The sequence below is a fragment of the Mycobacterium sp. ITM-2016-00316 genome (assembly GCF_002968335.2).
Lineage (GTDB): Bacteria > Actinomycetota > Actinomycetes > Mycobacteriales > Mycobacteriaceae > Mycobacterium.
This window is the reverse complement of sequence record NZ_CP134398.1, coordinates 1-57671: the sequence shown is the minus strand read 5'-3', so window position 1 is coordinate 57671 and position 57671 is coordinate 1. Positions and strand designations below refer to the sequence as shown.

The 57671-nt window shown below is 67.6% G+C and carries 51 protein-coding genes and 3 tRNA genes (1 of these 54 running past the window's edge); 23 read left to right on the top strand and 31 right to left on the bottom strand.

The features are described 5' to 3' along the window. The 5 genes in view from eccCa to C6A86_RS00250 are tightly spaced (at most 8 nt apart) and all read right to left on the bottom strand, a layout consistent with a single transcriptional unit that may run on beyond the window. Positions 1-1790, bottom strand: the 5' portion of a protein-coding gene (gene eccCa, locus C6A86_RS00270) for a type VII secretion protein EccCa (protein WP_105364695.1). The gene continues 448 nt to the left of window position 1, outside the view; 1790 of the gene's 2238 nt are visible here — the first part of the coding sequence; its start codon is at positions 1788-1790; its stop codon lies off the left edge, out of view. Continuing rightward, positions 1787-3337 (bottom strand): type VII secretion protein EccB, encoded by a 1551-nt coding sequence (gene eccB, locus C6A86_RS00265; protein ID WP_105364696.1) that lies wholly within the window; start codon positions 3335-3337, stop codon positions 1787-1789. Before eccB ends, eccCa begins: the two co-directional genes overlap by 4 nt. 2 nt (positions 3338-3339) lie before the next feature. Continuing rightward, positions 3340-5061 (bottom strand): type VII secretion AAA-ATPase EccA, encoded by a 1722-nt coding sequence (eccA, locus tag C6A86_RS00260; protein WP_105364697.1) that lies wholly within the window; start codon positions 5059-5061, stop codon positions 3340-3342. Next, positions 5054-5497: a secretion protein EspD gene (locus tag C6A86_RS00255; RefSeq protein ID WP_105364698.1), complete on the bottom strand. Its 444-nt coding sequence runs from the start codon at positions 5495-5497 to the stop codon at positions 5054-5056. Before C6A86_RS00255 ends, eccA begins: the two co-directional genes overlap by 8 nt. A gap of 8 nt (positions 5498-5505) precedes the next feature. Next, positions 5506-6363, bottom strand: coding sequence for an ESX secretion-associated protein EspG (locus tag C6A86_RS00250; protein WP_105364699.1), 858 nt, complete (start codon positions 6361-6363; stop codon positions 5506-5508). 423 nt (positions 6364-6786) lie between these two features. Here C6A86_RS00250 and C6A86_RS00245 point away from each other — a divergent pair, with 423 nt between their 5' ends. Next, positions 6787-8097: a MinD/ParA family protein gene (locus C6A86_RS00245; protein WP_105364700.1), complete on the top strand. Its 1311-nt coding sequence runs from the start codon at positions 6787-6789 to the stop codon at positions 8095-8097. A 7-nt stretch (positions 8098-8104) separates the two neighbouring features. Here the strand turns inward: C6A86_RS00245 and C6A86_RS00240 are convergent, their stop codons facing one another. Further along, complete coding sequence (locus tag C6A86_RS00240) at positions 8105-8803, bottom strand: transcriptional regulator (protein WP_105364722.1); 699 nt, start codon at positions 8801-8803, stop codon at positions 8105-8107. A gap of 345 nt (positions 8804-9148) precedes the next feature. On the opposite strand from C6A86_RS00240, the gene C6A86_RS00235 reads away from it, so the two are divergent. Further along, on the top strand, positions 9149-9439 hold the full coding sequence (locus C6A86_RS00235; RefSeq protein WP_199196303.1) for a WhiB family transcriptional regulator: 291 nt from the start codon (positions 9149-9151) through the stop codon (positions 9437-9439). Positions 9440-9508: 69 nt separating this feature from the next. On the opposite strand, the gene C6A86_RS00230 is transcribed toward C6A86_RS00235, so the two are convergent. Continuing rightward, on the bottom strand, positions 9509-9976 hold the full coding sequence (locus C6A86_RS00230) for a hypothetical protein (protein ID WP_142407031.1): 468 nt from the start codon (positions 9974-9976) through the stop codon (positions 9509-9511). A gap of 253 nt (positions 9977-10229) precedes the next feature. On the opposite strand from C6A86_RS00230, the gene C6A86_RS00225 reads away from it, so the two are divergent. From C6A86_RS00225 to C6A86_RS00215, 3 genes are read left to right on the top strand one after another with little or no spacing between them, the layout of a single operon-like run. Further along, on the top strand, positions 10230-11186 hold the full coding sequence (locus C6A86_RS00225; protein ID WP_105364702.1) for a pirin family protein: 957 nt from the start codon (positions 10230-10232) through the stop codon (positions 11184-11186). Further along, a complete protein-coding gene (locus tag C6A86_RS00220; protein WP_105364703.1) occupies positions 11176-11469 on the top strand; it encodes a GNAT family N-acetyltransferase in 294 nt (97 codons plus the stop codon). Before C6A86_RS00225 ends, C6A86_RS00220 begins: the two co-directional genes overlap by 11 nt. Continuing rightward, positions 11466-12260 (top strand): thioesterase family protein, encoded by a 795-nt coding sequence (locus C6A86_RS00215; RefSeq protein ID WP_105364704.1) that lies wholly within the window; start codon positions 11466-11468, stop codon positions 12258-12260. The genes C6A86_RS00220 and C6A86_RS00215 overlap by 4 nt, the downstream gene beginning before the upstream one ends. On the opposite strand, the gene C6A86_RS00210 is transcribed toward C6A86_RS00215, so the two are convergent. From C6A86_RS00210 to C6A86_RS00200, 3 genes are all read right to left on the bottom strand, one after another. Next, positions 12254-12757 carry a pyridoxamine 5'-phosphate oxidase family protein gene (locus tag C6A86_RS00210; protein WP_105364705.1) on the bottom strand — a complete coding sequence of 168 codons (504 nt, stop codon included), beginning with the start codon at positions 12755-12757 and terminating at the stop codon, positions 12254-12256. The two genes, C6A86_RS00215 and C6A86_RS00210, sit on opposite strands and share 7 nt — an antisense overlap. An 83-nt stretch (positions 12758-12840) precedes the next feature. Continuing rightward, positions 12841-13509 (bottom strand): enoyl-CoA hydratase-related protein, encoded by a 669-nt coding sequence (locus C6A86_RS00205; RefSeq protein ID WP_105364706.1) that lies wholly within the window; start codon positions 13507-13509, stop codon positions 12841-12843. Further along, entirely contained in the window at positions 13506-14114 is a 609-nt protein-coding gene (locus C6A86_RS00200) for a TetR/AcrR family transcriptional regulator (protein WP_105364707.1), read from the bottom strand. The genes C6A86_RS00205 and C6A86_RS00200 overlap by 4 nt, the downstream gene beginning before the upstream one ends. Before the next feature lie 78 nt (positions 14115-14192). On the opposite strand from C6A86_RS00200, the gene C6A86_RS00195 reads away from it, so the two are divergent. Continuing rightward, a complete protein-coding gene (locus C6A86_RS00195; RefSeq protein WP_105364708.1) occupies positions 14193-15134 on the top strand; it encodes a DUF808 domain-containing protein in 942 nt (313 codons plus the stop codon). A gap of 50 nt (positions 15135-15184) precedes the next feature. Here C6A86_RS00195 and katG read toward each other — a convergent pair whose 3' ends face one another. After that, a complete protein-coding gene (katG, locus tag C6A86_RS00190) occupies positions 15185-17371 on the bottom strand; it encodes a catalase/peroxidase HPI (protein ID WP_105364709.1) in 2187 nt (728 codons plus the stop codon). 34 nt (positions 17372-17405) lie between these two features. Then, on the bottom strand, positions 17406-17816 hold the full coding sequence (locus C6A86_RS00185) for a Fur family transcriptional regulator (protein WP_396835426.1): 411 nt from the start codon (positions 17814-17816) through the stop codon (positions 17406-17408). Between the two features lie 183 nt (positions 17817-17999). On the opposite strand from C6A86_RS00185, the gene C6A86_RS00180 reads away from it, so the two are divergent. Then, on the top strand, positions 18000-19148 hold the full coding sequence (locus tag C6A86_RS00180) for a S9 family peptidase (RefSeq protein ID WP_105364724.1): 1149 nt from the start codon (positions 18000-18002) through the stop codon (positions 19146-19148). On the opposite strand, the gene C6A86_RS00175 is transcribed toward C6A86_RS00180, so the two are convergent. Beyond that, on the bottom strand, positions 19145-19819 hold the full coding sequence (locus C6A86_RS00175; protein ID WP_105364711.1) for an SIMPL domain-containing protein: 675 nt from the start codon (positions 19817-19819) through the stop codon (positions 19145-19147). The genes C6A86_RS00180 and C6A86_RS00175 overlap by 4 nt on opposite strands. Before the next feature lie 72 nt (positions 19820-19891). Then, on the bottom strand, positions 19892-22318 hold the full coding sequence (locus C6A86_RS00170; RefSeq protein ID WP_142407032.1) for an Ig-like domain-containing protein: 2427 nt from the start codon (positions 22316-22318) through the stop codon (positions 19892-19894). A gap of 405 nt (positions 22319-22723) precedes the next feature. Between C6A86_RS00170 and C6A86_RS00165 the strand changes: the two genes are divergently transcribed. Both C6A86_RS00165 and C6A86_RS00160 read left to right on the top strand, forming a co-directional pair. After that, positions 22724-23692, top strand: coding sequence for a diguanylate cyclase (locus C6A86_RS00165; RefSeq protein WP_233213117.1), 969 nt, complete (start codon positions 22724-22726; stop codon positions 23690-23692). Next, positions 23689-24345 carry a GNAT family N-acetyltransferase gene (locus tag C6A86_RS00160; RefSeq protein ID WP_105364714.1) on the top strand — a complete coding sequence of 219 codons (657 nt, stop codon included), beginning with the start codon at positions 23689-23691 and terminating at the stop codon, positions 24343-24345. Before C6A86_RS00165 ends, C6A86_RS00160 begins: the two co-directional genes overlap by 4 nt. Before the next feature lie 7 nt (positions 24346-24352). Here the strand turns inward: C6A86_RS00160 and C6A86_RS00155 are convergent, their stop codons facing one another. Next, a complete protein-coding gene (locus C6A86_RS00155) occupies positions 24353-25189 on the bottom strand; it encodes a PE-PPE domain-containing protein (RefSeq protein WP_105364715.1) in 837 nt (278 codons plus the stop codon). Between the two features lie 322 nt (positions 25190-25511). Between C6A86_RS00155 and C6A86_RS00150 the strand changes: the two genes are divergently transcribed. After that, positions 25512-27185, top strand: a complete 1674-nt coding sequence (locus C6A86_RS00150; RefSeq protein ID WP_105364716.1) for an alpha/beta hydrolase — start codon at positions 25512-25514, stop codon at positions 27183-27185. A 140-nt stretch (positions 27186-27325) separates the two neighbouring features. Continuing rightward, positions 27326-27814: a hypothetical protein gene (locus C6A86_RS00145; protein WP_233213118.1), complete on the top strand. Its 489-nt coding sequence runs from the start codon at positions 27326-27328 to the stop codon at positions 27812-27814. Positions 27815-27889: 75 nt separating this feature from the next. Here the strand turns inward: C6A86_RS00145 and C6A86_RS00140 are convergent, their stop codons facing one another. Next, on the bottom strand, positions 27890-28705 hold the full coding sequence (locus C6A86_RS00140) for an alpha/beta fold hydrolase (RefSeq protein WP_233213119.1): 816 nt from the start codon (positions 28703-28705) through the stop codon (positions 27890-27892). Positions 28706-28709: 4 nt separating this feature from the next. Beyond that, complete coding sequence (locus C6A86_RS00135) at positions 28710-29228, bottom strand: phenolic acid decarboxylase (protein WP_304466024.1); 519 nt, start codon at positions 29226-29228, stop codon at positions 28710-28712. Positions 29229-29275: 47 nt separating this feature from the next. On the opposite strand from C6A86_RS00135, the gene C6A86_RS00130 reads away from it, so the two are divergent. Next, on the top strand, positions 29276-29755 hold the full coding sequence (locus C6A86_RS00130; RefSeq protein WP_199196304.1) for a MarR family winged helix-turn-helix transcriptional regulator: 480 nt from the start codon (positions 29276-29278) through the stop codon (positions 29753-29755). 179 nt (positions 29756-29934) lie between these two features. Here C6A86_RS00130 and C6A86_RS00125 read toward each other — a convergent pair. Next, positions 29935-30017 (bottom strand) — tRNA-Leu (locus C6A86_RS00125). Between the two features lie 215 nt (positions 30018-30232). Between C6A86_RS00125 and C6A86_RS00120 the strand changes: the two genes are divergently transcribed. From C6A86_RS00120 to pknB, 7 genes are all read left to right on the top strand, one after another. Continuing rightward, complete coding sequence (locus C6A86_RS00120; RefSeq protein ID WP_105364720.1) at positions 30233-31636, top strand: FhaA domain-containing protein; 1404 nt, start codon at positions 30233-30235, stop codon at positions 31634-31636. A gap of 82 nt (positions 31637-31718) precedes the next feature. Next, a complete protein-coding gene (locus C6A86_RS00115; protein ID WP_067990749.1) occupies positions 31719-32186 on the top strand; it encodes an FHA domain-containing protein in 468 nt (155 codons plus the stop codon). Further along, a complete protein-coding gene (locus C6A86_RS00110; RefSeq protein WP_311100980.1) occupies positions 32183-33718 on the top strand; it encodes a protein phosphatase 2C domain-containing protein in 1536 nt (511 codons plus the stop codon). The genes C6A86_RS00115 and C6A86_RS00110 overlap by 4 nt, the downstream gene beginning before the upstream one ends. Further along, positions 33715-35136, top strand: coding sequence for an FtsW/RodA/SpoVE family cell cycle protein (locus C6A86_RS00105; protein ID WP_105361420.1), 1422 nt, complete (start codon positions 33715-33717; stop codon positions 35134-35136). The genes C6A86_RS00110 and C6A86_RS00105 overlap by 4 nt, the downstream gene beginning before the upstream one ends. After that, positions 35133-36608 (top strand): D,D-transpeptidase PbpA, encoded by a 1476-nt coding sequence (pbpA, locus tag C6A86_RS00100; protein WP_168142507.1) that lies wholly within the window; start codon positions 35133-35135, stop codon positions 36606-36608. The genes C6A86_RS00105 and pbpA overlap by 4 nt, the downstream gene beginning before the upstream one ends. After that, positions 36605-37798, top strand: a complete 1194-nt coding sequence (locus C6A86_RS00095) for a protein kinase domain-containing protein (RefSeq protein WP_105362610.1) — start codon at positions 36605-36607, stop codon at positions 37796-37798. Before pbpA ends, C6A86_RS00095 begins: the two co-directional genes overlap by 4 nt. After that, positions 37795-39666: a Stk1 family PASTA domain-containing Ser/Thr kinase gene (gene pknB, locus C6A86_RS00090; protein ID WP_105362611.1), complete on the top strand. Its 1872-nt coding sequence runs from the start codon at positions 37795-37797 to the stop codon at positions 39664-39666. The genes C6A86_RS00095 and pknB overlap by 4 nt, the downstream gene beginning before the upstream one ends. An 81-nt stretch (positions 39667-39747) precedes the next feature. On the opposite strand, the gene C6A86_RS00085 is transcribed toward pknB, so the two are convergent. Beyond that, positions 39748-40407 carry an aminodeoxychorismate/anthranilate synthase component II gene (locus tag C6A86_RS00085; protein WP_105362612.1) on the bottom strand — a complete coding sequence of 220 codons (660 nt, stop codon included), beginning with the start codon at positions 40405-40407 and terminating at the stop codon, positions 39748-39750. A gap of 26 nt (positions 40408-40433) precedes the next feature. Next, positions 40434-41228, bottom strand: coding sequence for a DUF881 domain-containing protein (locus C6A86_RS00080; protein WP_105362619.1), 795 nt, complete (start codon positions 41226-41228; stop codon positions 40434-40436). A 42-nt stretch (positions 41229-41270) separates the two neighbouring features. Here C6A86_RS00080 and crgA point away from each other — a divergent pair, with 42 nt between their 5' ends. Next, positions 41271-41552, top strand: coding sequence for a cell division protein CrgA (crgA, locus tag C6A86_RS00075; RefSeq protein ID WP_105362613.1), 282 nt, complete (start codon positions 41271-41273; stop codon positions 41550-41552). Positions 41553-41707: 155 nt separating this feature from the next. Further along, positions 41708-42121 (top strand): PH domain-containing protein, encoded by a 414-nt coding sequence (locus C6A86_RS00070; protein WP_105362620.1) that lies wholly within the window; start codon positions 41708-41710, stop codon positions 42119-42121. 100 nt (positions 42122-42221) lie between these two features. On the opposite strand, the gene C6A86_RS00065 is transcribed toward C6A86_RS00070, so the two are convergent. Then, the gene (locus C6A86_RS00065; RefSeq protein ID WP_199196130.1) at positions 42222-42758 is read right to left on the bottom strand and encodes a peptidylprolyl isomerase; all 537 of its coding nucleotides are present in this window, start codon (positions 42756-42758) and stop codon (positions 42222-42224) included. Positions 42759-42814: 56 nt separating this feature from the next. On the opposite strand from C6A86_RS00065, the gene cwsA reads away from it, so the two are divergent. Together cwsA and C6A86_RS00055 are read left to right on the top strand one after the other, a co-directional pair. Then, entirely contained in the window at positions 42815-43240 is a 426-nt protein-coding gene (gene cwsA / locus C6A86_RS00060; protein ID WP_105362615.1) for a cell wall synthesis protein CwsA, read from the top strand. A 75-nt stretch (positions 43241-43315) separates the two neighbouring features. Further along, complete coding sequence (locus tag C6A86_RS00055; RefSeq protein WP_105362616.1) at positions 43316-45643, top strand: arylsulfatase; 2328 nt, start codon at positions 43316-43318, stop codon at positions 45641-45643. Between the two features lie 21 nt (positions 45644-45664). On the opposite strand, the gene C6A86_RS00050 is transcribed toward C6A86_RS00055, so the two are convergent. The 10 genes from C6A86_RS00050 to dnaA form a co-directional block, all read right to left on the bottom strand. Continuing rightward, positions 45665-45737: transfer RNA gene (locus tag C6A86_RS00050), tRNA-Ala, on the bottom strand. 129 nt (positions 45738-45866) lie between these two features. Beyond that, positions 45867-45940, bottom strand: a tRNA-Ile gene (locus C6A86_RS00045). A 66-nt stretch (positions 45941-46006) separates the two neighbouring features. Continuing rightward, the gene (locus C6A86_RS00040) at positions 46007-46921 is read right to left on the bottom strand and encodes a DUF3566 domain-containing protein (protein WP_105362617.1); all 915 of its coding nucleotides are present in this window, start codon (positions 46919-46921) and stop codon (positions 46007-46009) included. 48 nt (positions 46922-46969) lie between these two features. Next, positions 46970-49525 (bottom strand): DNA gyrase subunit A, encoded by a 2556-nt coding sequence (gene gyrA, locus C6A86_RS00035; protein ID WP_311100977.1) that lies wholly within the window; start codon positions 49523-49525, stop codon positions 46970-46972. 56 nt (positions 49526-49581) lie between these two features. Further along, on the bottom strand, positions 49582-51609 hold the full coding sequence (gyrB, locus tag C6A86_RS00030; RefSeq protein WP_311100976.1) for a DNA topoisomerase (ATP-hydrolyzing) subunit B: 2028 nt from the start codon (positions 51607-51609) through the stop codon (positions 49582-49584). A gap of 208 nt (positions 51610-51817) precedes the next feature. Then, positions 51818-52318: a DUF721 family protein gene (locus C6A86_RS00025; protein WP_396835423.1), complete on the bottom strand. Its 501-nt coding sequence runs from the start codon at positions 52316-52318 to the stop codon at positions 51818-51820. A gap of 53 nt (positions 52319-52371) precedes the next feature. Beyond that, the gene (recF, locus tag C6A86_RS00020; RefSeq protein ID WP_105363365.1) at positions 52372-53532 is read right to left on the bottom strand and encodes a DNA replication/repair protein RecF; all 1161 of its coding nucleotides are present in this window, start codon (positions 53530-53532) and stop codon (positions 52372-52374) included. 2 nt (positions 53533-53534) lie between these two features. Continuing rightward, the gene (gene gnd / locus C6A86_RS00015) at positions 53535-54428 is read right to left on the bottom strand and encodes a phosphogluconate dehydrogenase (NAD(+)-dependent, decarboxylating) (protein WP_105363366.1); all 894 of its coding nucleotides are present in this window, start codon (positions 54426-54428) and stop codon (positions 53535-53537) included. Positions 54429-54459: 31 nt separating this feature from the next. Beyond that, positions 54460-55659, bottom strand: coding sequence for a DNA polymerase III subunit beta (dnaN, locus tag C6A86_RS00010; protein ID WP_105363367.1), 1200 nt, complete (start codon positions 55657-55659; stop codon positions 54460-54462). 515 nt (positions 55660-56174) lie between these two features. Beyond that, positions 56175-57671: a chromosomal replication initiator protein DnaA gene (gene dnaA, locus C6A86_RS00005; RefSeq protein WP_105363368.1), complete on the bottom strand. Its 1497-nt coding sequence runs from the start codon at positions 57669-57671 to the stop codon at positions 56175-56177.

Sequence of the window (57671 nt, the reverse complement as noted above, 5' to 3'; positions counted from 1 at the left end):
ACCACGACGAACAGGGTGGGCAGTGGCGCCAGATCTGCTCCACGTTCCCGGTGTTTCTCGTATTCGGCCACACCGGACAGTGCACCGGCCGCCCCGACCTGGATACCGGCCTGACGCAGGATGGATTGCCGCCGGTCGAGTTCACCGGAGAGCACCTCGCCCATGCGGCTGACCAACTCGGCTTCCTCTTCCATGTTGGTCACCACCGCCGCGGTGTGGGGCAACTTCTCCATGCCGAGAAATGTCGAACCGCCCTTGAAGTCGGTGAGCAGGAGGTTCACCTGATCGGGATGGTGGGTTGCGGCGAGTGAAAGAATCAGCGTGCGAAGGAATTCCGACTTACCGGAGCCCGTCGTGCCGATCAGCATGCCGTGTGGTCCGGCACCGAACTCGGCGCCTTCCTTGATGTCGAGATGCATGATGTCGCCGGTCTTGAGTTCGTGACCGAACGGGATCTTCAACCGGTCGCGGTCGGTGTCGGTGAACATCCGCCACCGCGACGGCGTCACCTCCTCGACCGTCTGCGCACCGACCAGCTGATGCCATTCGGTGGCGACCTTCTTCTGCACCCGGGTGCTCTTGTCGATGATCGTCCCGGTGATCGACCACCCGGCCAGCTTGCGGGCCACCCGCCCGGCCTGCGCCGGCGTCATGCGGTCGGCCGCATTGACCACCAGCCGGAACGTCTGGTTCGGCAGCCGGTCGTCGGCGCTGCCGTCGGCGTCCAGCCGGATCCGATAGGCCGACCCGCGATGGTTGCCGAGGGTGATGACGGTGACGCCGGCCCGGCCGTCCACCGGAAATCCCGCCTTGCCGCCCGTCAGATCGACCACGACGACGTAGGGCCCGCTGGGAGCGGCATCGGCGGTGTGCGGCCCGCGCGCGGTCAGATCGGACAGACCGTCCGGGCGGGTGAAGACCAGCCGGGTCGGCCCGGCCGCGTCGGTGTCGGTCTGATGCTGAACGTGCGGAAGCCATTTCAGCCAGGTCCAGTCCGGATCCTCCGGGTTGTCGGTGAGCACCCGGATCTGCACCAGGTCCGGCGGATGGAAGACCGCCAGGTGGCAGATCATCGCGGTCAGCAGTCCCGCCGCGCGCTCGCCGTCGCCACCGATCGCGATGGTGGGGAAGGTCCTCAGCTGCACCAGCTTCGGGCAGTCGTGGATCAGTCCGTGGGTGCGCAGGAACTTGATCAGCCACATGTGACTCACCGGCTCCAGGTGGGGCTGCGGTGCTCCCGACGGCCCGGACAGCTCACCACCCACCGCGGGCTTGAGCAACCGGTCCACCGCGGGCTCGGCGCCGACACCGATCCGGGCGGCGGCGTAGAAGTCGGCGTTGGCCTGCCGCGACCACTGCCGGTTGGTCCCGATGATCGACAACAGGTCTTCGGGATGTGGCGCGTGGTAGTTGAAGAACGTCACCTGTGCGGCCGCCGAGGTGGTCACCCGGGCACGCAGGCCGGCCAGATAGCGCAGGTATTCCTTACGGTCGGCGTTGATCTCGGGCACCCGCTTGCCGCCCGGACCGCCACCGGCCATGAAGCCGACGGTCGCCATGATCATCATCAGCGGCATCATCAGCATGTAGGGCGACAGCTGCCGGATCCCGGTGAAGATCATGATGCCGATCATCCCGAGCATCCCGCCGCCCATCACCCAGGGCAACGCCTTCTGGATGCCCGAGGGCGGGATGTCGATTCCGAGGTCATCCGGTGGAGTGATGTTGATTTCGCCCGGCGTGAGCCGTGGCCCCCGCTTGATGATCGGGGTGAATTTCTTCGTCGTCATCCACCGGCTCCTTCGGGCGGCATCGGGGAACCCGGTGCCGGGGCGGGCAGCCCGCCGACCGGGGCGCCCGGCGCGGCGGGTGCCTGCGCGACTGGCGGAGCCGCCTGGTTGTTGCTGAGTCCATCGACCTTGCGCGGGTTCGGATCCGGGGGGAGCGTGTCGTGTTCGAGCAGGGCGGACTGTTTGGTCAGCACCGGGCCATCGATCAGCAGGCTGACCACCTGCCAGGGCGCGGTCTGCGGTCCGCTCAGGCCCAGGGCGCCCGCGGTGTCCTCGTTCGGCAGCCCGTACCGCACGCCCTGCGGGTCGATGTAGTAGAGGCTTTCTCCGTACCGGGGATCCGGTGACTGCAACCGGATGAACTGCCCCCCTTCGATGAACACCGTTGCGTTACCGGCGATCTGCTCGATACCGCTGTCGAGTCGCGACGCCGGGACGGGCAGGTGCCTGCCGCTGATCACGGTCTGGCGCGGCGCCTGGTCGCCGGGCTCGCGCTGCCAGCTCCAGCACAGCGTCGGAGCGTCGTGGCGCAGTCTGATATCCATCGGCTCGTCGGGCAGCGGCGAGACGAAGACCTGCTCGGGAATCGCCGCGACATCACTGGCCTCCACCGATGGGGAGGTGATGAGGCCGAATGAATTGGTGGCCCGCAACGCGGCGGCCGTGGTGCCGTTGACCTTTGCCACCCCGTCGGGTAGCACCACATAGCGTTGTTCGGTGTTGTCGGTGATGGTCTTGAAGACCGCGCCGATCACCAGATTCGGTGGCAGCCCCACGGTGTTCGGTGCGCCGGCCGACGGGACCGCGGGCAGCTGCCAGGGGCCGACGTTGGGGAGCGCGTTGAACAGGCCCTCCGAGATCGGGGTCGCCCTGGCGGTGACCGGAATGCCGACGGCCGAGGTGATGGCGCGGTCGGCGAGGTCGATGGAATGCCTGCCATCGTCGGTCACCAGCCAGGTGCGGTCCTTGAAGGAGACCAGGACACCCTGGCTCGGCGTCATCGGCCCGACCGACGCGTCCACCGACAGCGGCATCACCAGCGCGGAGGTCTGGACCTCGGGAGCCACACTGTCGGGCTTGATCACCGTGTCGCACAGCGACCACGAGGATGTCGGTGCGCCGACCGGGGTGGCGTAGGGCGCACCCGGGATGCCGATCGGCTGGCCCTTTGGCATCCGGTTCAGCTCTTCGGACTTGACCGCCGACGGGTTGGCCGGGTTGCCCAGCACCAGGCGCGCAGAGGTCAGGTTGTAGACCGGCCGCAGATCATCGGAGCCGGGAACCAGCACGTACAACTGATTGGTGGTGCGATCCACCAGCAGGGTGTCCGAGCCCCGCTTGCCGAGCGGTTTGAAATACGCGAGCAGTACCGCGCCCAGGCAGACGACCACGGCGATGACGATGCCGGCCGTCACCGCCCGGCTGTAGAACTGCAGGGGATCATCGAACATCCGGGTGTCGCGCCGTACGATGGCGTGCTCGACGCGGCGCAGCAGAAAGCGCCAGCCGCTGACCTGGACCTTGGTGGTCAACCGGAACCCTGCCACCGCTACGCGCCGATGTTCAATCGGCCGTGCACCGCGGCGATCGCGGCGGCCATGTCTTCGCCACTGATCTCGCTGAGCTGTTCGACGCCGAGGCTCTCGATGTCCAGCGATCGGGCCAACCGCATGTCCCGGCTCTGCTCACCGGCTTCCACCAGTTGGCGGGCGTAGCGGCCGTTTCCGGCGATGTCCAGCGCCGGCTTGCCGTTCAGCAACCGGTCGTGCAGCAGCGTCGCAGCGTCGTGCACCCTCTTGGCGGCGTCCTCGCTGAGCTGTGAATCATTGTCTTCGGCAATGACTTTGGCGATCTCGACGATATCCTCGGCCGAGTAGGAGTCGAACTCCACCCGGGTGGCGAAGCGGGACCGCAGACCGTCATTGGTCTCCAGCAACCGGTCGATGTCGGCGCTGTAGCCGGCGATGATCACCACCAGACGGTCGCGGTCGTTCTCCATCCTGGCCAGCAGCGTGTCCAACGCCTCGGTGCCGAATGGGTCGGCGCGCCCGTCGCGCTCCTGCACCAGCGTGTACGCCTCGTCGATGAACAGCACACCGCCGACGGCGCGGTCGATGGTGCGCGAGGTCTTGACCGAGGATTGACCCTCGTACTCGGCCACGAAGTCCTTGCGGGAGGTCTCCACCAGTTTCGGTTCGGCGATCACGCCGAGGCCGGCCAGGATGTTGGCCACCACCCTGGCGATGGTGGTCTTGCCGGTGCCGGGCGGGCCGGTGAAGATCATGTGCTTGGACTGCTGGGCGACCTTCATGCCACGGGCGGCACGTACCTTCGCCATCTGGGTCGCCGCCCGGTACTTCTCGATCTGCTCCTTGACCCTGCTCAGACCGATCTGGCGGTCCAGCTCGGCCTGGGCGTCGGCCAGCAGTTTCTCCCGGCCGGAGGTGTCGGCCTGCACGCTCGCCGGATCCCACGGGTCGGTGCGGGCGGCGATCTTCTCGGCCGTCGTGGTGGCCAGCCGATAGGACGGATCCTTTAGGGCCGCAGAGACTTTCGGCGACGGGTGGGTGGCCTGCAGCCACTCCAGCAGAGCGATCGCGGCATCCTCGTTGCCCTGGCTACGCCGCGCCATCGCCAGATACCAGGCGATGGCCGGGGCGCAGGCCTCCCCCGCCGGCGACGAGTTGGACTCGGTGAGCCGCCGCTCGGCCTCGGTGGACAGCCCGAGGTTGGTCACCGCGACCCCGTGCGCGACACCGGCGGCCGCACCGAGGAACTTGTCCGGCCATCCGGACGCCGCGCGCACCTCGTCGATGACGTCGGTCCAGCGTTCCGCGGCACCGTAGATGACCGCCTTGATCCACGACACCAGGTATTCGGCACCCATCGCGGGAGCGTCGTCCAGGGCTTCCATGGCATCGGCGAAGTTGCCCTCGGCGGCCTCACGCACCGCGAACGCCATGGTGATCGCCAGCGGTGAATTCACCGGGTAGGTGATGTCGCCATAGAGGCCACCGATCGGGATGCGGGCGTTGAGGCTGTTCATCGAGATCTCGGCTGCGCCGGCGAGCTGACCGAAGTTGTTCCGCGAGTACCACGCCCGGAACAGGGTGGCGCGGTCGGTGTCACCACAGCGCAGCCGGCCCACCCAGGCGTCGCAGGCGGTCTCGTCGACGGAGGTGATCTCGGTGAACAACTCCAGGGCTCGGGCCGGGGCCGTCGGCAACATGCCGACGGCCGTACCGAACAGGCTTGCCAGGTGTTCAGTCATGGTCACCTTGATACCGGGTCGCGAAAACCTCTGCCCGCGCGGCGTCCGCATCCTCCGGGGACGGCAGCCCGACAGCGCGGTTCAGGAAGTCCCGGGCGTCGACGGTGTCATGTCCATGGTCCTGCATGCCCTCGAGCATGTACGAGAACTGCGCTGCCCTGGCGCGCTGGGTGGCCAGCCCGGCGATCACCACGATCTCGGCCGCCAGCGGTTCCTCGCCCGCCTCGGCCGCATCGGGGGAGAGTTCGACGCGGTCCACCCGCCCGTCGAAGAACGCCGAAACCGTCACGGTGCCGGGTGGATTGGTGACGGTGAAGATCGACTCGGCGGGTACGTCGGGTTCAGCAGGTGCCCACGGCTGATAGACGTCGAATGCGTCGAGCCCGTAGTCACCGTCATCCTCGGAACCGTGGGCGGCGTGCGGCGAATTCCCCATCGTCGCCCTCAGTCGCCGTCGTAGTAGAAGTCGGCGTCGGCCTTTGCCTCGAACCAGGCACCCGCGGGCAGGAATGTCATCAGTTCGTCGAGTGCCCGCTGCAGATTGTCCTGGCTGCCGGGCAGGAAACTGCCGAACAGCTCGCCGTTCACCTTGCGCGGAATCGACACGATACGACCCAATGCGGAGTCCAGCACGCCGGCCGCCACGTCGGCCTGGGTGTAGGTGCCCCCGGAGTGGCGTTCGGTCGCGGTGATCTCCACCCAGCTGCTGGGGTTGGCGGTCGCCTCGGCATAGATGCGCGCCGAGGCGGGGGCGATGCCGAACTGTGCCAACTGATTCGGAGAACGCGATTCGGCCAGCCGGCTCGACACCCCGGTCATCGGTTCCACGTCGGCGGGCTCGGCCGTTCCCAGCACCGCGGTAACCATGCCGGCCAGACCGACCTGTGGAGCCACCCGTTGCAGCACCAGCAGGTCGCCGTCCCTGGCGGCGATGACATGGCGGTCACCTTTGCGGCAGACCACGAAGCGCACCATCTTGCCGCCCACATCGCGGCGCCACCACCGTCCCTCGAGCATGCGATCCGAGCGCGACAGCGAGTCCGCCATGGCCGCGACCTCGGGGTGCGGCTTACCGTGCAGATCGAGTACGCCCTGGTCGGTGAGATCACCGGCGACCTTCTCCCACACCTTGTCCCGTAGTTCGGGCTGCGGGATGTTGGGCCGGATGCCCAGCGAGGGCGGGAACTCCTCGAGGCCGAGTCGATCCGCGATGACCAGCATGCCGTCGATGGTCACCTCGACGGCGATCACGTCGTCGTAATGCGTGGGCTCACCGTGCCCGGCATAGGAGGAGCTAGACATCGGCTACCCCACCCGCACCGCAGAGCCCAGCGCGACGGATGCACGCAGCTGGTCGGTGTGACGACCATGGTGTGACATGTTGCTCCTCCCCCTTGCTGACAATCGTCGCGCTGCTGCTGCCGACGCGGGCCGATTCTCCGGATTTACCGTAAAGGCGGCTCGACTCATCTGTCCGACCCCTTCGTCTCACACCAATTGCCGACTCGCCGCGGCGAGTCGGCTGCCGTCTCCGAATCCCTTCCCCTGCATCGACCCTAACAGCGCCCGACTACCCCCAGATGCACCAATTTTTGTCCGTCACCTGGGGCGATCCCGCTTGCTGCGGCTCCCTCCGGCGCGGCCGCACCCCGACCGCACGGCGCGGTGGTTGATACTGGTGCGGGCCGGTGAACGACTCGACGACGGCCCAGGAGGAGGTCCGCGATGAGCGACCGCGATGACGCGCTGCGCCGCGAGTTGGGCTGGACGGGGCCCGTGGAGACCGATTATGAGCCTGCCCCGGAGAAGATCGGCAAGCCTGCACCCGAACCCGTGCCGTCGCGCCCGCCGGTCGATTACGTGCCGCCCGCCCAGGAGTCGAGGACGCACGGCGCCGACACCGGCCCCATCCCGCCCCAACGGCCAGCGGCCCCGCCGGCGAACTGGCCACCGCAGGGACCGCCACCGGGACGTCCGCCCGTGGCGGGGCCACCTCCGAACCGGCCGCATCCCGGCGCCCCCGGACCTGGTCAGCTGTACCCGACTCCGGCGTGGCCGCCGCCGGGCCGGATGCCCGCCGCGCCACCGGCGTCCTATGCCGACCGCATCCCGGTCCACGATCTGGTGCCCATCCAGCGGGTCCCACCCGGCCGGGGCTGGCGGCGGCTGGTGTTCCAGGCGTCGTTCGGTCTGATCAATCTCGGGCCGTCCCCCGACGAACTGCGTCAGGCCGAGCTGGAAGCCAGGATTCGCGGCGTGCTGCGCGGGCACTACAAGATCGGCGTACTGGGCAAGGGCGGTGTGGGAAAGACGACCGTATCCGCCAGTGTGGGTTCGGTTTTCGCCGAGCTGCGGCAGGATGACCGGGTGGTGGCCATCGATGCCGACACCGCCTTCGGCAAGCTCGGAAGCCGGGTGGACCCCAAGGCGGTCGGCTCCTACTGGGAGCTGGCCTCCGACCAACACCTGGAGACGTTCGCCGACATCCGAAGCCGGGTCGGCAACAATGCCGCCGGCCTGTTCGTCCTCGCTGGTGAGGGCACCCCGGCGCGCCGCCGGGTGCTCGACCCGGCCATCTACCGCGAAGCCACCGCACGGTTGGACCGCTACTTCAGCATCTCGATCGTCGACTGCAGTTCCACCATGGACAGCGCGGTCACCCAGGAGGTGTTGCGTGACCTCGACGCATTGATCGTGGTGTCCTCCCCGTGGGTGGACGGCGCCGCAGCGGCCGGCCAGACGATGGACTGGCTGGCCAACCGAGGGTTGACCGGCCTGCTGCAGCGCACCGTGGTGGTGCTCAACGATTCCGATGGACATGCCGACAAGCGCACCCGCGGCATCCTGGCCCAGCAGTTCTCCGGTCAGGGCCAGGCGGTGGTGGAGGTGCCCTTCGACGGCCAGCTGCGTCCCGGTGGTGTCATCGCGGGGACCCGGGTGATGTCGGCGCAGACCCGGCGTAAGTTCCTCGAGATCGCCGCCGCGCTGGCCGCGCATTTCCCGGCCGGCGACGATCGCCACCGGGAACGTTTCTGAACGAGACTCAGTGCCAATCGATCTGGGTGATGAGCTGCTCGACGGCACCGATATCGTCGTCGGACACCGGCTGTTCCGCCTCGGCCAGCACGATGACATCCTCGGTGACGCCGGCCGCCTGCGCGGTTTCGGCAATCGTCAGATTGGCGCGCCGGCGCGCGGCGTAGAGCCGCTGGCCCATGGTCGCCGTCGGGGCGGTCGCCGCGCGCATCGTCAGCTCGTCGATACGGGTGCGCACCGTGCTGAGCGCTCGGATGAGATCCGGGGTCACCTGGATGCGCGCGGCGCGTGCCGCGACCGCCTCAAGCTGGCGCAGATCGCCGAGGATCGCGGTGGCGCGGGCGGTGAACTCGGGCTCGGTGACCGCGGGTAACGCATCGATTGTCGACCCGAACGTGTTGGCAGCGGCGACCACCGCCTGCGCGATCAGCGAGACCTCATCGGCGGCCCCCATCGGAGCCGGCGCGGCGGCCCGACGCGATGCGGTCCCGTCGGCCGGTTCCCCGCGGCGCAGGCGTTCGATGGCACCCGGCGGCCACTGCAACACCGATTCCAGCTTGGCTCTGGTGGCTTGTCGCGGCCAGCTGCGGCCCTTCTCGAACGCGATGAGCGCGCCGGCGTTGATCACGCCGTCGGCGGCCAGGCTGCGCTGGCTGACGTTGAGCGCGCGGCGTCGCGCCGCCGCGGCGGCTCCCGCGCGCACCATGCCGGGGTCGTCACCGGGTTCGGCTTCGACCACGCGCACGTCCCTCCTGGCAGCCGGTTGTGATCCGCTGATGGTAGCTAAACCTAGAGCACTGCTATGGCTTGGGGTGTCATTGCCACGCCGGGCCGTCCCGGTTGAACCGTATCGATGCGATGGAAAAACCGTAGCGCTACGCGGCAGAGCGGTCTCGCATTCCTCCATTTCAGCGGCGTGGCGCCGCATCAGGCGCGACCAAACCCGAGACCCCTGGCCCGTTGCGATTTATCAAACTGTTGCATCGCTACGGTTTGTGATCTACATTCGTCTGCACCACGGCAGTTGAGCCGCCGCACAAGGAGAGACACCATGAATGCACTGGGCATGGACGGATTGCCGATCGGCGAATGCACCCGCAATCCCGACCTCTGGACCAACACCGACGACGAGCAGGCCAAGGCGATCTGCCGGATGTGCCCGCGCCGGTGGGCGTGCGCACGAGAAGCCTGCGAACTGCCCCGCGCGGAAGGGATCTGGGCGGGAATCTGCGTACCGGAAGCCGGTCGCGGGCGCACCTTCGCGTTGCGCCAGTTGCGCTCACTCGCCGAACGCAACGGCTATCCGGTGCGGGTGCCCAGGCTCTTCCTGGAATCCGCCTAGACCTGCCGCTCCCGCTGCCGTTTTTGAGGGGCCGGCAGCGGGAGTGGCGCCCTCGGCTCGGCGGGCTGATCAGACCTTGGCGATGAAATCCGAGGTGTAGACCTCGGCGGGCTGCTGCGAGAACGGGGAGGGACGCTCCACCGAGACCCAGACGCCGGTGGTGCCCGAGTCGATCGGGGTGGTCACCGTGACGTACGCCGCGCCCGCACCGTCGGTGTGCACCCGAACGGGGGCCACCCCGCAGTCCGCCGAACCGCGCGGCATCTGAAAGACCTTCACGTAGTAGTCGGTATTGGGCCGCGCGGTCTGCAATTGCACGTCGACCGCCACGGAGTCGGCGGCGGCCGGGTGTACGAAGGCAACGGCGCGGGCGTACCCGGTGCGCCAGGTGTATTCCGCGACGCTGTAATCACAGGCCCGCACGATGCTGGTCATGGGCATCACGGCCGCACCGGCGGGTGCCGCCGCCGCAAGGCCGGAACTGGCCGACAGTGCCGCCAACGCGGCCATCAGCACTTTTGCGCCCCGATGCGCCATGTCGCCCAACCCTTCAGAAGTTACTCGCCAGTAGCATTTTAGCTTCTCGAACGTCAATTTTGACGGTCCCCGGGGGTGATCGTGGTCACCGTCGACCGCGCGGAATACCGCGGGCCCGCGCTCGGTTGAGATGACCGACGGTGCCGGTCATGCCCCGGGTACCACTGAGATAACCGTCGCTTCGTGCGACCACTTGCCGAGAGGCGTCATGCCGGCACCGTCCTCGAACCTCCCCCGGTCTACCATCGGCACGGTGAGCAACGTCGATCCCTCGCCCGACGAAGTCGATTGCCGCGCATCGCGATTCACCGGTGTTCTGCAGGCACGCGAGGTGCCCCTCGGTGGCCCCCGGGCGATGCTGGTCCGCCGCACCCTTCCTGCCAAAGAGCGCTCGATGATCGGAGCCTGGTGCTTCGCCGACCACTACGGCCCGCACGACGTCCGTTCCTCGGCCGGGATGGATGTACCGCCCCATCCGCATACCGGATTGCAAACCGTAAGTTGGCTTTTCGAAGGCGAGATCGAGCACCGGGACAGCGCGGGCATGCACGCCATGGTGCGTCCCGGTGAGATCAACCTGATGACGGCCGGCGCCGGCATCTGTCATTCGGAGGTGTCGACGTCTGCGGCCACCGTTCTGCACGGCGTGCAGCTGTGGGTCGCCTTGCCGGACTCCGCCCGCGACACCGGCCGCGATTTCGCCCACCACATACCCGAGGCCACGATCGTCGGCGGCGCCACGCTGCGGGTCTTCCTCGGCCAGCTCGCCGGCAGCCGGTCACCGGTACACACCTTCACCCCGCTGCTCGGCGCGCAGATCGATATCGACCCGCGGGCGACCGTGAACCTGGACGTGGACCCGACCTTCGAGCACGGCGTGCTGCTGGATGCGGGCGACGTCGAAATCGGGGGCACCGCGCTGCAGCGCGCCGATCTCGCCCACCAGTCCCCCGGCTGGGATCGTCTCGAGATCGTCAACCGCTCAGATGCGCCGGCCCGGCTGATCCTGCTGGGCGGGCCGCCTTTCGGCGAGGCCCTGTTGATGTGGTGGAACTTCGTCGGCCGCAGCCACGACGAGATCGTCGCCTACCGGCAGGCCTGGCAGGACGGTGCCGACAGGTTCGGGGCGGTCACCGGATACCAGGGTCCCGTCTCCCGCCTTCCCGCTCCGACGATGCCCGGCACTAGGCTCAAACCCCGTGTCCGCTGAACACACCGACCGCACCGGCGCGCAGGCCACCGTCGCCGCCGGAGACCGGCAATTCACCATCTCGGTCGACGGCCGCCGGGTGGGTCTGATCGATTTCCACGACCGTGACGGCGTGCGCACCTTCACCCACACCGAGGTTGATACGGCGTTCGGCGGACGCGGCCTGGCCACCATTCTGGTCGAAGAGGCCCTACGGGCCGCCCGCGAGGCCGATCTGCGCATCGCCTCGCACTGCTCGATGGTGACGCAGTACATCGCCAAGCACCCCGAGTATCAGCAGTGAGCGCACGACCGACGGCGTACTACACCGCCGACGGTGACGACTTCATCCCCACCAGCATCGCCCGGGGTCCGTGGGGCGAGACCATCAGCGGCAATGTGCTCGGCGGACTGCTGGGACACGTCATCGACCGCGATTTTGGCGACCCCGACCTGCAGCCCGCCCGCCTCACCGTCGACCTGTTCCGGCCCGCCGCACTGGCGCCGCTGACCATCCGCACCGAACCCATCCGCACCGGCCGCCGGATCCGGGTCGTCGATGCCCAGGCAGTTCAAGGCGGCGAGGTGGTGGGCCGCGCCAGTGCCGTGCTGCTCCGCCGCGGTCCGGCAGCGCCGACACGGATCTGGACCACTCCGGTCGACATCCCTGCCCCGCCCGGGCCTGATCGCGTACCCACCGATGCGCCGATGCAGCTGGTGGCGCACGGCGCAGGCAGCAGTTCAGATCTGAGCGCGTGGCGACACACCGGGCCCAAGCACATCTGGCTGCAGAACGTCGCCCCGCTGGTCGAGGGGCAGCCGATGACGCCGTTCGCCCGGGCCGCGATGGCCGGTGATGTGGTGAGCTCGCTGACCCACTTCGGGCCCGATGGGCTGCTGTACATCAACGCCGACTACACACTGACTCTGAGCCGGTTACCCGAGGGCCCGGAGATCGGGCTGAGCGCGCTGACGCACTACAGCGACGCGGGTGTGGCCACCGGGACCGCCACCCTGTTCGACCGGCACGGCCCGATCGGCAGCGGTATCGCCACCGCGCTGCTCAGCCCGGGATTCGCGCCACCGGATCACTGATCCAGGTACTGGGCGGTGCTGCCGCCGAGCGGCACGGCGGGCATGCCCAGCTTGCGGTGATCCCAGCTGCGCCGCCGCGACTCGACCACCCGGACGCTCACCCTGTTGTTCATCATCTGCTCCACAAAGGGTTTCATCTCATCGGTGTAGGGGCCGGTATAGCGTTCCCACACACTGATGCCCACCCGCAGATTGGTCTCCGGGTCGTCGACGATCTCCGCGGTGCCGTCGATGGACACCCCGCGCAGGGTGTCGTAGGTGTGGCCGTCCTCGATCATCACCGTGATGGTGGGGTCGCGTCGCAGGTTCACCGCCTTCTGCGATTTGGCCTTCGTCTCGAACCAGATCTCACCGTCGAGGACGGCGTACCACATGGCCACCAGGTGGGGCCGGCCGTTGGGCAGCACCGTCGCCATGGTGGCGGTGCGGCTGCGGTCGATGAACTCGGTGATCTCGTCATCGGCCATCACGATCTTGGCGCGCTGATTGGTTCCCATGATCAATCCTTATCAGGCTGTCGCCGCGGTGACCGTCACCGGGATGCCGTTGAGCGCCCCGTTGCCCGACGGCCAGTCGGTGCTCAACGGGGTGCTGCGGCGGCCATGAGCACCTCGGCGGCCGGACCGAACATCGTCGTCTTGATCGCCCCGAGGGTGCCCGGATCCTTTCCGGCCAACGGCCGCAACAGGTCCAGGGCGGCAGAGGTGACCGCGCCTTCGGCGGCGACGGCGTCCACGATCCCGTAGGTCTTTGCGTCCGGGGCGCCGAACCGCCGGCCCGTGGTCATCGATGCGACGGCCGCCTGCGGTGTCAGCTTCGCCTGGATCAGGGCGGCCATACCGGGGGTGAAGGGAATCCGGATATCGGCCTCCGGGAAACAGAAGTATCCGCGGTCGGTGCGCATCACGCGGAAGTCGTGGGCTGTGGCGAGCATCGCCCCGGCCCCGAAGGCGTGCCCGACGATGGCGGCGACCGTCGGGATCGGCAGGGTGAGCACTCGGGCCAGCAGCGTCTGCACCTGCCCGACGTACCACTGGGTCTGCTCGCCGTGGGCGGCCAGCCAGTCCAGGTCCAGACCGTTGGTATAGAACTTGCCGGTCGCGGTGGTGACCAGACCCGCGGCCCCGTCGGCGAGCACCTGATCGAGCAGGGCGTGCACGGCGTCCAGGAAATCGGGAGTGAAACGGTTCTCGTCATCGCCGAGGGTCAGGACGGCGATACCGTCCACCTGGTTCAGGGTCGGTGTCATCGGTGTCGTGCCTTTCGTGGTGGTGGTCCGGTCGCGAGCACCGCACGCACGGCAGCGCTCAGCTGCGCGCGGGCGGTCGGATCGTGCAGCCGGTTGCGGCTGAGCAGGATCGCGGTCGGCAGATCGACGACGCAGGTGGTGACGGTGTCGACCGCGGCGGCATCGCGGCGTGCCCACAGCTGCTCTGCGAGCTGGATCATCAGCTCCACCAGCAGGGTGTCGAGGCCGAGCAGCTCAGCGGTGAGCTGGTCGGAGAGCTCGGGTCCGAGGATCGCCTCGCGCCGCACCGAGAGGACCAGCCGGGCCGATTCCGGGTGGTGTTCGGCGAAGACGCCCGGTGCCTGGGCGGCGGCCACCACGGCCTCGACGCCGACGGCGGTACCGACGGCCGCGCGCTGGGCGGCCAGAAACCGGGTGCCGGCCCGCAGCCAGGCACGGGCCATGAGCTCCGATCGCGACGAGAAGTTGTGGTAGAGCGCGCCATTGGACACGCCGGCCGCCGAGGCGACGGCCCGTACCGTCACCGCCGCCGGCCCCTGGGCCGCCGCGAGGGACTCCACCGCGTCGAGCACGGTGTCCAGGTCGTACACACGGGGGCGGGGCACGGCACGACTGTAACAGAGCATTTGCTCTGTTACAGAGGCGGTACGCATGGGCGTGCACCACCGGCTAGCCTTCGGTACATGAGCGCAGGCCTGTTCGCCCTCCTCGACGATGTTGCCGTCCTGGCCCGCCTGGCCGCCGCGTCGATCGACGACATCGGCGCCGCAGCGGGTAAGGCCACCGTCAAGGCCGCGGGCGTCGTCATCGACGACACCGCCGTGACACCGCAATACGTGCAGGGTATTCATGCGTCCCGCGAGCTACCGATGATCAAGCGCATCGCGATCGGGTCGCTGCGCAACAAGCTGTTGTTCATCCTGCCCGCGGCGCTGTTGCTGAGCATCTTCGCGCCGTGGGCACTGCCCTATCTGCTGATGGCGGGTGCGACGTTCCTCTGCTTCGAGGGCGCCGAGAAGGTGTGGGGCTGGATCACCGGCGAAGACGCGCACGCCGCTCCCGTCGCCGTGGCCGGCGAGGATGCCGAGAAGACCCTGACCTCGGGCGCCATCCGCACCGACTTCATCCTGTCGGCCGAGATCATGGTCATCGCGCTCAACGAGGTGGCCGACCAGACGTTCTGGCTGCGGCTGGCCAGCCTGATCGTCGTCGCCATCGTCATCACCGCGGCGGTGTACGGCGTCGTCGCCCTGATCGTGAAGATGGACGATGCCGGTCTGGCACTCGCGCAGCGGTCCTCGGCGTTCGCGCAGAAGGTCGGCCGCGGCCTGGTCGCGGCGATGCCCAAGGTGTTGGGTGCACTGTCGATCATCGGCACCGTCGCGATGCTGTGGGTCGGCGGCCACATCCTGCTGGCGCAGAGCTACGAAGCCGGTTTGCGGCCGCCCTACGACCTCGTCCACGACGCCGAGCACTGGGTATCCCATGCGATCGGTGTCGCCGAGGGCGGGGTGGGCTGGTTGGTCAACACCGGAATCTCCGCGGTGGTGGGCCTGGTGATCGGCGCCATCGTCGCGGCGGTCGTACACGTGCTGCCGTTCGGCAAAAAGAAACAAGCCCACTGACCACATCCAGGCCGGCCCCGAAGGGACCGGCCTGGAATGAGGGCTGCAGGTTAGACCAGATCCGCGTTGGTCACCTTGGTCCACGCGGCGACGAAGTCCTTGACGAACTTCTCCTTCGCATCGTCCTCGGCGTACACCTCGGCCAAAGCGCGAAGCTGCGAGTTCGACCCGAACAGCAGGTCGACCCGGCTCGCGGTGTATTTCGGTGCGCCGCTGGCACGGTCGGTGCCCAGGTAGGTGCCGTCATCAGCCGGTGACGGTCCCCACTTGGTGCCCATGTCCAGCAGGTTGACGAAGAAGTCGTTCGTCAGGGCGCCCGGGTTGTCGGTGAACACACCGAGTTTGGTGCCGCCGTAGTTGGTGTCCAGCACGCGCAGACCACCGATCAGGGCGGTCATCTCCGGACCCGAGACACCGAGCAGGTTGGCCTTGTCGATGACCTCGTACTCGGCGGGCAGCGACGCACCCTTGCCCACGTAGTTGCGGAAACCGTCCGCCTTGGGCTCCAGGTATCCGAACGACTCGACATCGGTCTGGTCCTGGGTGGCGTCCCCACGACCGGAGGTGAATGGCACCTCGACATCGAATCCGGCTGCCTTGATGGCCTTTTCGAGGCCCACCACGCCGCCGAGGACCACCAGATCGGCGAAGGACACCGCGACGCCGGCCGAAGCCTGGATCTCCTCGAGCTTGGCGATCACCTGGGACAGCTCGTCGGGCTCGTTGGACTCCCAGCCGATCTGCGGCTGCAGGCGGATGCGGCCACCGTTGGCGCCACCGCGCATATCGCTGTTGCGGTACGACGCTGCCGCCTTCCACGCGGTCGAAACCAGCTGCGACACACTCAGACCCGATTCGGCGATCGCGGCCTTCAGCGTTGCGACGTCGGCATCGCTGACCGGGGTTCCGGCCGGCACGACGTCTTGCCACAGCCAGGTCTGCTGGGGAACCAGCGGGCCGAGGTAGCGTTCCACCGGGCCCATATCGCGGTGCAGCAGCTTGAACCAGGCCTTCGCGAACTCCTCGGCCAGCTCCTCCGGGTGATCCAGCCAGCGCCGGGTGATCTTCTCGAAGCCGGGATCCACCCGCATCGAGAGGTCGGTGGTGAGCATCGCCGGATGAGTCTTGCCGTTGCCCTGGGCCATCGGTACCGAGTTGGCCCAGCCGCCGTCCTTGGGTCGCCACTGGTGGGCACCCGCGGGGCTCTTGAACAGCTCCCACTCGTTGCCGTAGAGGATCTCCAGGAAGCTGTTGTCCCACTTGGTGGGTGTGTGCGTCCAGGTCACCTCGAGGCCACTGCTCACGGTCTCGTTGCCGACGCCCGAGTTGGCCCAGCCCAGACCCTGCGACTCCAGCGGCGCGGCTTCGGGCTCGACACCGTTCTCGACATCGGTGGCGCCGTGGGTCTTGCCGAAGGTGTGGCCGCCGATGATCAGCGCCGCGGTCTCGACATCATTCATCGCCATCCGGCCGAAGGTCTCCCGGATATCGGTGGCTGCCGCCAACGGATCCGGGTTTCCTTCCGGGCCTTCGGGATTGACGTAGATCAGACCCATATGGCTGGCACCCAGCGGGTTCTCCAGCCTGGTCCGGTCGCCGTTGGCGCCGGCGTAGCGCTCCTGGCTGCCCAGCCACTCGTGCTCGGCGCCCCAGTAGACGTCCTCCTCGGGCTCCCAGTAATCGGGGCGACCGAAGGCGAATCCGGCGGTCTTGAAGCCCATGTGCTCGAGCGCGCGGTTGCCCGCGAAGACCAGCAGGTCCGACCAGGACAGCTGCTTGCCGTACTTCTTCTTCACCGGCCAGAGCAGACGACGGGCCTTGTCGAGGCTGACGTTGTCGGGCCAGCTGTTCAGCGGGGCGAAGCGCTGCATGCCCTTGCCACCGCCGCCACGGCCGTCGACCACCCGGTAGGTGCCGGCCGCGTGCCAGGTCATCCGGATGAAGAACGGTCCGTAGTGCCCGAAGTCCGCCGGCCACCAGTCCTGTGAATCGGTCATCACCGCATCGACATCGGCGGCGAGCGCATCGACATCGAGGGACTTCACGGCCTCGCGGTAGTCGAACCCGGGATGGGGGTTGATGACCTCGGGGTCCTTCTGCAGGATCTTCAAGTTGACCGCGTTCGGCCACCAGTCGCGGTTACTGCCACCCTCGACGGGAGGCTTGATCAGCATCGGGCACTGAGCCTCGGCGGGCTCGGTCTGCGCCTCGCCTATCGGGGGACTTGTCTCGGCCATTGTGGATCCTTCCGGGGCTGTCGGAACTCGTTGATTACTGCGAAACACTCTGCAAGGTAATGCACTCGGGGCACAGGCCCCAGTAGATGACCTCGGCTTCATCGATGGCGAACCCGAGATCATCGGAGGCGGTCAGACAAGGGGCTTCCCCGACCGCGCAGTCGACATCGGCGATGACCCCACACGACCGGCACACGACGTGATGGTGGTTGTCGCCGACACGTGACTCATAGCGAGCCACCGAACCGGACGGTTGAATGCGGCGCACCAGGCCGGCGGCAGTCAGCGCGTTGAGCGAGTCATAGACGGTCTGGTGCGACACCTCGGGCAATTCCGCGCGTACCGCGCGAATCACCGAATCCGTATCGGCGTGCGGATGCCGGGAGACGGCGCCGAGCACCGCCACCCGGGGGCGCGTCACGCGCAACGAGGCTCCTCGCAGCATCTGCTGGAAGTCCGCTGCCGTGTCCACTAGGCGAGTCTGTCCCCTTTTCTGGAATTAGTCAAGATAAATGGGGGGCGAGTTCGCGCGCCCGCCGGCGCCCCCGGGCGGCGCAGAACAGTCACCACGAGCCCGCCTAAGGTGTCGGGCATGGCCGGCCTGCGATGCGCTCTGCGCGCCACCCTGATGTTCATTCTCGCGATCGCTCTCACGGTGCCCGGTGTCGCGCACGCCGCCGCACCGAACTGGTCCGGGCTGGACGCCCGCTTCTTCGCCGGCCCGATCCCGGCGCCCGGCAATCTCATCGAAACCGTCCCGCTGGCACCGGAACTGTCCATCGCCGGTGCCGGCGCCGCCTACCGAATCCTCTACTCCACCACCGACCAGCACGATGCGCCGGCGGTGAGCACCGCTGCGGTGTTCGTCCCGCGCACGCCGGCGCCGCCGGGCGGCTACCCCGTGATCGCCTGGGCCCACGGCACGGTCGGTCTCGGCGACGACTGCACCCCTTCTGCGCTGCCGCGCACCCCGCGCGACGACGAGTACCTGTCGCACTGGCTCAACCAGGGGTACGTCATCGTGGCCAGCGACTACGCGGGCCTGGGCACCCCGGGTCTGATGAGCTACCTGAACAGCGTCACCACCGCACACGGTGTCATCGATTCGGTGATCGCCGCCCACCGGATGGACCTGGCGCTGTCCCCGAAGTGGGCCATCGTCGGCCAGTCCCAGGGCGGTGGCGCGGCGGTCGCCAGTGCCCGCTGGGCCACCGAGTTCAGCGCGGGCAGCGGTCTCGACTACCGCGGCGTTGTCGCGACCGGCACCCCGGCGAACATCCAGAAGTTCGTCGCGCAGGCCGGGCCCGATCTGCAGCTGCCCGAGCTGGGGCCGGTGGCCAACGCCTACACGGCCTACATCATCGCGGCGCTGCGGGAGGCGCGGCCCGATCTGGATGTCAACAGCGTGCTGTCCCCGGCCGGCCTGAACGCGGCCGCCCGCGCCGAGACGGTGTGCGTCCACCCGCTCACCGACGAACTCGCCCAACTCAGCCCGGCCGCCATGTTCTCGGCACCGCTGATTTCGATCCCGGGGGTCGAGGACGCGCTGAACGCTTTCATGGGCACGCCGGTGTCGGGCTATGACCGGCCGATGTTCCTCGGGGTGGGCCTGCTCGACCGGGATGTGCCACCGGCTTCCACGCTGGCTTTCTACGACCAGCTGGTGGCCAACAACCAGAACGTCGAACTGCGCATCTACCCGGAGGAGGATCACAGCGGGACGGTGCTGGCCTCGCTGGTCGACTCGACCCCGTTCCTGCGCAACGCGTTCGGTTAGGTCTCCCCGGCCAGGAACCGGGCGTCGACGGTCGCGGACACCTCGATGTCCTCGGGCAGCAGTTCGACGTCGCCGCCACCGGCCGGACTCGCCGCGGCCCGCAGGAAGGTGCCACCCTGGCCACCTTCCGGATGGAGTTGGGCGGCAAGCATTCCGGCGTCCGCGATGGCCACCGGCCGCACCGTGCCGAGCTCGAGCGCATCCGCGTACTGTTGCGCCCGCGCCGCCGCATCGCGCACGGCGCGGGTGCGCGCGTCGGTGACCAGTGCATCCCGCCGGGCGGCGGTGAGCGCCCAGATCACCTGGGCCACCCGGAACCCTCCCGTTCCGGCAACGTGCTCGCCCACCCACCGCGACAGCGCGGCAAAGTCACGGAACTTCACCTCTACTCCCACGCTGGCGTGGTGCACCATCGGCAGCTGTTTGCCGTCCTTGTGCCAGGGCCGCCGCGACCAGGTACGCAGTTGTTCGGCCGACCACCACGTGACCGGCGCCGGTTCGGCGCTCTGCAACCGGCTGATCGAGTCCTTCACCACGGCGAGATCGTGGGCCACCCGGTCATAAACCGTGCCCATGTCGGGGCCTTCGTAGGTGATCGCGGCCTTGACGGTCCCCCGCTCGGGGGGCTGGAAGGCGGAGAATGTCCCGCGCACCGTGATCTCGGTCGGCATCTTCGAAGCCTAGCCACCACAGCCGAACGGGCAGGCCCGACCTACAAAGGTCGAGCCTGCCCGTGAGCACTGTCAGAAGGGGCCCTTCGGGCTCACCGGCACCGTGATGATGGCGGTGGAGCTGGAGATTCCGTTGGACACCGTCACCGTGAAGGCATCGCTCAGATTGCCGCCGGCAGCCCACGAAGCCAACCGCGCCGCGGACGTGGGCGTGAAGGTGAAGTCTCCGTTGGCACTCACCGTGTAGCTGCCCTGGATCCCGCCCAGGGTCAGGGTGAACGTCAGCGGCAGCCCGTTCGGGTCCGTCGACACGAGCTTGCCGGTGACCCGACCATTGCTGGTGTTGACCTGCTGATTGGTCTTGGTCGGCGTGCTCGGTGGCGCCGGGTTCGGTGCGATCGGCACGGTGATCGTCGCGATGCTGCTGCTGCCGGCAGCGTTGGTGGCCACCACCGTGAAGACGTCCGGAGTGGTGACGCCGGCCGATGCCAGCGTCCGGGCGGCGGCCGACGGTGTGTATGTGTAGGTACCGGTGGCTTCGTCGAAATTGAGCGTGCCCGCGATGGTCGAGGTGAGCACGTCGTAGGTGACCCCCGCACCGAGCGGATCGGTGGACGAGACGCTGCCGGTGACCACCCCGGTGACCGCATTGGTGCTCTGCGCTCCGCCGACCGGCGTGCCGGGTTTCGCATTGGCCGCGGTGATGGGGACGGTGATGATCGCCGGGGAGCTGGTGAAGGTCCCGTTGGTGGCCACCACCGTGAACACATCCGACACACTGCCTAGACCCGCACCGGCCAGCGCCATCGCCAGCGCCGACGGCTGATAGGTGTACTCACCGGTGCTGTTGTCGAAATTCAGCGTGCCACCCAGCGTCCCTGTCAGCACCGAGTAGGTCACCGTCTGGCCGGTCGGATCGGTGGAACCCACCTGGCCGGTAACCTGACCGGTGGTGTTGTTGGTGTTCTGCGACAACGACACTGGTGCGCTCGGGGTGGCATTGCCTGCGGTGATCGGCACCGTGATGAGTCCGGGCAGGCTCGTCAGCGAACCGTTCTTGGCGACCACCGTGAAGACATCGGAGACCGGGCCGATGCCGAGGGCGGCCAGCGCCATCGCCAGCGCCGACGGCTGATAGGTGTACTCGCCCGTCGCATTGTCGAACGTCAGCTGGCCACCCAGCGTCGACGTGAGCACCTGATAGGTCAGTGTGTGTCCGGCGGGACCGGTCGAACCGACCTGCCCCGTCACCAGTCCGGTGGTGGTGTTGGTGCTTTGCGACACGGTCGCCGGAATACCCGGGGTACCGGCGGTCGTCGCCCCGATCGGCACCGTGACCAGTGCGTAGTTGGACGCGATGCCATTGGACACGGTCACGGTGAAGATGTCGCTGAGGGGCGCGATGATGGCCGCGAGTCGCGCCGCTTCCGATGGGGTGTAGCTGAAGGCTCCGTTGGCGCCCAGCGTGACCTCACCGAGCAGCGGGTCGATGGCCAGCGTGTAGGTGAGCGCCAGGCCGGACGGGTTGTCGGCGGTGAGGAATCCGGTGACGGTCCCGGTTTCCGGGTCGGGCTCGGTCGGTGTGGCAATGACACCGGACGGCGGTGCCACGCCCCATTCGGTCTGCAGCTGGCGGAACCACGTCCAGGCGGCGGCAAGGCCCACATCCAGTTGCGGCAGTGGTGAATTGGTGTTGACGCCGAACAGGTTCAGGATGCCGCCGACGAACTTCAGCACCGGAATGGCGATCGCCTTCGGAACGGGCGCGGGCTCGGCCGCCGCGGCCACATTGGAGGAGACCGGGTTGGCCCCGGCCAACAAGGTCGCCGCGTATGTGGTGACCGTGGGCGACGAGCTCACCTCGGGCGCGGCGGCGGTGGTGTCCGCCTCTGGAGAGCCTGCTCCCGCCGGGGTGCCGACATCGGCCGCGATGCCGACCTTGGGTGCCTCGACGATCTCATTCGCCGCCGACGCCGCCGTAAGTCGGTTCTGCAGAACAGACTTCACGCCGCGCACGTGGATGCCGCCGGTGTTCTTCTTGGTGGTGCCGGCTTCTTCTTCGGCGCCGATACCCGCATCGATGCCGGTATCGGCGTCGTCCTCGTCCGAGTCTGCGGATTCGTTGGTCGTCTGTGGCCCGGCGCTGGGCGCATCGTTCGACGACGGCGCCGGGTTGTCCGGCGAATTCTGGCCGGCCGACGTGGACGACTGGCTGGTGGTCGACGTCGAGCCACCATCGGCGTAGGCAACTCCGGTGCCGCTGGCCAGGGCAGCGCCCAGGCCCAGGGTCACCGCGCTGGCCCCCAGCCAGGCGTACGGCTCCGGCCGGTTGCGCTTGACGCGGTGGCTGCCGCGTCGTCCGTTGCCGCCGGACCGATTCGTCTTGGTGCCCTTCGGCAACCGGTGCCCACCTGCCATCGATGTTCTCCACTTCGTTTCGTTGCAGATATGCCCTATAACCGTGACGAACATCACCGCGAGCTGGATATTTACGGTCACGTTAGCGAGAATCCGCAATTCTGTCAGTCTTTGCCACATATGTCGGACGATCGACGGACACGTGTTAGAACTGCCGATTCACGCCACGATCACCGTTGCTGAGACGGGCATGGAAAAGAACTGACGCCGTCATCTGCGTCTTCATTGTTTGCCGGCCCATCGGCTCTCCGCTGCCGGCGAAACTTTGCCAGCACCCGTCGGGCGGCGCCGACATCGAGCACCGGCCTGCCGTCGCCTGTGCCAGATAGGCCGACGGCCCGTCCGGCGAATCGCCGGTGGCGGGGCGCCTGTGACCTGACAGGCGTGAGGCGGCCGTTCCTTCCGGTGCATTGCTCATCTCGCTCCACGATTCGGTAGGAATGTGCAGAATGGTTTGCTGATCGACGCGGGGGACGGGGTGGGGGTGTGCCGGTTCTGACTACGGTGCTGCGTCGCCGGATGCTGCTGATCTATCTGACAACTGGGCTGGTGCTGTACGTCCTGGCGATCGTGAGCGCGTTCGGCAGACCAGATGTCTGGGGAGAATGGGTTTCCGCGGCGGTGAGCGCGGTGGGGTTGGTCGCGGCGGTGCCCCGACAACTGTGCGGCTGGCGGTACACGGTGGCCTTGGTGTGCGCGTGTATCGCACCGCTGGCCGCGGTGCTGGGTCACCACGAACCTGCCGCGCAGGTGTGGGCCCTGATCCCGTTGATCCTGATCGCCGTGTTCATCCGGAGCTGGCACCGGCCGACGACCGCGCGGCTGGTGGGCGCGCTGCTCGCCGCGGGGGTCATGGTGGGCATGTGGATTGCCCCGGCACCGGTTCCGGCGCTGTGGTTCCTGCTGTTCCCGGTCTGCATCGTGGGCGCCGCAGAGGTGCTGGGATTGCTGCACGGGGCGTTGATCGAGGCCGCCCTGCGTGATCCGCTGACATCGGTGTGGAATCGCGCGGGGTTGAACCGGGAGCTCGACGCTCTGCTTCCACGCGCGCGGCGGCAGGCAGAATCGCTGGGTGTCATCGTGCTCGACATCGACGATTTCAAATCCGTGAACGACCGCGACGGTCACGCCGCCGGTGACACCGTGCTCATTGCGCTGGCCCGACGCTGGACCCGGCAACTACCGGCAGCCGCCCTCATCGGCCGCCTCGGCGGCGACGAGTTCGTCGCCATCATCGCCGGATACGACGAGAGCCAGGCCCGCGCGCTCGCCGATACGCTCAGCGGCGACGGTCCGGTACACGTCAGCACCGGCATCGCGGTCGGACCCGCCTACGAGCCGGGTTCGTTTGCCAGGATGCTCACCGAAGCGGACCGGGATCTGTACCGGCGCAAGAACGCTCGCAAGAGCGTTACCGCCGATGATGCTCCACCGGCTGCGGATTCGTCGTCATGAGCACTGCCACAGCACAGTTCGCGTTGCGGATCGACATCGGCGGCGCCGAGATGGCTGCGCCGACGGATGCCCAACTCGCCGAACTCGCCAGGCACGCCGCGACTCCCGGAGCGGTGCTGCCCGTCGGTCAGACGCACTTCGTCAAGTGGATCGACGGCCGGACACCACCGGAGATCGAACGCCAACGCATCGCCCGCGTGCAATCGAATCGCGACCTGACCACGAGGCCGGGATGGACCCTCGACCTGGCGGTCCTGGTCGAGGGCGCACCCGTAGGCCTGCAGAGCGTGTCGGGATTCGAGCAGTGGCCGAAACAGCGCACCGTCGGCACCACGTCGTGGTTGATCGCCCCGTTCCAGGGCCGGGGCTTGGGCACCCGCGCGCGGGCCGCCGTGCTGGAACTCGCTTTCCGGCACCTGGACGCCGACGCGGCGAAATCCTGGGTGCTCGAGGAGAACATCAGCAGCGCGCGGGTCTCGACCGCGCTCGGCTATCAGTTGGTCGACAGCCATGTCCTGGTCGAGGACGGCCGCGAGCTCACCGAGCACGTCTACGAGCTACGGCGCCGGGACTGGCTGGGCTCGGCGGCGCGCCGCCGGTACGAACCGGTCATCACCGGCGCCGATGCTCTGGTCCGGGTGCTGAGCCGCTGAACGACTTTCACGTCGCGGGGATCGGCAGGGTCCCCATCGGCCGGTTGTACGCCGATTCCACGATGGGACGCAGACGCGCATCATCGCCGATCTTCTGGCTGTTGGGTGTCCACTGCTGGGTCACCATCGGCAGGAAATAGGTGGCCGGCGCTCCCAGAATGTAGGTGGCGTTGCCCTCGACGAAGGTCTTGTCGGCGGGATCGTTGAGGCCGATCTTGCTGTAGTCATTGTGGACCGGTTTGAGTTCGCCCTTGCCCCCGACCAGGCTGGCGGCGCTGCGGTTCTTCTTCGCGTCGGCGTTGCTCAGGTCGTTCGGGCAGTCGGCAAAGTAGTCATATTGGCGCGCAATCACTTTCACGGTGTACGGGGTGTCGTCCGGAAACCCGTTCCCGCCGTAGGCGGCCACACAGCCGCTCCCCGGGACGTTGGCGCAACCGTTGTACTTGCTCTCCAGGTCACCGGTCATCACAAACGTCACCGTCGCCGGGTCAACATCGCTGGTCGGGCCGTAGCGGCGCAACCACGCATCGGCAACCTGGGCACCCTGGCTGTGCCCGGCCACGATCTTGGTACCCGGGATCGAGTGCAGCATCTCGTTGAGCTTGTCGGCACCCTTGTTGGTGTTGGTGGCGCCGGGAAAGTTGTTGTAGGGCACCTTCACCACCTCGTTGGGGGCGGCAAAAAGCTCGCCGCGCAGCCAGTTCCCGTCGAGCGGGCCGAATGCCGGCGCCAACGTGAGCACCGTGGCACCGCCCGGGCCCGGAGCGGCCGCCGCCGGGATCGGCGCCGAGATGGCCGCGCTCATGCCGAACAACAATGCCACCGCGACGTGCAGAATCTTCATCCGTGTTCTCCCCCTTGCCGAAACGGCATCTGCTGGACAGCTCCCCGCATTCGATGGTGCGGTGCGCGACCCTTGAAGCCCAAGCGCCGTGTCGCGAATAGCGAAGAGTTGGTACGGATTCGAGACCTGCCATTTCGATCCCGGCCGGCACTGTGCCGAAAATTGCCGCACAGGCCACGGCGCGCCGCGCAGTAGTCTGGACCGACACGGGTTGTTGGACGGGGGGATGCTATGCCGCAGCCTTTGCACAGTGTCACCGATGGCCGGGCGGGCCCACGGGCGCGTCGATGACGACGCGGCGGCCCGGTGACGGTGCCCGCTGGTGAGCGTTTCTGTCGAAGAGATCGACCGCTGGGACGCCGGCGACGTGCGTGAGGTGTTCCACGCGACGCGCAGCCGGGCCGAGGCGGCCCGTGAAGCCGCCGACGGAATCGCCGAACTGCCGGCCTTCGGCTCGTGGGGCGGCGAAGCCTCCGTGGCCGCCAAGGACGCCCTCGGGCGCACCCGCCTCGACCTCGACGCACACGGCAACGAGTCACTGGCCGTGGCCGCCGCGGCCGGCACGGCCGCCGACGACATCGAGCACGTCAAATCCCGGTTGTCGCAGCTGCGCGACGAGGCCGACCGGTTGGGCATGATCGTCGATCCCGTCGCGAACACGATCGAGCCGGGTCCGGGCGCGGCCGGGGCGGGTCCGATGGAGATCACGCTCAAGCAGATGCAGCTACAGCCGGGGCTCGATGCCGTCGTCGCCGAGGCCGCCCGGATCGATCAGGAGCTGGCGCGGGCGATCAACATGGCCATCGGCGAATCACCGATCCCGGATGCGCCGCACGATAGTCGACCCGAGATCCAGGAGGCGCTGGGTAAGCCGCTGCCCGAGGATCCGCAGCAGTTCAACGACCTCTGGGACCAACTGACCCCCGAGCAGAAAGACTGGTTCTATGAGCGCGACCACAGCATCGGCAATCATCCGGGGATGCCGTTCGCGGACAAGAACATCTACAACCGCCGCCATCTCGACGAACTGATGCAGACCACCCAGGGCAACATCGATCACATGCAGTCACGCTTCGATGATCTGGCCCGGCGGGTCTACATGGGCGACCACAGCGCGGCCACCGGCAACGAGCTGGCAGCGCTGGGTCCGCAGCTGGCCGCGGCACGCCATCACATGGACGGGTACACGGCCGTCAACGGTGTGTTGGAGGGCAGCCACGGCGCGCCGCGGCTACTGGCGATGATCGACGATCACGGCCATGCCGCGGTGTCGATCGGCAACCCGGACACCGCCAGTCACACAGCAACTTTCGTGCCCGGAACCGGCCAGGATCTCGGGGCGTTCCAGGGCAGTGATCGCAAGTCCGAGGAGATGTTCACTGCGGCCCTGCGTGCCAATCCTGCGTTGTCCTCGCACGACGTGGCCGTGACGACGTGGATGGGCTATGACCGACCGATGAACCTCGGCGCGGCCGCCTTCCCGGGCCGTGCCGAAGCCGGCGGCACCGGACTGGACTCCTTCATCGACGGCATGCACGCCTCGCACACGGGTGCGGTGCCGGCGGTCGACACCGTCATCGGCCACAGCTACGGATCCACATTGGTCGGCGGTGCGGCCACCGGCGGCAACCACCTGGCCGCCGACAACGTCATCGCCGTCGGCAGCCCCGGCATGCTCACCGACCACGCGAGCAATCTGAGCCTGGCCGAAGGTGCCAAGGTCTACTCGATGACCGCCCGCAACGACATCATCAGCTGGGCCACCGATACCACCCTCGGTGCCGACCCGTTCGCCACCGACTTCGGTGCGACCCGCCTGCTGTCAGATCCCGGCACCAGCTGGGACCCCACCGAGATCATCGGCAGCGTCGGCGCCCACAGCAGCTACTGGGACAGCCAGTCCAATCCCGCGCTGCAGAACATGGGCGCGATCATCGCCGGTCTGCCACCCGCGCAGATCGTGACACCGGACGGAGGGGTCACACCCGGATCATGACGACAACGACTGCGCTGATGCACCGCACCCTCGCGCCGCTCGCCTGCCTCGCGGTGGTCCTGGCGCTATCCGGATGTGGTGAAGCCGGGAATCTCGGGCCCCCCAGCCCCACCGGTGCGACCGATATTGGAGGACCACACATGTCCACACCTACCGGCGAGGAGCCGCAAGAAATTTCACCTGAGAGCCAGCAGCAGGTGCAAGACACCCTGCTCGGCTACATCACACGCACCCTGCAGGCCCTGGCTCCGGGCTATGCACTCGATGCCACCCGCTTCGGGGGAACAGGAAGCGGGATCATCGGCTGTGACGACAATGCGACCGGCCCCGACGCCCCGGTGCGGCTCACCGTCACCGGCGATCTGACGATCCCGCCGGGGGTCGACAACGTCGCCGTCTCCGAAGCGTTCGGGGACGTCTGGCGCAGCTGGGGCTGGCGGGTGTACACCGACGACCGGTTCCGCCAACCCAATCGGTTCGGGGTCAGCCCGGACGGCTACCGGCTCAGCACCGAGCAACCCGCCGTGGCCGGGTACCCGCCGAGTTTCATTGCGTCCTCACCGTGTTTCCCCGGACACCTGGCCGACGACGACTACTCGTTCCCTGTCGTCATCGACGCCGACAGCTGACTGAGAGCCTTCTTTCGGGAATTGCGCTGGCGCACTGAGGCGTGCTCCACACCTCGTACGGAGGTCTACTGCCGCTCAGGGGAGCCGGCGAGGGACGGCGCTTGTGTCGGATCCACGTGGCCGAAGCTGGGGGCCGCCGTGCCCGGTCGCGTCGATGATGGTCCGCGCACACAGTGCAGGATCGTCGATCATCGGGACGTGGCCCACGCCGCGGAGCATGACGAAGTGCGCGTGCGGAATTCGTTCGCGTGCGGTCACGCCGTTCACCTCGGGCGGGAAGATTCGGTCGCCGTCCGCCCAGGCGATGGTCATCGGGCACGTCTGACCCAACGGTTCCACCTGTTCGGTGGTGCCCAGTAGGTCGTCGGCGGCGTCGCACCCGAGTAGGTCGCGCATCGACTCGACGGCCTGGCGGCGGGTGAGGCGGTCGGCACGTTCGGCGACGAAGCGCATCGCCAACCGACGAACCAGCGGCACTCCCAGTGCGGCCGGAGCGACGAATCGCGTTGCAGCGGACAGCTTTCGGGTGTGTCGGAGCATGTTGGTGGCGTGGGTTTCGTCGCGCTCGCCTGCGGTCCAGAAGCCGGCGGGAGAGAATGCGCACACCGATCGGGCGCGTCCGCGACGCGCGAGTTCGACGGCGATCCACCCGCCCATGGAGTTACCGGCCACGTGCACGGTGGCCAGCCCGCGCTCGTCGAGCAGCGCCTCGGTCGCGTCGACGAGGGCGCTGATCGTTGGCCGTCCCTGAAGCGGTGGCCCGCCGCGGTGACCGGCGGCGGTGGGAACGATCAGGTCGAAGCGGTCGTCGAGCAGGGGCGCGACGGCGTCCCATGCGGCGGCTGACATCGTCACACCGTGCAGCAGCAGGAGCGGGGGCTTCTCGGTCACGACGTCAGTTCCGCCGGTCGGCGAAGCCTGGCGGCAGGTCGGCCGGCGCCGCCGCGACGATCGCCTCGTCATCGAGTCCGACGTACTCGAACAGGGTGATGTCGGCGAACTCGGGGACGACGTAGATCGGGTAGGTGGGACCTGCATCGCGGTAGGCCCGCATCTCGTCGAGGTGCTCGTTCTGAAACAGCACCGTCTTGGACCCGTCGAGGCGGATCCACTCGGGGAAAAAGATGGTGCCGTGCAGCCGCCTCAGCGCAGGCATGACGTTGACGACGACGCTCGTCCCGGTGGGCTCGGTCCACGAGATCTTGTAAACCTCGGGTGCGAGGGTGACGAGGTCGACGGTCTGGTCTCGCACCCACCGGCCGTCGACGTGGCCGGTGTGGATCCGGTAGTCGATGGTGGTGGCGTTCTTGACGTACATCTCGTACTGCCATCCGTTGGCGTAGGTATAGATAAAACGGTGTCCCACCAGGCCAGGAACGTCCGCATCGTGGTCGCTGTCGGTAGTGTCGTCGATGCCCACGATTTTCAGTTTAAGACAAACTAGGTTTGTTAGGAACATAATTGCCGAACGCCTCGGGCCACGACGTGGCCGCCGCGCTATCCCGCACGCTTGGCCCGCTGCGCCGCGCTGTGCTGCGCACCACCCGGCTGGCCGAGGACCTGCCCGACCTCCCGGAGGCCCACATCGAAGTGCTGCGCACCGTGGCGGAAAGCCCGGGGATCGCACCGCCGGCAATCGCCGAGCAACTCAGACTCGCCCGGCCGACGGTCAGCAACCTCATGAAGACGATGCAACGGGCGCACCTGATCAACCTGACCCGCGACGTCGATGACGCGCGACGCGTTCACGTCACCGCCACCGCGGCGGCCTTGGAGCTTCTGCGCCGCTACGACGGCGCGAGTGCAGCGATCCTGCATGCGGCTATGGACGAGCTGAGCGCTGACGAACAACGAGCTGTCGCCGCCGCGGTGCCCGCTTTGGCGAAGCTGCGGTCGATCCTCGCCGCGTCCGGCCATCGGCGGCCGCCCATAGATACCTAGGCACGTCGCGGGGTGTTGCTGGCTGGCCCCGCCGTCACCCCGCGGGTGTCACGTCCTCGCCGGAACCTTGATCGACGAGCCGGATCCACATCAATCCGACCAACCCCACCAAACACAAAGGTCACGAACCATTTCTGGTTCGTGACCTTTGTCGTCGCAGTTCGTAGAACTGCTCTTTGTGGGCGAAGGGGGACTTGAACCCCCACGTCCCGAAGGACACTGGCACCTGAAGCCAGCGCGTCTGCCATTCCGCCACTCGCCCGAATGACCGCGCAACCGTATCACTAGAGCCCTTTTCCGCCCAAACCACCAGAACTCGAAAGAGCGCACCCCGCTGACCTGGCGTGATCCGATTCTCAGAGATCTGTTGGTCACGCAATCGCGTGATGGGCCGATAACATGCGTGTGAGCAGTGTGGCCAGAGCGACACGCGGCGCGGGGACCGACAACAGCACGACTAATGAACGAGGCGGTGAGATGGGTCTGGCAGACCGTATCGAGCGACGCCTCGAATCGACCGTCGGTGACGCCTTTGCCCGGGTCTTCGGCGGGTCGATCGTCCCGCAGGAGGTCGAGGCGCTGTTGCGCCGCGAGGCCGAGGCCCGATCTCGCGCCGTCGCCGGCGGCCGTATTTTGGCCCCCAACGATTACGTCATTACCCTCAGTGAGGCTGATTACCAGAAGGTGAGCGCCGACCCCGACCGGACATCGACCACATTTGCCCGTCACCTGGAGGGTTTCATCCATGACCAGGGATGGCAAACGTATGGTGATGTGGTCGTCAGGTTTGAGCCATCGCCGAGCCTGCACACCGGACAGTTCCGCGCCCGTGGAGCGGTCAACCCAGACTCGACCACCCACGAACCCGCACCAGCAGAACGAGACCGCGCGTCCACCGCAGAACCAGGAGCACCAGCGATGACCGACAACCCGAGCTACCGCGGCCAGGGACAGGGTCGGCCCGGCGACGACCAGTACGACGACCGGTACCGCCAGCCTGAAGAGGCCCGCGGCGGCTACCCGCAGGAGCAGGGTGGCTACCCCGACCAGGGCGCCTACCAGCCGCGTCCCCCCGCTGGATACCCCGAGCAGGGCGGTTACCCGGACCAGGGCTACCCGCCGCCGTCCTACGATCAGCGCCCGCCCGCCGGTGAGCAGCGCCCGCCCGCCGGATACGGCCAGCCGCCGGCCGGGTACCCGGACCAGGGCTACCGCCAGCAGCCGCCGCCGGCCGGATATGGCCAGCCGCCGGCAGCGCCGCCGCCGGGATACGGCGACTACGACTACGGCCGCCCCCCGGCGCGCCAGGACGAGGGCTACGGCCGTCCGCCCGCACCGCCGGCTCCCGGTTACCCCGATCAGGGCGGCTACCCGGACCAGGGCGGCTACCCCGATCAGGGCGGCTACGGCGGCCAGCAGTACGGTCGCGCCGACTACGCGGCACCGCCGGCACCGGCAGCACCCGATTACGGCCGCTACGGCGAGCCCCCCGCCCAGGGCGGGTACCCCGATCAGGGTTACGGCGAGCCCGCCGGATACGACTACGGTGCCCAGCCTGCAGCACCCGCCGGGTACGGCGCCGGCTACGGCGCCGCGGCGGCCGTGACCCTGCAGCTCGACGACGGCAGTGGCCGCACCTACCAGCTGCGTGAAGGCGCCAACGTGATCGGCCGCGGCCAGGACGCCCAGTTCCGGCTGCCCGACACCGGTGTGTCCCGCCGTCACCTGGAGATCCGCTGGGACGGCCAGGTCGCGCTGCTCTCGGATCTGAACTCCACCAACGGCACCACGGTCAACAATGCGCCGGTGCAGGAGTGGCAGCTCGCCGACGGTGACGTGATCCGGCTGGGCCACTCCGAGATCATCGTCCGGGTCCACTGAGCGCCGATCAGCAACGGCCCTTTACGCCTCCCAGTATCGTGACGGCGGAACTCGCACGGAACCGGGACGGAGAGGACGTCGGATGCAGGGGCTAGTACTGCAGCTGACGCGCGTCGGATTCCTGCTGCTGCTGTGGCTGTTCATCTGGTCGGTGCTGCGCATCCTGCGCACCGATATCTATGCCCCCACCGGTGCCGTCATGGTGCGCCGCGGACTGGCGCTGCGCGGCTCGCTGCTGCCCAAGGGCGAACGCCGGCACATCGCCCGGCATCTGGTGGTCACCGAAGGCGCGCTGGCCGGTACCCGCATCACGCTGGGCAGCCAGCCGGTGCTGATGGGCCGTGCCGATGACTCGACCCTGGTGCTCACCGACGATTACGCGTCGACACGGCACGCCAGGCTGTCACCGCGGGGGTCGGAATGGTACGTGGAGGACCTAGGATCGACCAACGGCACATACCTTGACAGGGCGAAGGTGACTACGGCGGTAAGGGTTCCGATGGGAACGCCGGTACGAATCGGCAAGACAGTGATCGAGTTGCGCCCGTGACACTGGTGCTCAGATATGCAGCACGCAGCGACCGGGGTCTGGTGCGCGCCAACAACGAGGACTCGGTCTACGCCGGTGCCCGGCTGCTGGCTCTGGCCGACGGTATGGGCGGCCACGCCGCCGGTGAGGTGGCCTCCCAACTGGTCATCGCCGCGCTCGCCCATCTCGATGACGACGAGCCCGGCGGGGACCTGCTCAACAAGCTCAATGTGGCGGTACACGAGGGCAACTCGGCCATCGCCGCCCACGTGGAGGCCGACCCCGAGCTCGAGGGCATGGGCACCACGTTGACCGCCATCCTGTTCACCGGTGGCCGGCTCGGGCTGGTGCACATCGGCGACTCCCGCGGCTACCTCATGCGCGACGGTGAGCTGACCCAGATCACCAAGGACGACACCTTCGTCCAAACCCTGGTCGACGAGGGTCGCATCACCGCCGAGGAGGCGCACAGCCACCCGCAGCGCTCGCTGATCATGAAGGCCCTGACCGGGCACGAGGTCGAGCCGGCGCTGATCATGCGCGAGGCCAAGGTCGGCGATCGCTACCTGCTCTGTTCGGACGGTCTGTCCGACCCGGTCAGCCACGACACCATCGCCGAGGCACTGCAGATCCCCGATGTGGTCGACGCCGCCGACCGGTTGATCGAACTCGCGCTACGCGGCGGTGGCCCCGACAACGTCACCGTGGTGGTCGCCGACGTCGTGGACTACGACTACGGCCAGACCCAGCCGATCCTGGCCGGAGCCGTCTCCGGTGTGGATGACGACACCATCCCGCCGAATACCGCCGCGGGCCGCGCCTCGGCGTTCAACCCGAAACGTAACCAGCCCAAAAGGGTTGTCACACAACCCGAGGAGCAACGACCGCCCCGCTCCAAACGCCGGATGCTGATCGCCGCAGTGGTGGTCCTGCTGGTGGTGGTGGCGGGGCTGACCATCGCCCGCGAGATCATTCGCAACAACTACTACGTCAGCGAGCAGGACGACACCGTGGCGATCATGCGCGGTGTGCAGACCTCGTTTCTGGGTCTTTCCCTGCAGGAGCCCTTTCTGGTCGGCTGCCTGAATGCCCGAAACGAGTTGTCGCTGATCAGCTTCAACCAGTCCAAGGAGCCGCTGGACTGCCAGGTGCTGCGCCTGCAGGACATCCGCGAGTCCGAGCGCGCCCAGGTCGCCGCCGGCCTGCCCTCCGGTTCGCTCGATGACGCGATCCGCCAGATCAACGAACTGTCCCGGACGTCGCTGCTGCCCATCTGCGCGCTGCCGACCCGGACGCCGACCACCACCACCCCGAGCCCCACCCGGCCGCCTGCCACAACTCCCCCGCCGCCCGCCTCGGGCACCCCGCGCCCGGCCACCCCGCCGCCCGCGACATCGGCTGCGCCTGCGCCCGCCACACCCGCGCCGGCGACCCCGACCACCGCCACCGCCACCGCCACCGCGCCGCCGCCGCGTCCCAGCCCCTCCCCGACCGTTACGGCTCTGCCCCCACCACCGCCGGAGCCGGGCACCAACTGCCGGACGGCGTCATGACCTCGTCGACCCAGCCACAGTCACCGGTCTCGGTCACCCCTCCCCTGCCCAATCGGCGCAATTCCGAACTGGCCCTGCTGATTTTCGCCGCGGTGATCACCACCGTGGCGTTGCTCATCGTGGAGGCCAATCAGGAGCAGGGCCTGGACTGGGACCTGGCCCAGTACACCCTGGGCTACCTCGCGCTGTTCGGGGCCGCCCACCTGGCGATCCGCCGCTACGCGCCCTACGCCGATCCGCTGCTGCTGCCGGTGGTGGCACTGCTCAACGGCTTGGGGCTGGTCATGATCCACCGCCTCGACCTCGCCCAACGCGAGCTGAGCCTGGACAACGTCGGCGGCAACGCCGACCAGCAGATGCTGTGGACGCTGGTCGGCGTGTCGGCCTTCTGCGCCGTCCTGGCGCTGCTGCGCGACCATCGGATGCTGGCCCGCTACGGCTACACCTGCGGACTGATCGGCTTTGTGCTGCTTGTCATTCCGGCTCTGCTGCCGGCCCGGTTCTCCGAGCAGAACGGCGCCAAGATCTGGATCCGCTTCGAGGGCTTCTCCATCCAGCCCGCCGAGTTCTCCAAGATCCTGCTGCTGATCTTCTTCGCCGCGGTGCTGGTGTCCAAGCGCGAACTGTTCACCAACGCCGGCAAGCACGTCCTCGGTGTCGACCTGCCGCGCCCGCGTGATCTGGCCCCGCTGCTGGTGGCCTGGATCGCCTCGGTCGGTGTGATGGTGTTCGAAAAGGACTTGGGCACTTCACTTCTGCTCTACGGGTCGTTCCTGGTGCTGCTGTACGTGGCCACCGATCGGCTGTCCTGGGTGGTCATCGGGCTGGCCTTGTTCGCCGCGGGCAGCGTGGTGGCCTATCAGCTGTTCGGACATGTCCGGGTACGGGTGCAGAACTGGCTGGACCCGTTCGCCGATCCCGACGGCGCCGGCTACCAGATGGTGCAATCGCTGTTCAGCTTCGCCACCGGTGGCATTTTCGGCACCGGCCTCGGCAACGGCCAACCGGGCACCGTACCCGCGGCTTCCACCGACTTCATCATCGCCGCCATCGGCGAGGAACTCGGATTGGTCGGTCTCGCAGGCGTTCTCATGCTCTACACGATCCTGATCATCCGGGGCCTGCGCACCGCGCTCGCGGTCCGGGACAGCTTCGGCAAGCTGCTGGCAGCCGGGTTGGCCTCCACGCTGGCCATCCAGCTGTTCATCGTCGTCGGCGGTGTCACCAAGCTGATCCCGCTCACCGGGCTCACCACGCCGTGGATGTCCTATGGCGGCTCGTCGCTGCTGGCCAACTACGTGCTGCTGGCCATCCTGGTGCGCATCTCGCACGCGGCCCGCCGACCGATCGACACCGCCCGGGCACCCAACCCGGCGCCGATCGCCGCCGCCTCCACCGAAGTGATCGGCCGCGTATGAACGACTCGCTGCGCCGGCTCTCGGTCGTCTTCATGGCACTTGTGGTCCTGCTGCTGGCCAACGCCACCCTCACCCAGGTGTTCACCGCCGACGGGTACCGCGCCGACCCACGCAACCAGCGGGTGCTGCTCGACGAGTATTCGCGTCAGCGCGGCCAGATCACCGCGGGCGGCCAACTGCTGGCCTACTCGGTGTCCACCGACGGCCGGTTCCGTTTCCTGCGCGTCTACCCCAACCCGCAGACCTACGCCCCGGTCACCGGGTTCTACTCGCTGGGCTACTCCAGCAGCGGCCTCGAGCGGGCCGAGGACCCCGTGCTCAACGGCTCCGACGAGCGGCTCTTCGGCAAGCGATTGGCCGATTTCTTCACCGGCCGGGACCCGCGCGGCGGCACCGTGGACACCACGGTGCGCCCCGACGTGCAAGAAGCCGCCTGGGACGCGATGGCCGAGGGCTGCGACGGACCCTGCAAGGGCGCCGTGGTGGCGCTCGAGCCCGCCACCGGCAAGATCCTGGCGATGGTGTCCTCGCCGTCCTATGACCCGAACAAGCTGGCCAGCCACGACGGCGCCGTGCAGACCGCCACCTGGGACCAGCTGCGCGACGACCCGAACGCGCCGCTGGTCAACCGCGCGATCGCCGAGACCTACCCGCCGGGCTCCACGTTCAAGGTCATCACCACCGCCGCCGCACTGCAGTCCGGCAGCACCCCGGACACCCAGCTGACCTCGGCCGCGCGCATCCCGCTGCCCGACAGCACCGCGACGCTGGAGAACTATGGCGGCTCGGCCTGCGGCGGCGGGCCGACCGCATCGCTGCGCGAGGCCTTCGCCCGGTCCTGCAACACCGCCTTCGTCGAGCTCGGGCTCGACACCGGCGCTGACAAGCTGAAGTCCACCGCTGCGGCGTTCGGACTGGATTCGCCGCCGGCGCCCATCCCGCTGCAGGTCGCCGAGTCCACCGTCGGCCCGATCAGCGACGGCGCGGCGCTGGGCATGTCCAGCATCGGGCAGCGCGATGTCGCGGTGACCCCGCTGCAGAACGCCATGGTGGCGGCGACCATCGCCAACGACGGCGTCACCATGACGCCCTATCTGGTCGATACCCTCAAAGGACCGGACCTGTCCAATATCGCCACCACTGCCCCCACCGAGCAGCGACGCGCGGTGTCACCGCAGGTCGCAGCTACACTTACCGATCTGATGGTCGGCGCCGAGCAGGTGACGCAGCAGAAGGGAGCCATCGCCGGCGTGCAGATCGCATCCAAAACGGGCACCGCCGAGCACGGCACGGATCCCCGCAACACCCCGCCCCACGCCTGGTACATCGCGTTCGCCCCGGCGCAAGCCCCGAAGGTGGCCATCGCGGTACTCGTGGAGAATGGCGGAGACCGATTGTCCGCCACCGGCGGCGCAGTGGCCGCCCCGATCGGGCGGGCCACCATCGCCGCCGCACTCCGGGAGGCATCATGACGGCCCGGGTGGGAGTAACGCTGTCGGGCCGCTACCGGCTGCAGCGTCTCATCGCCACCGGCGGGATGGGGCAGGTGTGGGAAGGACTCGACACCCGCCTCGGCCGCCAGGTCGCGATCAAGGTTCTCAAGGCCGAGTTCTCCGAGGACTCCGAGTTCGTGGAGCGGTTCCGTGCCGAGGCGCGCACCGTCGCCATGCTCAATCACCCCGGCATCGCCAGCGTCTACGACTACGGCGAGACCGAGATCGAAGCCGGCGAGGGCCGCACCGCCTACCTGGTGATGGAACTGGTCAACGGCGAACCGCTGAACTCCGTCATCAAGCGCACCGGACGGCTGTCGCTGCGCCACGCGTTGGACATGCTGGAGCAGACCGGCCGCGCCCTGCAGGTCGCGCACACCGCCGGCCTGGTGCACCGCGACGTCAAACCCGGAAACATCCTGATCACCCCGACCGGCCAGGTGAAGCTCACCGACTTCGGTATCGCCAAGGCCGTGGACGCCGCACCGGTCACCCAGACCGGCATGGTGATGGGCACCGCGCAGTACATCGCTCCCGAACAGGCCCTCGGCCGCGACGCCACCGCCGCCTCCGATGTGTACTCGCTGGGCGTCGTCGGCTACGAATCCGTGTCGGGCAAGCGGCCGTTCACCGGCGACGGCGCCCTGACCGTGGCGATGAAGCACATCAAGGAGACCCCGCCGCCGCTACCGCCGGATCTGCCGCCCAACGTGCGTGAGCTCATCGAGATCACGCTGGCCAAGGAGCCCAACCACCGCTACCGGTCGGGGGGCCCGTTCTCCGACGCCGTCGCCGCAGTCCGCGCCGGCCGCCGGCCACCGCGGCCGAACTCCGCTCCGACGATCGGTCGGGCCGCCCCGGCGGCCATCCCCTCGGTCACCCAGGCCCGCGCCGCAGCGGCCGCAGAGTACCGGCCCCCGCCGACGGCATCGCGCCCGCGGGCGACCACCGGGAACCACCGTCCGCCGCCCCCGCGCCGGACGTTCTCACCCGGACAGCGCGCCCTGCTGTGGGCCGCCGGGGTGCTCGGTGCGCTGGCGATCATCATCGCCGTGCTGATCGTCGTCAACGCGCAGGACAAGCGCGACCGTCCTGTCCAGCAGGAAACGTCCACCAGCACCACCGTGATCGGCGTGCCGCCCGAGCCGCCCCCGAGTGAGACGCCATGACCACCCCCCAGCACCTGTCGGACCGGTACGAACTCGGCGAGATCCTCGGCTTCGGCGGGATGTCGGAGGTCCACATCGCCCGCGACGTCCGGCTCCACCGTGACGTCGCGGTCAAGGTGCTGCGTGCCGATCTGGCCCGCGATCCGAGCTTCTATCTCCGCTTCCGGCGCGAGGCGCAGAACGCCGCGGCGCTGAATCACCCGGCCATCGTTGCCGTCTACGACACCGGCGAGGCCGATACCCCCAACGGGCCGCTGCCCTACATCGTGATGGAGTACGTGGACGGTGTGACGCTGCGCGACATCGTGCACACCGAGGGCCCGATGGAGCCCAAGCGGGCCATCGAGATCATCGCCGACGCCTGCCAGGCACTGAACTTCAGCCACCAGCACGGCATCATCCACCGCGACGTCAAGCCGGCCAACATCATGATCAGCAAGGCCGGCGCGGTGAAGGTGATGGACTTCGGGATCGCCCGTGCGTTGGCCGACAGCGGCAACAGCGTCACCCAGACCGCGGCCGTCATCGGCACCGCGCAGTACCTGTCCCCCGAACAGGCCCGCGGCGAGTCCGTCGACGCCCGCTCCGACGTGTACTCGCTGGGCTGCGTCCTCTACGAAATCCTCACCGGCGAACCACCTTTCGTCGGTGACTCCCCCGTCGCGGTGGCCTACCAGCACGTCCGCGAGGACCCGGTGCCGCCGTCGACCCGGCACGCCGGCCTGTCCCCCGGCCTGGACGCCGTGGTGCTCAAGGCACTGTCGAAGAACCCGGAGAACCGGTACCAGAGCGCCGCCGAGATGCGCACCGACCTGATCCGGGTGCACAGCGGCGAGGCGCCCGAGGCGCCGAAGATCTTCACCGATGCCGAGCGCACCAACATCTTGACCAGCACCGGTCCGCATGCCCGCGCGCTGCCCACCGAGCACATCCCGGCCACCGGCTACGCCCAGTCCTCGGGCAACGGTTCGATCGGACGCTGGCTCATCGCCGTGGCCGTGCTGGCCGTGCTGACCGTCGTGGTGACCATCGCCATCAACACGTTGGGCGGCAGTCCGCGCGATGTGCAGGTCCCCGATGTGACCGGGCAGCTCTCCGCGGATGCCATCGCCGCCCTGCAGAACCGCGGGTTCGCCACCCGCACCTCGTTGCAGACGGACAACACCGTTGCCCCGGGCCGCGTGATCAGCACCGACCCGGCCGCCGACACCGCGGTCGCCGCCGGCGAGGAGATCACCATCAACGTCTCCGGCGGCCCGGAACAGCGCGCGGTGCCCGACGTGCGCGGACTCTCGCTGGCCGAGGCGACCCGCAAGCTGCTCGACGCCGGTTTCGGCCGGGTGCAGCCCTCGGAATCGGAGTCCACACCGGAGCTCAAGGGCAAGGTGCTGGGCACCAACCCGCCGGCCAACGCGACCTCGGCCATCACCAACGTCATCACCGTCATCGTCGGGACCGGTCCCGGCAGCGTGGTGGTTCCCGATTGCGTGGGGCAGTCCGTCGACACCTGCCGGCAGATCCTGGAGGCCTCCGGCTTCCCGAATTCGGTCCCCGTCGAGGTGGATGACACCGCACCGGCCGGCCAGGTCGTGGGCCTGAATCCACCCGCCGGTCAGCCTGCCCCCAAGGATGCCGTGGTGCAGATGCAGGTGTCGCGCGGCAACCAGTTCGTGATGCCCAACCTGTCCGGCCAGTTCTGGGTGGACGCCGAGCCGAATCTGCGCGCACTGGGGTGGACCGGGGTGCTCATCAAGGGCGCCAACGTCGACAACAGTGGCCAGCGAACCAACGCGGTGGTGACCCAGAGTCCGGCCCCGGGCGCCGGGGTGGGCTACCGGGACTCGATCACGATCAATTTCGCGTCCTAGCAGCCCCGCAATGTCACGCTGACAGCGCCGCCATGGATATATCTTCGTGGCGCCGCTCTCAGAGTGACATTGCGTCGGGACTCAGGTCCGGGCGGTGGCCGCGCGGACGGTATCGGCCACTTCGGTCTCCAGCGTGCGGACCAGGCCCTCATCGGGTGCGGCCCCGCAGTAGCCGAGCCAGTTCGCCAGCATCCGGTGACCGCCCTCGGTGAGGATCGATTCGGGGTGGAACTGCACGCCGTGGATCGGCAACTCGGTATGCCGGACCGCCATGATGACGCCGCTGTCGGTGCGGCCGGTGGCTTCCAGCACGTCGGGCAGGGTGTCCGGCAGGATGGTCAGCGAGTGGTAGCGGGTCGCCGTGAAGGGCTCCGGAAGTCCTTGCAGCACACCGGCATCGGTGTGATGCACGATGCTCGTCTTACCGTGCAGCAGTTCCGGGGCGCGGTCCACGGTGCCGCCGAAGGCAACCCCGATGGCCTGGTGGCCCAGGCACACGCCGAGCAGCGGGGTGCGCGTCTTGGCGCAGGCCCGCACCAGCGCGATCGACGCGCCCGCCCGCTCCGGGGTGCCGGGGCCGGGGGAGAGCAGGATGCCGTCGAACTGCGCGGCGACCGCATCCGGATCCGACAGCCGGTCGTCATCATTGCGCCACACCTGCGCGGTCACGCCGAGCTGACCCAGGTACTGGACCAGGTTGAACACGAAGCTGTCGTAGTTGTCGACGACCAGTACCTGCATGCGATCAGGCTACTGGCCTGCGCACGTCAATATCCGAGTGGACCGAGCGGCTTGGCGTAGCGCATCCGCACCGGTGCGCTGTGACCCACCAGCTCCACCTGCTCGCGGACCTCCTCGGAATACCCGAGTTCGAACCGCAGCACGTACTGCTTGTACAAGGTCACCAGCGGGGCCTCGGCCAGCGCGGTCTGCATGGCCGGCACGTCGCCGACGGCGGTGATGACATACGGCGGGCTGTAGGTGCGCCCGTTGAGCAGCAGGGTGTTCCCGACGCACAGCGGCGCCGACGTCGCGACGATGCGTTGATCCTGCATCTGGACGCCCTCGGCACCGGCACTCCACAGCGCGTTCAGGACCGCCTGGATGTCCTGCTGATGCACCACCAGGTCGTCGGGGGCGGCGTCGATGGGATATCGGCCATCGGCGTCACGCTGGGCGTCGTTCAGGGTGATCACCAGGCCAGGCCCGCGCAGCGGATCCAGCCCGGCCTGCTCGGCGAGGGTGTCCGAACGGCGGGTGATGGCGGCCAGGGCGGCCTCGGCGCCGGGGGAACCACCGTGGCGGTGATCGAGGGAGTTCACCATGTCGTCGCGCCGCGCAGCGAGACGGTCCACGCTGGCACTGGCTTCACGCACCAGGTCCACCAGCCGCGGGGAGTCGCTGCGGCGGATCTCGTCGCCGCCGGAGACGCCATGGGTGGTGGACAGCAGGAAACCGGCGAACACGCACACGACGGGAACGCCGAATCGCCAGAGCGAGCGTCGCCGGTTGGAATTCCCGGCGGCGGGCGCGGCTGCGTTAGGCTCAGGTTTCTGATCCATGTTCGAGTCCCGGCCGTTCTCCATCGTCTTCAAAGGTTAACCATGCCCAAGTCCAAAGTCCGTAAGAAGAACGACTTCACCATCAACCCGGTGAGCCGGACCCCGGTCAAGGTCAAGGCCGGCCCGTCGAGTGTGTGGTTCGTGGTGCTGTTCGTGGGCCTGATGTTGCTGGGCCTGCTGTGGTTGCTGGTGTTCCAGCTGGGTGCGACCGGTTTGGACGCCCCGACCTGGCTGGGCTGGATGGCCGATCTCGGCCCGTGGAACTACGCGATCGCCTTTGCTTTCATGATCACCGGACTGTTGCTCACCATGCGGTGGCGCTGACGCCCGCGCGTCCCGGTTTGAATTCAAAATTGCTTCCATGCGTTCCCCGAGCCGCAACCTGCCCGTAACCCAATCACACCGTTGTGATTCATCCCCATTGGGGATAGCGCCTGTGGATAACTTCAAAGCCCCCGGTGAGACGGTGTACTGACGTGATTCAGCAAACAAGTTGGGCTCCGAAGACGACCGGCATCGTCTGGATCGGCATCATCGGTCTCGTGATGGCCGCCGTCGCTGTGACCGTGGTCACAGACCTGCCCGGACGTGTCCTCGGGGGCGTTGCCGCACTGGGTTTGATTCTGTTTGCAACAGCTTCATGGCGCGCACGTCCAAAACTGGCAATCACCGACGCCGGCCTGGAGATTCGCGGCTGGCTGAGCACCCGGGTGCTGACCAAGGCCGACATCACCCTGATCCGGATCACCGAGTTCCGCCGGTTGGCACGCAAGGTGCGACTCTTGGAGATCGACACGGCCGATGACCGGCTCCATGTGTTCACCCGGTGGGACCTGGGCACCGACCCGTTACAGGTGCTCGACGCGCTCACCGCCGCCGGCTACACACCCTGAACCCGCGAGCGTGCGTGTCTGTCCCCGGACACGCCGCTCCACGGCCAAAGAAAACGCACGTTCACCGGCAACCGGCGAACGTGCGTTTCAGGGGTTTACGTCAGGAGATGGTGACGGACTCGATCACGACCGCCTCGGTGGGCCGGTCACTGCGATCGACCGCCGTGGTGGCGATGGCGTCGACGACCTTCTGAGATTCGGGATCGACGACCTCACCGAAGATGGTGTGCTTACGGTTCAGGTGCGGCGTGGGGCCGACGGTGATGAAGAACTGCGAACCGTTGGTGCCCGGTCCGGCGTTGGCCATGGCCAGCAGGTAGGGCTTGTCGAACTGCAGTTCCGGATGGAACTCGTCGGCGAACTGGTACCCCGGGCCACCGCGGCCGGTGCCGGTCGGGTCGCCGCCCTGGATCATGAAGCCGTCGATGACCCGGTGGAACACCGCGCCGTCGTAGAACGGGCCCGACGTGCTGCCGGAGGCGTTCTCGGTGCTGTAGTCCTTGGTGCCGTTGGACAGGCCGGTGAAGTTTGAGACCGTCTTGGGGGCATGGTTGCCGAACAGGGCAATCTTGATGTCGCCACGGTTGGTGTGCAGCGTCGCGGTCGCTGTCTGAATGGGGCTCGTCACGGAATCCAGTCTGCCATTCGCGGTTCGTCGACCGCCCCCGGCCCCACGCGAATAGGCTTGCGCTCATGAGTGCGAAGACGACCACCGCCCGGTTGACGCCCCGCGAGCGGTTCGCCCGTGGCCTGAAGTACTCGACGGTGGGCCCGTATGACATCACCAGGGGAGCGGTCGGCATCACCGCAGGCACCGTCGGATCCTCGGTGGGTTGGCTGCGCGATCAGTACCGCAGCGGCAAGCTCCGCGACGAACTGGAGACCGCCCAGGAGGTCGTGGCGACCGAGCTCGCCGCGGCCCAGGAGGTCATCTCCAACCTGCCGCAGGCCTTTCAGGAGGCGCGACGCTCGAAGCGTCGCCCGCGCCCGATCGTGCTCGTCGCGGCCGGGGTGGGTGTGCTGGCCGTCGGGGCGGTCACGTTCTCCATCGTGCGGCGCTCGATGCGTCCCGAGCCGTCGGCGCTGCCGCCGAGCGTCGAGGTCACCCCGCGGCCGTGAGCCGTCGTCCGGCCCGCCCGGTCGGCATCCGCGGTGTATCACTTATGCGACATTCAGTGCGCTGAGAGGACCGGTATGAGCGATTCCGTGGTGGCTCCGACACTTCCCGACGGTGGCGTGCTGCCGTTCCCGCCCGTGCCGTCGGCCAGCGTCGCCGGTCGCACCCTTGGCGAGTCGAGCTACGCGACCCGGCAGGTGCCGCGTCGCCTGCACAAGGATTCGCCGAACATCGTGATCGTGCTGATCGACGATGCGGGCCCCGGCCTGCCGTCGGGGCTGGGCGGCGAGGTCAACACGGCGACGCTGGACCGGATCTGTGCAGAAGGTGTGTCCTACAACCGGTTTCACACCACTGCCATGTGCTCGCCCACCCGCGCCTCGCTGTTGACCGGTCGCAACCACCATGAGATCGGCAACGGGCAGATCGCCGAACTCGCCAACGACTGGGACGGCTACTCCGGCAAGATCCCGCGCTCGGCCGCCACCGTCGCCGAGGTCCTCAAACAGTACGGCTACGCCACCTCGGCGTTCGGCAAGTGGCACAACACCCCCGCCGAGGAGACCACCGCAGCCGGTCCGTTCGAGAACTGGCCCACCGGACTGGGTTTCGAGTACTTCTACGGTTTCCTGGCCGGCGAGGCATCCCAATACGAGCCACATCTGGTGCGCAACACCACCGTCGTCTCCCCGCCGAAGACCCCGGAAGAGGGCTACCACCTGTCCGAGGACCTCGCCGATGACGCCATCGGCTGGCTACGCAGGCACCGGGCGTTCAATGCCGACAAACCGTTCCTCATGTACTGGGCCAGCGGCTGCCTGCACGGGCCGCACCACATCATGAAGGAGTGGGCGGACAAGTACGCCGGAAAGTTCGACGATGGCTGGGATGCCTACCGGGAGCGAGTCTTCGCGCGCGCCAAGGACAAGGGCTGGATCCCGCAGGACTGCGAACTGACCGAACGCGATGAGACGCTGCCGGGCTGGGACGATATCCCCGAGGACGAGAAGCCCTTTCAGCGCCGCCTGATGGAGGTGGCCGCCGGGTACGCCGAGCATGTCGACGTCCAGGTCGGCCGGATCGCCGATGAGCTGGACGACCTCGGCTACGGCGACAACACCTTGTTCTTCTACATCTGGGGTGACAACGGATCCTCCGGCGAAGGGCAGAACGGCACCATCGCAGAACTGTTGGCGCAGAACGGCATTCCCACCACCGTGCGCCAGCACATCGACGCCCTCGATGCGCTCGGCGGGCTCGATGTGCTCGGCTCGCCGCTGGTGGACAACCAATACCACGCCGGCTGGGCGTGGGCGGGCAGCACACCGTACAAGGGCATGAAGCTGCTGGCCTCACACCTGGGCGGCACCCGCAATCCGATGGCGGTGCGCTGGCCCGCGAAGATCAGCGCCGACCCGACCCCACGGGATGTGTTCCTGCACTGCACCGATGTGGTGCCGACCATCTACGAGGTACTGGGCATCGAACCGCCGCGCACGGTGGCGGGGGAGCAGCAGATACCGCTCGCCGGGGCGAGTTTCGCGCGCACCCTTGCCGATCGCACCGCACCCGGCGGGAAGAAGACCCAGTATTTCGAGATCATGGGCAGCCGGGCCATCTACGACGACGGCTGGCTGGCCTGTGCCCGCGGGCCGCGGTTGCCCTGGGTACCGGGCGCACCCGAAGGCATCGCCACCTGGACCCCCGATCAGGACCGCTGGGAGCTGTACAACCTCGACGAGGACTGGTCGCAGGCCCATGACCTGGCCGCCGCACAGCCGGAGAAGGTGGCCCAGCTCCGTGAGCTGTTCGCCATCGAGGCCGCCCGCAACGCCGTCCTACCGATCGGCGGGGGACTGTGGGTGCCGGTCTATCACCCCGAACTGCGCATCGCCCCGCCCTATCGCGAATGGACGTTCGCCGGGGACATGGTGCGGATGCCGGAGTTCTGCGCGCCGGCGCTGGGCAACAAGAACAACACCGTGACCATCGACGTCGACTTGCCGGAGTCCGGCAGCGGTGTGCTGTACGCGCTGGGTGCCGCCGCGGGCGGGCTGACCTGCTACCTGGACGATGGCTACCTCTGCTACGAGTACAACCTGTTCATCCTGATGCGCACGAAGCTCCGGTCCGCGACGCCGGTGCCCGCGGGGCGGCACACGATCGTGGTGCAGACCGGCTACGCGGAGCCGCGGCCGGGTGGACCGCTGGACATCATGGTGTCGGTCGACGGCACCACGGTGGCGTCCGGACAGGTGCCGGTGAGCGCCCCGCTGCTGTTCACCGCGAACGACTGCCTGGACATCGGGACATGCCTGGGGTCACCGGTCGCACTGGACTATCGCGAGCGGGCGCCGTTCCCCTTCGAGGGACGGATCCACCGGGTGCACGTGCGGTACGACTGAACACGGTCGCGCTGAGAATTGTGGAGCCTAGGAGATTCGAACTCCTGACATCTGCCTTGCAAAGGCAGCGCTCTACCAACTGAGCTAAGGCCCCTTACGGGGTTATGCGAGGCGGGCCTCGGTGGTGTGCCAGACCTCGACACCGTGCCGGGATCGGTACACGATCACCGCTGCGGCTGCCAGCACCGCCACCAACACCAGCTTCATGGTGCATACCCTTCCGTGGGCCTAGGAGGACTCGAACCTCCGACCTCTTCGTTATCAGCGAAGCGCTCTAACCACCTGAGCTATAGGCCCGTAACAACCTTTACGGCCGAGCGACGAGATTACCGTAAGCACGGCCCATCGCCCAAACCGCGAGGATCAGTCCCGATCCGCCAGGGTCACCTCGACGCCGCCGACCAGGTCGGTGATGAGGTTGTAGATGAACGCACCGGCGGTCGCCATCGCCGTCAGCAAGACGATATTGACCAGACCGATCAGCGTCGCACCGCCGAAAATCGTTCCGCTGGAGATGAGTTCGCCACCGGTTCCGCTGTCACTGGTCAGCAGGTCGCCGACGTTGCTGTTCAGCTTGGTCCACACGCCCATGCCGCCGAGCACCAGGTACAGGAAGGCTACGGCGATCATCCACACGAAGAACAGCGCACCGGAGAGCACCAGGGAGACCTTCAGCGTGCTCCACGGATCGATCCGGCGGATCTGCATGCTCGCCCGCACCGGGCCCGCCGACTTCTTGGCCACCTGCACCCGGCCGGCCGGGGCCGCCGGACGCTGCTCGGCGGGCGCGGGGGCGTTCGCCGGGCGCGGAGGCCGGGACTGTGCGGACAGGTCCGGCAGTTCGCTGGCGTAATTCTCCGAGCGCGGGCCCTCGGGCCGTTCCGGGGTACGGGCCGGCACGACCTCGGTGTCCCGGTTGGCCGTACTCGGCACGCCGGCGATGAACTGGCCCAGGCGGGCGTCGGCACCGGGGGAGCGGGCCGGGGGACGCTGTCCCTCCGGCGGACGCTGTGCCTCGGTGGGACGGGGCCCTTCGGCGGGGCGCTGCGACTCCGTGGGCCGTGGGCCCTCGGACCCACGCGGCGCTTCCGCGGGACGGGGCGGGGTGCCCTGTTCCGCGGGACGCGGCCCGTTCGCCCGGGCAGCCGGACCCCGTTGCCAGGGGGGAACGTCGCCGGACTCGGCGGCCGCGCGTCCCGGCGGCCCGGCAGGCGCTCCGTTGGCGCTGCCGGGGCCCTCGCCCGCACGCGGGTGTCCGGGCTCGTTCGGTGAAGTCACCTAGCGGCTCCTTGTCTCAGGCCGTGCCGAGATGGCAGCGGCGTCGCGTCACGTTGCGTCGGGCTCGGTGCTGTCGGGTTCGGTGGCTTCGGGTTCGCTGCCCTCGACCTCGTCGCCGTCAGACTCGTCGCCGCCTTCGGCATTCCGCGCAATCGCAATCAGTGTGTCGCCCTCGCCCAGGTTCATCAAGCGGACGCCCTTGGTCTGGCGCCCGGCCTTGCGGACCTGGCGAGCGGCCGTCCTGATGACACCGCCGCCGGAGGTGATGGCGTACAGCTCGGTCTCATCGTCGACGATCAGGGCTCCGACCAGACTGCCACGCTTGGGGTCGTACTGGACGGTGAGGATGCCCTTGCCGCCACGGCCCTGCGCGGAGTATTCCTCGATCGCGGTGCGCTTGGCGTAGCCGCCGGACGTCGCGACCAGCAAATACGTGCCTTCGCGGACGACGTTCAGCGACAGCAGCTGGTCCTCTTCGTTGAACCGCATGCCCTGGACACCGGAGGTGGCGCGCCCCATCGGCCGCAACGCCTCGTCGGTGGCCGAGAACCGGATGGACTGGCCCTTGGCGCTGACCAGCAACAGGTCTTCCTCGGCCGAGCACAGGACCGCACCGACCAACTCGTCGTCGTCGCGCAGGTTCACCGCGACGATGCCACCGGAACGGTTCGAGTCGAAGTCGGTGAGCTTGGACTTCTTGACCAATCCCTTGCGGGTGGCCAACACCAGGTACGGAGCATCCTCGTAGCTCTTGAGCTGGATGACCTGGGCGATGCGCTCCTCCGGCTGGAACGCCAGCAGGTTGGCCACGTGCTGGCCACGAGCCGTCCTGGACGCCTCCGGGAGCTCGTAGGCCTTGGCCCGGTACACCCGGCCCTGCGTGGTGAAGAACAGGATCCAGTCGTGGGTCGAGCAGACGAAGAAGTGATTGACGATGTCGTCCTGCTTGAGCCCCGCGCCCTGGACTCCCTTGCCGCCGCGCTTCTGGCTTCGGTAGAGGTCGGACTTCGTGCGCTTGGCATAGCCGGTCTCGGTGATCGTGACGACGACCTCTTCACGGGCGATGAGGTCCTCATCGGCGACATCACCGTCGGCCGGGACAATCCGGGTGCGCCGGTCATCGCCGTACTTGTCGGCCAGTTCGGCCAACTCGTCGTGCACGATCGCGCGCTGCCGCTCCGGCTTGGCCAGGATGTCCTCGAGGTCGGCGATCTCGGCTTCGATCTTGGCGAGGTCGTTGACGATGCGCTGGCGTTCGAGAGCGGCGAGGCGCCGCAGCTGCATGTCCAGGATCGCCTGCGCCTGGATCTCATCGACATCGAGCAACTCGATCAGGCCCGACCGCGCGACGTCGACGTTGGCCGATGCCCGGATCAACGCGATGACCTCGTCGAGCGCGTCGAGCGCCTTGACCAGACCGCGCAGGATGTGGGCCCGTTCGTTGGCCTTGCGCAGCCGGTAGATGGTCCGCCGCACGATGACGTCCAACTGGTGCACCACATACAGCCGGATCAACTGATCGATGCGCAGCGTGCGGGGCACTCCGTCGACGATCGACAGCATGTTCGCGCCGAAGCTGGTCTGCAGCTGGGTGTGCTTGTAGAGATTGTTGAGCACCACCTTGGCCACGGCGTCGCGCTTGACCTCGACGACGATCCGCAAGCCGACCCGGTCGGAGCTCTGATCTTCGATATTGGAGATGCCCGCGAGCTTGGCGTCGCGCACCTGATCGGCGATCGAGGTGATGAAGTTGTCGTGGTTCACCTGGTAGGGCAGCTCGGTGATCACCAGCAGCGTGCGTCCCCGGGAGTCCTCCTCGACCTCGACGACACCGCGCATGCGGATGGAACCGCGGCCCGTGGTGTACGCGTCGTGGATGCCCTGGGAACCGACGATCAGACCGTAGGTGGGGAAGTCGGGTCCCTTGACCCGCTCGCACACGGCCGCCAGCGTCTCTTCCTCGTCGGCCTCGTAGTTGTCCAGGCACCAGAAGACGGCCTCCGCGAGCTCGCGGAGGTTGTGCGGGGGCATGTTGGTGGCCATACCGACCGCGATGCCACCGGAACCGTTGGCCAGCAGGTTGGGGAACCGGCTGGGAAGGACGGTCGGCTCCTGCACGCGGCCGTCGTAGTTCGGGATGAAATCGACTGTCTCTTCGTCGATTTCGCGCAGCATCTCCATGGCCAGCGGCGTCAGCCGGGCCTCGGTGTAGCGCATGGCGGCCGGCGGGTCGTTGCCCGGCGAGCCGAAGTTGCCCTGGCCGTCGACAAGCGGGTAGCGCAGTGACCACGGCTGGGCCATCCGGACCAGGGTGTCGTAGATCGACGAGTCACCGTGCGGGTGGTAGTTGCCCATCGTTTCGGCAACCGAGCGGGCGGATTTCGCGTGACCGCGGTCGGGCCGGAAGCCCGAGTCGTACATGGCGTAGAGCACGCGGCGGTGCACCGGCTTGAGCCCGTCGCGGACCTCCGGAAGTGCGCGCCCCACGATGACGCTCATCGCGTAATCGATGTAGCTGCGCTGCATCTCCTGCTGGATGTCCACCGGTTCGATGCGATCGGTGGTGGCGCCGTCGTCGCCCGGGGGCAGGGTGGTGTCTGTCATGTGCTCCTCGCTCGTCTATGAGCAGCTGGGAAGGGGAAGGGGAAGGTCAACGGGCGTCAGACGTCAAGGAAGCGCACGTCTCTCGCGTTGCGGGTGATGAAGCTGCGTCGGGCTTCGACGTCCTCGCCCATCAGGATGGAGAACAGCTCGTCGGCAGCTGCCGCGTCGTCGAGGGTGATTCGGCGCAGCACCCGCGCGCTGGGATCCATGGTGGTCTCCCACAGTTCCTTCGCATCCATCTCGCCGAGACCCTTGTAGCGCTGGATGCCGTCCTCGGTGTTGATCTTGCGGCCCGCCGCGCGACCGGCCTCGAGCAGACCGTCCCGCTCGCGGTCGGAGTAGGCGAATTCAGGTTCGCTGCGTTGCCATTTCAGCTTGTACAGCGGTGGCTGGGCCAGGAAAACGTGACCGTTCTCGATGAGCGGTTTCATGAACCGGAACAGCAGCGTCAGCAGCAGCGTCGAGATGTGTTGGCCGTCGACGTCGGCGTCGGCCATCAGCACGATCTTGTGATACCGCAGCTTGGCGAGGTCGAACTCGTCGTGGATACCGGTGCCGAGCGCGGTGATGATCGCCTGGACTTCGGTGTTCTTCAGCACCCGGTCGATGCGGGCCTTTTCCACGTTGATGATCTTGCCGCGCAGCGGAAGAATGGCCTGATACATCGAGTCGCGGCCGCTCTTGGCCGAGCCACCGGCCGAATCACCCTCCACCACATACACTTCCGACAGACGCGGATCTGTCGAGCGGCAGTCGGCGAGCTTGCCGGGCAGACCACCGATGTCGGTCGCGCTCTTACGCCGCACCAGCTCGCGCGCCTTGCGCGCCGCCATCCGGGCTTGCGCCGACGAAACTGCCTTGTTCACAACAGTCTTGGCTTCGGCCGGGTTGGCCTCGAACCAGTGGCTGAGCTGTTCATTGCAGATCTTCTGGACGAAGGACTTGACCTCGGTATTGCCCAGCTTGGTCTTGGTCTGACCCTCGAACTGCGGGTCGCTGACCTTGACCGAGATGACGGCGGCCAGTCCTTCCCGGATGTCGTCGCCGGTGAGGTTCGCGTCCTTCTCCTTGAGCAGCTTCTTGTCCTTGGCGTACTTGTTGACCACAGTGGTCAGCGCGCTGCGGAAACCCTCTTCGTGGGTGCCACCTTCGTGGGTGTTGATGGTGTTCGCGAAGGTGTGCACCGATTCGGAGTAGCCGGCGTTCCACTGCATGGCGATCTCGACCTCGTGGCCGGGACCCTTGCCGTCGAAGTCGATGATGCTCTGCTGGATCGCGGTCTTGGTCCGGTTGATGTGTTTGACGAAGTCCACCAGACCGCCGGGGTAATGGTAGGAGCGGTGCTTGACCTTGTGCGGGCCCTTGGCCTCCGCCTCCTTCTCATCAGCGGACTTCGGCGCCTCGGCGGTATCGCTGACGACCTCATCGACGACCTCATCGGCGGTGACGCGCTCGTCGACCAGATCGATGGTCAATCCCTTGTTCAGGAATGCCATCTCCTGGAGGCGGCGGGCGATGGTCTCGAAGTCGTAGTTGGTGGTCTCGAAGATGTTGGGATCCGCCCAGAACCGAATGGTGGTGCCGGTCTTCTTCGTGGGCTCACCTTGGCGCAGCGTGCCGGGCACCGAGTACTCGTAGGTCTGGAACCACTCGGAGCCGTCCGTGCGGATGTCGGCTTCCAGACGCGTGGACAAGGCGTTGACGACGGACACACCGACGCCGTGCAACCCGCCGGACACCTGATAGGCGCCCTCCTCGAACTTGCCGCCGGCATGCAGAACGGTCATGACCACATCGACGGTCGGGATCCCGGTGCTGTGCATGGCGACGGGGATGCCGCGGCCGTCATCGGTGACCTCGACGCCGCCGTCCTCGAGGATGCGGACGTCGACCTTGCTGGCGAATCCCGCCATGGCCTCGTCGACGGCGTTGTCCACGACCTCCCACACCAGATGATGAAGACCGCGCTCGCCGGTGGATCCGATGTACATGCCCGGACGCTTACGGACCGCCTCGAGGCCCTCGAGCACCTTGATCGACTCCGCGCCATATGCGGTAGGGCCATTGTTCTTCTGGGCAGCCACGTTGGACGCGTCTCCTTGGGGTTCGCGGGGGGCGGTTCGATACCGCCGGCAGAGCTCCCCACAGTCTACCGTTACACACTGTCAGGACTGAATCTGTAGCGGCGTTTCCACCTACCTAACCGCGCCGTGCGCGGAATTTCTGGCCTATCGGAGCGTCGGGACGCTCAAGCAGCTCGATTTCCGGCGTATCGACGGCCTCAGACGACCACTATCCGTAGGTGTCGCGCGGGCCGCGCCCCGGGACGCTGCGATTGCCCTTCCGCCACGACGGCGCCACCGGTCCCTGGATCTTCATCGTGGTCACCACCCCGTCCCCGACGGCCGCCGCGATCTTGGCCAGGAGCTGGGCCTGCACCATCCGCAGCTGGGTGGCCCATGCCGTCGATTCGGCCGACACCGTCAGCACCCCGTCCCGCAGGCTGGTAGGTATCGCATGGTCGGCGATCTGATCGCCGACGACCGTGGCCCACTGACCCAGCACGGATCCTTCGGCCACCTGTTTCGACCATCCGCGGGATTGTGCGAGGTCGCGGGTGGCCGCGCTGAACGACTGTGGATCGCGGGCATCCGGGCCGGGTCCGGACCATCTGCGGCGCTTACCGGTGATCGGGGCGCGCTTGGCGGGAGCCACCCTGCCGCGCCCGACATCCTTACCCTGGCTGCGCGCGGCACCGCGGGCCTCCTCGAGCGCGCGGCGCACCATGTCCATTCCGGTCAGACCGGCCAGATGATCCGGCGGGCCCTGCGCCTCATCGTCCTCGATCACGTCACCACCTCTGAAATGCGTCCACTGTCATCATCGCGCATCGTGACCTCGATTCGGCGCACGTCCCAGTCCACGGGCAGATCCTCGGGCACCGCTGCGGTCACCAGCACCTGCTCCGCCGAGGCCGCCACCTTGGCCAGTGCCCGCCGTCGCGCACTGTCGAGCTCGGCGAACACGTCGTCGAGCAGCAGCACCGGGTCCGAACCTTCCGCACGCAACAGTTCGTAGGCTGCCAACCGCAAACCCAAAGCCATCGACCAGGATTCACCGTGACTGGCGAACCCTTTCGCGGGCTGTTCACCAAGGCGCAGTTCGAGGTCGTCGCGGTGCGGCCCGACCAGGCAGACACCGCGTTCCAGTTCGGCGGACCGCTTGCGACTCAACTCCTCGAGCAATGCGACCTCGAACACCGCAGGGTCGATGGTGCCCGCCGCGGCCTCGTTCTCGATGATCTCCACCGAGCTCCGGTATCTGATCGCCGCGGGCCGTGATGCCGGTGCCAGCAATTGATAAGCCTTCTCGACCTCGGGTGCGAGTTGGTTGACGAGGTCGACCCGCGCCGAGATGAGCTGTGCGCCATGTGCAGCCAGGTGGCCGTCCCAGGACTCCAGCGTGTCCAGCATCGAGGTGTCCCCGCGGTGCCGTGCCGGGCCGGCAGACTTCAGCAGCGCGGTGCGCTGCCGGACGACCTTGTCGTAGTCGGCGCGCACGCCCGCGATGCGGGGCCGTCGGGTGGTCGCGACCTCGTCGAGATACCGGCGTCGTTCCGCCGGGTCGCCACGCACCAGCGCCAGATCCTCCGGTGCGAACAGCACCGCCCGCAAGACGCCCAGGATCTCTCGGGGGCTGCGGACCGGAGACCGGTTCAGCCGGGCCTTGTTGGCCCGCCCGGTGGTGATCTCCAGATCCACCCCGAGTTCCCGGCCCTCGTTCACCACGATGGTAGACACCACCGCACGTTCGGCACCGGAGCGGATCAGCGGTGCGTCAGACGCCACCCGGTGTGAGCCGAGTGTCGCCGAATACCACAGTGCTTCAATGAGATTGGTCTTACCATAGCCATTGGGCGCGACGAAGACCGTCTGTCCGGGCTCGAGTTCCAGGTCGACCCGCGGCCACGACCTGAAGTCCGTCAATCCCAGATGGCGTACGTACAAAACTAGCCGGATTCCGAAATCCGCTGCACCGCATGTCCGCCGAACTGGTTGCGAAGGGCGGCAACGGCCTTCATGGTCGGTGAATCTTCCTGGCGGGAAAGGAATCTGGCGAACAACGAAGCGGCGATACCGGGAACCGGGACCCGCAGCCGGATGGCTTCTTCGACCGTCCAACGTCCTTCACCGGAGTCTTCGGTGTATCCGGTCAGATTGTCCAGACCCGGATCTTCCTTCAACGCCTTGGCCAGCAGCTGCTGCAGCCAGGACCGCACCACCGTGCCGTTGGTCCACGCCTGATAGACGGCCTGCGGATCCTTGACGAGCTCCTCGGCGGCGAGCATTTCGTAGCCCTCGGCATAGGCGGTCATCAACGCGTACTCGACGCCGTTGTGCACCATCTTGGTGAAATGTCCGGCACCCACCGGGCCGGCGTGCACGAAACCGTCGGCCTGCTCGCCGTCGGGACGCAGGGTGTCGAAGATCGGCATGGCGCGCGCGACGTCCTCGTCGCTGCCGCCGACCATCAGTCCGTAACCCTCGGTCAGACCCCAGATACCACCGGAGACACCGGCATCGATGAACGCGATTCCCTTGTCGCCCAGCAGCTTCGCGTGCAGTCCGTCTTCGGTGTAGCGGGAGTTGCCACCGTCTATCACCAAGTCTCCTGGCTCGAGCACCTCGGCGAGTTCGGCGATGGTAGTACGGGTGACCTCACCGGAGGGCACCATCACCCACACCGTGCGCGGCGCCGGCAGCGCCTCGGCCAGCGCGGCCAGTGTCGGAACATCCGTGACCTCGGGGCGAGGGTCGTAGCCGACCACCTCGTGGTCTCCGGCACGCAGGCGTTCCCGCATGTTGAAACCCATCTTGCCCAGCCCGATCAGCCCGAGTTGCATATGCGTGCGTCCCTCCGCGACGGTCAGCAGGTCAGCCCGGAAGCCGCACCGGCATCAACAAATAGACATAGTCGGTCTGCGCGGCGGGGAACGGCCCCGTCGCGCCGGCCTCGACACCATTGTCCCCTGCGGGACGCAACACCGCGGGACGGCTGGGTGTCGTGAAGCCGAATGTGACGCGCTCGGAGTGCAACGAACCCAGACCATCGGTCAGATAGGTCGGATTGAACGCGATGGTCAGCGGCTCGCCGGCGAATTCCACCTGCAGGTCTTCTTCGGCGCGGCCGACATCGTCGGCGCCCGCGGACAGCCGCACGCCATCCTCGTTGAACTCCATCCTGACCTGGGCACCACGGTCGGCCACCAAGGCGACGCGTTTGATCGCCTCGGTCAACTCGGCGACGCCGACCGTGGCGACCGCAGTGTGTTCGGTCGGCAGCAACTGACGGAACTTCGGGAATTCAGCATCCAGTAGCCGTGTGGTGGTCCGCTTGCCGTTACTACGGATACCGAGCAGGCCCTCTTTGCCGACGGCCGCGCCGGCACCGAGCGCCAGATGAACTTCGGTCCCGTCGGTGCCCGTCTTGGCGGCCTCGGACAACGTTTTCGCCGGCACCAGCACAGCGGCTTCGACGCCGGCCGAATCCGTCGACCAGGTCAGCTCGCGCACGGCCAGCCGGAACCGGTCGGTGGCGGCCAAAACAACCTTGTCACCGGAGATCTCCACACGGATGCCGGTCAGCATCGGCAGGGTGTCGTCGCGACCGGCCGCGACGGCGACCTGGCCGATGGCCTCTCCGAACAGATCGGCGGACACCACCCCGGTCTCATCGGGCAGGGCGGGCAACGAGGGGTAGTCCTCGACAGCCATCGTCGGCAGCGAGAAGCGGGCGCTGCCGCAGCTCAGCAATACCCGGGTGCCCTCGACGCTGACGTCCACCGGTTTGGCGGGCAAGGACCGGGTGATATCCGAGAGCAACCGGCCGGAAACCAAAGCGCTTCCAGGAGAAGCGATCTCAGCCGCAACGCGCACCTCGGCGGAGGTTTCGTAGTCGTATCCGGAGATGGTCAGGCCGTCGTCGGAGCCGGTCAGAAGCACGCCGGCGAGCACCGGGACGGTAGGCCGAGACGGCAGACTGCGGGCCACCCACGCCACCGCATCGGCAAAATCCTCGCGTACCAGACGGAACTTCAAATCGGTGAGACCAACATTCGTCGTCACCACGTCCATAACGTCCCTTCGATCTACCGCATCAACCAGCATCAACCAGCGGATTCCCCGTGTCACTCCGAGCGTAGTCGCGAACTGGTCGACGATCGCACCGGCGTATCGAATCACCACCGTAGAGCGTTCGGCGCGAACTTGAAAGCGATTCGAGCGCCGGGTGCGTGGCTCCGCAGGAGCCTCGATCGGAGAGCTCCGTGCTCTGTCCCCAACAGCCTGCTTTTAGAAGATGAACCTTCTAGAGATAAAAGCAACAGTAATAGGTCCTGTGGAAGCTGTGGATCGAGGCGGTTCCACGCAGGTGGTGGCGGTGCACGGGGTGTGTGCAGCCTGTGGAGCAATATCGGACGGATGGGGGGCGGCTGTGGATAACCATGTGATTGTGGAGTGGACCCCGGGTTGACCGGAGGTTTCACCCAGGTTGTGCACAGCAGTTTCCACACCGATTTTGTGTGACGACTGGTGCCAACGGGTCACAAGTTTTTCGCAATTTTTGTCGCCGGAACGACTCGAGAGTGGGCTCAGCGCTTGGAGCGCTGGCGGATCCGGGTGGTGAGTTCCTTGACGTGATCGAAGATCTCGCGTCGTTCGGCCATGCCGTCGCGGATCTTGCGCTCGGCGTACATGACCGTGGTGTGGTCGCGGCCGAAGGCTTCCCCGATGCGGGGCAGCGACAGATCGGTGAGCTCACGGCACAGGTACATGGCGATCTGGCGGGACTGCGCCAGTGCGCGGGTCTTACCGGGTCCACGGAGCTCTTCGATGCTGGTTTCGAAGTACTCGGCGGTGGCGGCCATGATCGTCGCGGTACTGATCTGCATGGTGCTGGCGTCCGAGATGAGATCCCGAAGGACGATCTCGGCCAGCGATTTGTCGATCGTGGTCTTGCTCAGCGAGGCGAACGCGGTGACCCGGATGAGGGCGCCTTCGAGCTCACGGATATTGCGTTCGATGCGGCTGGCGATCAACTCGAGCACGTCATCGGGTACGTCGAGGCGATCCATCTGCGCCTTCTTTCGCAGAATGGCGATGCGGGTCTCCAGCTCGGGGGGCTGCACATCGGTGATCAGGCCCCACTCGAAACGGGTCCGCAGCCGGTCCTCCAGGGTGGCCAGCTGTTTGGGGGAGCGGTCCGAGGAGATGACGATCTGCTTGTTCGCGTTGTGCAGCGTGTTGAAGGTGTGGAAGAACTCCTCCTGGATGCCGTCCTTGCCCTCGATGAACTGAATGTCATCGACGAGCAGGATGTCGACATCGCGGTAACTGCGCTTGAAGGACGCCTTGCGGTCATCACGCAACGAGTTGATGAAGTCGTTGGTGAATTCCTCGGTGGAGACGTACTTCACACGCATCCCCGGAAAGAGCCGTTGGGCATAGTTGCCGGCCGCGTGCAGGAGGTGTGTCTTGCCGAGGCCGGACTCGCCCCAGATGAACAGCGGGTTGTAGGCCCGAGCCGGTGCTTCGGAGATGGCAAGGGTCGCGGCGTGGGCGAACCGGTTGGAGGCGCCGATCACGAACGTCTCGAAGGTGTAGCGCCGGTTGAGGCTGACGGCGTTGGCTTCGGGGGCGGTGTTCTGGGAACGGTTGAAGTACGTCGGCCAGCTGGCCTCGGCACTGGCGAGGGCCTCGCCGTCCTCATCGACTTCTTCGCTGTCGGTCGCGGGCTGCTCACCGGTCTCCGACGCGGCCTCGGGTTCGGAGGCGTCGTCCGGACCTGGGGTGGCGATGCGGACGCCGAGTTCGACGCGCTGGCCGAGTTGTCGGCTGAGCGCCGAGACGATGGGTTCGCGCAGTCGTTCGATCTCGTTTTGCACGAAGGCCGACGGCACGGACAGCAGGGCAAACCCCTCGGTGATGACCAAGGGTTTGACGAGTTTCAGCCAGGCACGTTGCTGTGCGGTGAGGAATTGCTCACGTGGGCCTCCGTTGACGGTCTCGCCGAACGGTGTCTCTCCATTGAGCTCGGAAACGACATTGGTCCAGACCGTGAGGAACGAGGAATCGGGGTCCGCAGTCAA

What these genes read in the sequence shown, in the direction of transcription:
- C6A86_RS00085 (WP_105362612.1), bottom strand. Translation starts at nt 40,407, where the DNA reads ATGCAGGTACTGGTCGTCGACAACTACGACAGCTTCGTGTTCAACCTG.
- C6A86_RS00095 (WP_105362610.1), top strand. Translation starts at nt 36,605, where the DNA reads ATGACGGCCCGGGTGGGAGTAACGCTGTCGGGCCGCTACCGGCTGCAG.
- C6A86_RS00105 (WP_105361420.1), top strand. Translation starts at nt 33,715, where the DNA reads ATGACCTCGTCGACCCAGCCACAGTCACCGGTCTCGGTCACCCCTCCC.
- C6A86_RS00250 (WP_105364699.1), bottom strand. Translation starts at nt 6,363, where the DNA reads ATGTCTAGCTCCTCCTATGCCGGGCACGGTGAGCCCACGCATTACGAC.
- C6A86_RS00115 (WP_067990749.1), top strand. Translation starts at nt 31,719, where the DNA reads ATGCAGGGGCTAGTACTGCAGCTGACGCGCGTCGGATTCCTGCTGCTG.
- eccA (WP_105364697.1), bottom strand. Translation starts at nt 5,061, where the DNA reads ATGACTGAACACCTGGCAAGCCTGTTCGGTACGGCCGTCGGCATGTTG.
- dnaN (WP_105363367.1), bottom strand. Translation starts at nt 55,659, where the DNA reads ATGGACGTGGTGACGACGAATGTTGGTCTCACCGATTTGAAGTTCCGT.
- crgA (WP_105362613.1), top strand. Translation starts at nt 41,271, where the DNA reads ATGCCCAAGTCCAAAGTCCGTAAGAAGAACGACTTCACCATCAACCCG.
- gyrA (WP_311100977.1), bottom strand. Translation starts at nt 49,525, where the DNA reads ATGACAGACACCACCCTGCCCCCGGGCGACGACGGCGCCACCACCGAT.
- C6A86_RS00180 (WP_105364724.1), top strand. Translation starts at nt 18,000, where the DNA reads ATGTTCATTCTCGCGATCGCTCTCACGGTGCCCGGTGTCGCGCACGCC.
- C6A86_RS00195 (WP_105364708.1), top strand. Translation starts at nt 14,193, where the DNA reads ATGAGCGCAGGCCTGTTCGCCCTCCTCGACGATGTTGCCGTCCTGGCC.
- C6A86_RS00240 (WP_105364722.1), bottom strand. Translation starts at nt 8,803, where the DNA reads ATGGTGCGCGCGGGAGCCGCCGCGGCGGCGCGACGCCGCGCGCTCAAC.
- pbpA (WP_168142507.1), top strand. Translation starts at nt 35,133, where the DNA reads ATGAACGACTCGCTGCGCCGGCTCTCGGTCGTCTTCATGGCACTTGTG.
- C6A86_RS00120 (WP_105364720.1), top strand. Translation starts at nt 30,233, where the DNA reads ATGGGTCTGGCAGACCGTATCGAGCGACGCCTCGAATCGACCGTCGGT.
- C6A86_RS00235 (WP_199196303.1), top strand. Translation starts at nt 9,149, where the DNA reads ATGAATGCACTGGGCATGGACGGATTGCCGATCGGCGAATGCACCCGC.
- C6A86_RS00185 (WP_396835426.1), bottom strand. Translation starts at nt 17,816, where the DNA reads ATGCTGCGAGGAGCCTCGTTGCGCGTGACGCGCCCCCGGGTGGCGGTG.
- cwsA (WP_105362615.1), top strand. Translation starts at nt 42,815, where the DNA reads ATGAGTGCGAAGACGACCACCGCCCGGTTGACGCCCCGCGAGCGGTTC.
- C6A86_RS00025 (WP_396835423.1), bottom strand. Translation starts at nt 52,318, where the DNA reads ATGGACATGGTGCGCCGCGCGCTCGAGGAGGCCCGCGGTGCCGCGCGC.
- C6A86_RS00175 (WP_105364711.1), bottom strand. Translation starts at nt 19,819, where the DNA reads ATGCCGACCGAGATCACGGTGCGCGGGACATTCTCCGCCTTCCAGCCC.
- C6A86_RS00255 (WP_105364698.1), bottom strand. Translation starts at nt 5,497, where the DNA reads ATGGGGAATTCGCCGCACGCCGCCCACGGTTCCGAGGATGACGGTGAC.
- C6A86_RS00080 (WP_105362619.1), bottom strand. Translation starts at nt 41,228, where the DNA reads ATGGATCAGAAACCTGAGCCTAACGCAGCCGCGCCCGCCGCCGGGAAT.
- gnd (WP_105363366.1), bottom strand. Translation starts at nt 54,428, where the DNA reads ATGCAACTCGGGCTGATCGGGCTGGGCAAGATGGGTTTCAACATGCGG.
- C6A86_RS00055 (WP_105362616.1), top strand. Translation starts at nt 43,316, where the DNA reads ATGAGCGATTCCGTGGTGGCTCCGACACTTCCCGACGGTGGCGTGCTG.
- C6A86_RS00245 (WP_105364700.1), top strand. Translation starts at nt 6,787, where the DNA reads ATGAGCGACCGCGATGACGCGCTGCGCCGCGAGTTGGGCTGGACGGGG.
- C6A86_RS00210 (WP_105364705.1), bottom strand. Translation starts at nt 12,757, where the DNA reads ATGGGAACCAATCAGCGCGCCAAGATCGTGATGGCCGATGACGAGATC.
- pknB (WP_105362611.1), top strand. Translation starts at nt 37,795, where the DNA reads ATGACCACCCCCCAGCACCTGTCGGACCGGTACGAACTCGGCGAGATC.
- C6A86_RS00205 (WP_105364706.1), bottom strand. Translation starts at nt 13,509, where the DNA reads ATGACACCGACCCTGAACCAGGTGGACGGTATCGCCGTCCTGACCCTC.
- C6A86_RS00160 (WP_105364714.1), top strand. Translation starts at nt 23,689, where the DNA reads ATGAGCACTGCCACAGCACAGTTCGCGTTGCGGATCGACATCGGCGGC.
- C6A86_RS00155 (WP_105364715.1), bottom strand. Translation starts at nt 25,189, where the DNA reads ATGAAGATTCTGCACGTCGCGGTGGCATTGTTGTTCGGCATGAGCGCG.
- katG (WP_105364709.1), bottom strand. Translation starts at nt 17,371, where the DNA reads ATGGCCGAGACAAGTCCCCCGATAGGCGAGGCGCAGACCGAGCCCGCC.
- C6A86_RS00230 (WP_142407031.1), bottom strand. Translation starts at nt 9,976, where the DNA reads ATGGCGCATCGGGGCGCAAAAGTGCTGATGGCCGCGTTGGCGGCACTG.
- C6A86_RS00145 (WP_233213118.1), top strand. Translation starts at nt 27,326, where the DNA reads ATGTCCACACCTACCGGCGAGGAGCCGCAAGAAATTTCACCTGAGAGC.